This is a genomic window from Bradyrhizobium sp. (assembly GCF_049519115.1).
GTDB lineage: Bacteria > Pseudomonadota > Alphaproteobacteria > Rhizobiales > Xanthobacteraceae > Bradyrhizobium.
In genome coordinates this window covers 112,877-169,754 of sequence record NZ_JBEKRB010000004.1, presented here as the reverse complement: position 1 = coordinate 169,754, position 56,878 = coordinate 112,877, and the positions used below count along the sequence as shown (strand labels likewise).

The following is a 56,878-nucleotide window of genomic DNA, read 5'->3' as shown; positions in this document are numbered from 1 at the left end:
CGCCAAGCGACAGCTTGTGGCGCTTCAATAACTCGGTCGCCGACATCACCGGGCCGAGCCCCATGATCGAGGGATCGAGTGCCGCCCACTGGCTGTCGACGATTACGGCTTTCGGGGTGAGACCGTGTTTCGTGACAGCCTCTTCGGAAGCCAGAATGACCCAGGATGCACCATCGGTGATCTGCGAGGAATTACCGGCGGTGACCTGGCCCCACGGCCGTTCGAACACCGGCTTGAGGCCGGCCAATTTATCCGTCGAGGAATCCGGCCGCACGCCGTCATCGTGATCGTAAAACCTTCCATCGCGCGCAAACGCGGTCTCGACCTCGCCCTTCAGGAAGCCATTCGCCTGCGCATTGGCCAGCCGCTTGTGGCTTTCAACGGCATAGGCGTCCGACTGTTCGCGCGTAATGCCGAAGAGATGGCCGACGACTTCGGCGGTCTGGCCCATATTGAGCTCGGTGATCGGATCGGTCAGACCGCGCTCAAGGCCGATGATCGGCTTGAAGTAGGCCGGGCGCGCTTTCGCGATCGCCGCGAGCTTCGCCAGAATGCCCTTGGCGGTCGCAAGGCCTGCAAACCAGCGTACGCCCTGCTGCGGCCACACCAGCGGCGCGTAACTCAGGGCTTCGGCGCCGCCGGCCAAAATCAGGTCGCCGTTGCCCTCCTGGATATAGCGATAGGCGGTATCGATCGACTGCATGCCGCTGCCGCAGTTGATCTGCACGGTGAACGCGACCATCTTCTCGCCCATGCCGAGCCGCAGCGCCGCAACCCGCGCCGGGTTCATCTCATCGGCAATGACGTTGACGCAACCGAGGATGACCTGATCGAAGGCATCGGGCGCAAACGGCTGGCGCGCAAGCAGCGGCCGGCCGCACTGAACCGCGAGATCCACCGGCGTGAAAGGTCCGGGTCCGGTGCGCGCTTTCAGGAACGGCGTGCGGCTGCCGTCAACAATAAAGACAGGTCGCGCCATTAGCTTGCCGCCCTCTGCTCACCCAATTCCTGGAAGAAGGAGTGCACATCGGCCGGCTTCTTGTAGATCGGCGACAGCGCCTCGGGCGCAAAATCATCGACCTCGATCACTTTTGCGACGGCCTCATGCGCGGCCTTGAGCTGTTCGCCTTCGGCTTGTGTGATGACGCCGCGTTTCACGGCTTCCTGCCAATCATGCAGGTGCGCGGCCCGCATGCGCTTGGAAATCTCTTCCGCCGCTGTGACGAGAAGGAATGCCTTTTCGAGACGCGCCACGCCACGGTCGTCGTCGACATGCGACAGATCCGGCGTCAGCCGGTCGCGCGCCGCGGAAGGCTCCAGCACCAGTTGGGCGCATTCATGCACCACGCGATCGGAAGGCCCGAGCACGCGCGCCCCGAACGGCTGAACGACGAACTTCAGAATGACCGCAACAAACCGATTGGGCAGGTTCGCCAGGATTTCGGCGAAACGGTTCTCGATGGTGCGGAAGCCAGAGGCCATGCACCATTCGAGCGCGGCGAAGTCGGCCGTCTGGCGTCCCTCGTCCTGCCAACGCTTGAGCGCCGCCGAGAGCAGATAGAGCTCGGACAGGATATCGCCGAAACGGGCAGAGAGCATTTCCTTGCGCTTGAGCGCGCCGCCCAGCGTCAACAGTGCCATGTCGGCACAGAGCGCAAACGCTGTCGAATAGCGCGACAACTGTCGATAGAAGCCGGTCGCCTCCCCGGCATCGGGCGCCGGCGCAAACATCCCGCCGGTCCAGCTTCGGCCAAAGGCGCGGAACAGCGTGACGACGCTGTGCCCGACATGTTTCCAGAACGCATCGTCAAACGCATCCAGGCCCTTGGCGCGGTCTGCTTCGCCGAGCGCATTCATTTCCAGCAAAAGATAAGGATGGGCCCGGATCGCGCCCTGCCCGAACACGATCAGGTTGCGGGTGAGGATATTGGCGCCCTCGACCGTAATGCCGACCGGGACCGAGCGATAAAGGCTGCCGAGGTAGTTCTGCGGCCCGTCGATCACGGCCTTGCCGCCGTGGATATCCATGGCGTCGTCGATCGCAATCCGCATGCGCTCGGTGGCTTGCAGCTTCATGATGCCGGAAATCACCGCCGGATGGCGGCCTTCGTTGAGCGCCGCGCAGGTCAGCCGGCGCGCCGCGTCGAGCAGATAAGCGGTGCCGGCGATGCGGGCGAGCGGCTCTTCGATGCCTTCGAACTTGCCGATCGAAATGCCGAACTGCTCGCGGATGCGCGCGTAGGCGCCGGTGGTGCGCGCCGCATAGGCCGCACCCGCCGCCGATAGCGAGGGCAACGAGATGCCGCGGCCGGCGGCAAGCGCCGTCATCAGCATTTTCCAGCCCTGGCCGAGACGCTCCTGTCCGCCGATGATGTAGTCCATCGGGATAAAGACGTCCTTGCCCCAGTTCGGGCCGTTCTGGAACACCTGCATCGCCGGCAAATGGCGATGACCGATCGAGACGCCCTGCAAATCGGTCGGGATCAGCGCGACGGTGATGCCGAGGTCGTCTTCCGTGCCGACGAGATGGTCGGGGTCGTAGGCCTTGAACGCCAGCCCCAGCAGGGTCGCAACCGGGCCGAGCGTGATGTAGCGCTTGTGCCAGTTGAGACGAAGGCCGAGCACTTCCCTGCCTTCGAACGTGCCTTTGCAGATCACGCCCGAGTCGATCATCGAGGCGGCATCGGAGCCGGCCTCCGGGCTCGTCAAACCGAAACAGGGAATGTCGCGGCCATCGGCCAGCCGCGGCAGCCAGCGCTCCTGCTGCTCCTTGGTGCCGAAGCGCATCAGGAGTTCACCGGGCCCGAGCGAGTTCGGCACCATGACGGTGACGGCCGCCGTCAGCGAGCGCGACGACAGCTTGCGCACCACTTCCGAATGCGCGTAGGGCGAAAAGCCTAAGCCCCCGCGCTCTTTCGGAATGATCATTCCGAAGAATTTGTTGCGCTTGACGAAGTCCCACACCTCGGGCGGCAGGTCGCGCCATTCCCAGTTGATCTTCCAGTCGTCGAGCATGGCGCAGAGTTCGTCGACCGGACCGTGGAGGAAAGCCTTCTCCTCCGCCGTCAGTTCGGCCGGCGCCTGCTTGAGCAGCTTCGACCAGTCCGGATTGCCGGTAAAGAGATCGGCATCCCACCAGACGTCGCCGGCCTCCAGCGCCTCGCGCTCGGTGTCGGACATCGACGGCAACACGCCACGTGCCCAGGAGAAGATCGGCTTGGTGATGAAATCGCGGCGGAAGGAGCTCATGGCGATGTCCTTATATGTGGCGGCGCGATGGGGCAGCTCGGAGAGCTGGCTACGTCAGAACTAGGACGCTTACCCGGAATGCGTCAGAATTTGGTTGATACACCGCATTGAAAATATGACGAAATTGACGCGTCACCACCGGCCTGGATAAACGGCGTACGGCTCGGACGGTTCCGTAATATCATCAGTAACTTAAGGGGGTGCTAATCCGGCCGCGGCATCTCGAACATGGCGTCCTGGCGAATTTCGAAATAATCGCCCCGGCGGCCGGCACGCACGATCGGGCGGGCGAGCGCGGTCTGATAGACGCCGTCCCGGATCATCGCCTTGTCGATATGGACGGCAACGACCTCGCCCAGCGTCAGCCAGGCGTCGACCTTTTTGCCGTCGGCCCTTTGCAGCTGAACGATCTGGGTGAGTTTGCATTCGAACGAAACCGGGCTTTCGGCCACGCGCGGCACGTTGACGAGTTTGGACGGCGCAGGCGTCAGACCCGCGATCGAAAATTCGTCGACCTCGCGGGCGACATGCGCGGCGGTGGCGTTCATCTGCTTCGCCAGATCCATGGTCGCCAGATTCCAGACGAACTCACCGGTTTCCTGGATATTGGCCAAACTGTCTTTCCTCGAGGTCGAGGAAAACCCGATGATCGGCGGCACGTAGCAGAAGCCGTTGAAGAAACTGTAGGGCGCCAGATTGACGTTGCCCTTGGCGTCGCGTGACGAAATCCAGCCGATCGGGCGCGGCGCGATGATGGCGTTGAACGGATCGTGCTTGAGACCGTGGCCGCTCTTCGGCTCGTAATAGTGCAAGTCTTTTTCTGTCACGCTGCGATGTTCCCAAGAGACGTTGTCATTCCCGGCTCGATGCGGAGCCTGTCATCGGGCCGCGCTTGCGCGGACCCGTTGGCATCGCCCCGGAATGACGTATATAGGCTAAATCCGCGAATGACTATTTCTGCCTGCGGGTTGCAAGTCCGGCCAACATGAAATCGATCATCTGATCAATCTCCGCGTGAGGCTTTCCGGGCTTGTTCATCGCCTGGGCAATCATCTGCGGATGGAAGTAGCCAAGCATGGCCTGGCAGGTGCACATGGCCGCCAGCGGCACATCCGTCACATCGAATTCGCCGGAGGCGGCACCTTGCGCGATCACGCCGCCGATGGCCTCGACGATGGTCTGCATATGCGCAACGCAGACTTCCCAGCTTTCTTCCATCGCGATCTCAACCATCTCATGCAGCTTGGAATCGCCGACATAGCGTTCCGAGTTCATGCGATGGATCGTGGTCAGCAATTCGCGCAAACGGGGCGTGGCGGGGCCCGGCTTGGCGAGAATCGCATTGGCCACCACCTCGACCTCGCCCATCAAGACGCGGGCGACGCCTTCGTGGATCGCCTTCTTCGAGTCGAAGAAGCGATACACGTTGGCCGGGCTCATATGCAACGCCTTGGCGATGTCGCCGACGGTCGTCTTCTGATAGCCGAGCTCGCGGAACAGCCGCTCTGCAACCACAAGGATGCGTTCGCGGGTGTCGGTTTCGGTATGTTCAGCGATCAGAGTCATGTCGTGCTCAAGTCCTGGCTTTAAATGTTCAATTATTCGGCCGCTTGGGCAAGCGGAATTGCAGCTTGTGCTCCATCTTGATGCTGCGGCGCAAGGCCGGCCTGTTGCGGACCGCGTTCCTCAAGGCTCTTGCGGAACCAAAGCGCATAGAGACCCGGCAGGTACAGCAAGGTCAGGAACGTTGCAACAAACAGACCCCCCATGATGGTGATCGCCATCGGTCCCCAGAAGGCTGAGCGCGATAGCGGGATCATCGCCAGAATAGCCGCAAGCGCCGTCAGCACCACGGGCCGGGCTCGCCGGACGGTGGCTTCCACGATGGCTTCGCGGCGGGTCAGGCCATGGGCCACGTCGGTCTCGATCTGATCGACCAGGATCACGGCGTTGCGCATGATCATGCCGGCCAGCGCGATCAGGCCCAGCAGCGCCACAAAGCCGAAGGGCTGGTTGGCGATGTTGAGCCCCAACGAGGCGCCGACGATGCCAAGCGGCGCGGTTAGAAACACCAACAACAGCCGCGAAAAGCTCTGCAATTGGATCATCAGAAGCGTCAGCATCACGATGACCATCAGCGGAAACAACACGAAGATCGACGCATTGCCCTTGGCCGATTCCTCGAACGCGCCGCCCGGCTCGATCCGGTAGGCCGGCTCGAGATGATCGCGGATATCCTGGAGCTTCGGCCAGATCTGGTTGGTCACGTCGGGCGCCTGAACGCCGTCGGCGACGTCGCCCCGCACCGTGATCGCCATGTCGCGGTTGCGCCGCCAAATGATCGGCTCCTCATGAGCGTATTCGATCTTGGCGATCTGCGCGAGCGGCACCGCCACTCCGTTGCGCGAGGTCACGGTCAAGTCTCCGACACGGCCGAGATCGAGCCGTTCGGAGGGCACGGCGCGCGCCACCACTTCGACCTTCTCGATGCCATCACGTACCGTCGTCACCGGAGCACCTGAAATCAGCATCGCGAGTGCCTGCGAGACATCCTGAGGCGTCAGGCCCAGTGCGCGGGCGCGGTCCTGATCGACGACGAGCTTCAGGTAGGGCGACTGCTCATTCCAATCGAGCTGCGGATCCCTGATGTTCTCATTCTGCTTCACGACGTCGCGCACCTGATAGGCAATATCACGAACGACCTTTGGATCCGGCCCGATCACGCGAAACTGAACCGGGAATCCGACCGGCGGCCCGAAATTGAAGCGATCGACGCGCACCCGCGCTTCCGACAAATCGCCCTCATCGACCGCTTTTTCGATTCTCGCCTTGATCCGCTCGCGCGCCTCGACGTTCTTGGCGACGATCACGATCTCGGCAAAAGCCTCGTTCGGCAGTTGCGGATTGAGCCCGAGCCAGAAGCGCGGCGAGCCCTGGCCGACATAGGAGGTGTAGGTCGCGATATCAGGATCGCCCTTGAGCAGGCCTTCCGCCTTCTTCACGGATTTTTCCGTGACGTTGAAGGCCGTTCCTTCCGGAAGCCGCAACTGAAGGAACAGTTCAGGGCGCTCCGATAGCGGGAAGAATTGCTGCTGAACGTGACCGAAAGCAACAATCGAGACCGCGAAGACGCCAACGGTCGCGAGCACGGTTTTGACGCGGTGATTGACGCACCACTGGATGACGGCGCGCAAGCCGCGATACATGTGGGTCTCGTAGACCGCATGCGGATCGTGGTTGTGGCTCACCGTGATGTTCGGCAACAGCTTGACGCCGATATAGGGCGTGAAAATCACGGCGACGAACCAGGACGCCACGAGCGCGATCGCCACGATCCAGAAAATGCCGCCGGCATATTCGCCGACCGCCGAATTGGCAAAGCCGATCGGCAGGAAGCCGGCCGCGGTAACCAGCGTTCCCGTCAGCATCGGAAAGGCGGTGGATTCCCAGGCAAAGGATGCCGCGCGAACACGATCCCAACCCTGCTCCATCTTCACGACCATCATCTCGACCGCGATGATGGCGTCGTCGACCAGAAGGCCGAGCGCGATGATCAACGCGCCGAGCGTGATCCGGTGCAGGTCGAGCGACATCGCGTCCATCACGATGAAAACGATCGCCAGCACCAGCGGCACGGAGAGCGCAACCACGATGCCGGTGCGCCATCCCAGCGCGAGGAAGCTTACGAACAGCACGATCGCGAGTGCCTCGATGAAGGAATGCACAAACTCGCTGACCGCGTGCTCGACCACTTCCGGCTGATCGGCGATGCGATCGACATTGATGCCTTGCGGCACCGCCTTCATGAATTCATCCGTGGCAGCCGCGACATCCTTGCCGAGCTCGATGATGTTGGCGCCCTTGGCGGTCACCACGCCGATGCCGATGGCGGGCTTGCCTTCCTCGCGCACCACAAAGCTCGGCGGGTCGACAAAGCCATGGCTGACCGTTGCGATATCGCCGAGACGAAACACGCGGCCGTTACTCTCGACCGGCGTTTCCGCCACCGCCTTGACACCGTCGAGCGCGCCGGTGACGCGGAGCGGCACGCGCTGCGCCGAGGTTTCGACTGTTCCGGCCGGCACGACATTGTTCTGCTTGGCGAGAGAATCGAACAGCGCCTGCGGCGTGATGCCGAGCGTAGCGAGCTTGGCATGCGAGAACTCGACGAAAATCTTTTCATCCTGCGTGCCGTAGATATCGACCTTGGTCACGCCCGAAACCTTGAGAAGGCGCTGGCGCAGACCTTCGGTAGCCTTCTTCAGCTGTGCGTAGTCGGCGCCATCGCTGGTCATCATGTAGAGGATCGAATCCACGTCGGAGAATTCATCATTGACGACGGGGCCGAGCAGGCCCGACGGCAACTCTCCCTGCACGTCGACGAGCTTCTTGCGCAGCAGGTAAAACAGATACGGGACGTCCTTCGGCGGCGTCGAGTCGCGGAACGTGACCTGCATCGCGGTGAAGGCCGGCTTCGAATAAGTCTGCACCTTTTCGAAATACGGCAATTCCTGAAGCTTCTTCTCGATGGGGTCGGCGACCTGCGACTGCATTTCGGCGGCCGTCGCGCCCGGCCAGATCGCCGAGACGTTCACGACTTTCACAGTGAAGAAGGGATCCTCCGCCCGGCCAAGCTTCTGATAAGAGAAGAAACCGGCCACACCCAATGCGACGATCAAAAACAATACCAGCGCGGGATGGCTGACCGCCCAGGCCGACAGATTGAAGCGCTTCATATCAGTCTCCAATGCGAAAAACCCGTTTTCGTCATTCCGGGGCGATGCGAAGCATCGAGCCCGGAATCCATTCCACCATGTGCTCGAGCGGCGCCATGGATTCCGGGTTCGCTCGCTACAGCTCGCGCCCCGGAATGACAGTCAAAAATCAAAACGACAATGACGACACAACCCGGACCTTCTGGCTCGGATCGAGTTTCTGCACGCCGAGCACGACGATCTTGGCGCCTTCGTCGACTCCGCTGGAGATGACGACGCAATTGCTGTCGTAGGATTTGACCGCGACCGGCTTCAGCGAAATCGCACCCTTGTCGTCGACGACATAGAGCGAGGGGTCGCCGCCCTGGCTGTACAGCGACGACAACGGCAACCTTGCCACGCGTTCAGTTTGCGGATCGGCGAGCGTCAGCGTCGCGGTCATGCCTAGCGAGACGTCCTCGCCCGCCTCCGGCAGCGAAAATTTGGCGAGATAGGTTCGCGTGGCGGGATCGGCCGAAGGTGCGACCTCGCGCAGCTTTGCGGCATATTTCTTGTTCGGCCCGGACCACAGCGTCACGGTCGCGATCCCATCCTTGGCGCGGCCAACCAGCGTTTCGGGAATCGCGACGACAGCTTCCTTCTCGGCAAAGCGCGCGACGCGGATTGCAGTCTGGCCCGAGGCCACGACCTGTCCGGGATCGATCAGGGTTGAGGTGACCACGCCGCGGCTGTCGGCAACCAATGTGGCGTAGGACAATGAGTTGTTGGTCAGTTCGACCGAGCGCTCGGCGCGATTGAGCCGGGCCCGCGCCTCGTCGGCGGCGGCCTTGGCGGAATCGAGCTGCGCGTCGGTAGCCCAGCCCTTGGTGCGAAGGTCCTTGGCGCGCTGCTCGGCGGCGCCAGCCTGCGCCAGTACGCCGGTCGCGGCGCGCAGCTCGGCCTCGGCCTGCTCGGCCTGGAGCTTCAGGTCGACCTCATCGAGCGTGGCGAGCGGCTGGCCGACATCGACGCTCTCGCCGACTTCGACCAGCCGCTTCGCCACCTTCCCGGGAACGCGAAAGCCCATGTCGGTCTCGATCCGGGGCCTGATCGTGCCGACAAAGCTGCGCTCGGGGGATTGGGCTTCATAATGGACGGTGGCGACCAGAACCGGCCGCGATTCCGCAGGTTTCTCGGCGACCTTGTCGTTGCAGCCGGTCAGTGCGACCGCCATGGCTGCCAGTGAAATTCCAGCTAAGAGCCTGGAATAGCCTGAAAAAAACAAGCGAACCAACATCGGGACTCTCCTCTAGGCTCTTAGCCTCGTGAGGAGTGTCGAATATTGAATGACGAATGTCAATATTCGTCAGTAATCATGAAACCGTGAACGCGAGCCCGTTCGGGCAGAGACCCAAGATTGAGTTGACGCTTCGTAAACAGAGAAGCGGGCCTAGGCCACCTTTTCCGAACTGGCGAACTCGGCCTTGGATTCATGACCGCCGAGAAACACCAGGAGCCCGCCGATCAGGGGCAGCACCGCGAGCACGAGCAGCCCGGTCGAAGTGCTGCCGGTTGCCTCCTTGACCCAGCCGATCAAATACGGGCCGCCGAAGCCGGCGAGGTTGCCGATCGAATTGATCAGCGCGATCGCACCGGCCGCCGCCGTACCCGAAAGCCATGCGGTCGGCAGCGTCCAGAACGTGCCGAAGGTACAGAACACCCCGATCGCGGCGACCGTGAGCACCACCATGGTCATGGTTGGGTCACTGATGGTGCTGGAAGCGGCCAACGCGAGCGCCGTGAGCAACAGCGGCGCCCCGACATGCAGGATGCGCTCCCGCGAGGCATCTGAATGCCGCGCCCACAGGATCATCGCGATTGTGCCGAACAGGTACGGGATCGCGGTGACGAAGCCGGTCTGCGCATTCGTCAGGCCAAACGCCTTCACGATCTGCGGCAGCCAGAACTGCATGCCATAGAGCGCGCCGACAAAGCCGAAATAGGACAGGCTCAGCATGATGACTTTCGGCGACGACAAGGCCTCGCCAAGCGTCAGTTGTGTGGCGGCCTGCTTGGTAGCAGTCTCGGCGTTGAGTTTTGAGGCAAGCCACGCCTTTTGCTCAGCGGTCAACCAGTCGGCGCGCTCGGGCCTGTCGGTGAGATAGAACCAGGTGACGATGCCGAGCAGAACGGACGGCACCCCTTCGATAATGAACAGCCACTGCCATCCCTTCAGCCCCATCGCGCCGTCGAGCCCGAGGAGCAATCCCGATACCGGCGCGCCGATCACGGTGGAAACGGGAACGGCGATGGCGAAGGCGGCAAGAAAGCGTGCGCGGTATTCGGCCGGGTACCAATAGGTCAGATAGAGGATGATGCCGGGAAAAAATCCGGCTTCGGCAACACCGAGCAGGAAGCGAAGGATGTAAAAGCTCAACTCGCCGCTGACCAGCGACATCAGCGCCGAGATGATGCCCCACGTCACCATGATGCGAGCGATCCAGCGGCTGGCGCCGAATTTCTCCAGCGCCAGATTGCTCGGCACCTCGAAAATGAAATAGCCGATGAAGAAAATGCCGGCGCCCCACGCAAAGATCGTGGGCGAGAATTTCAGCTCGGCGTTCATGGTCAGCGCGGCGAAGCCGAGGTTGACGCGGTCGAGGTAGGAAAAGAAATAGGCCAGCACCAGAAACGGAATCAGCCGCCACGAGATCGTGCGGATCGTGGACGTTTCCAGTTCGCTTTTCGCCGCGCCGGCTTCGGAAATGGTTGTGGTAGCCATGCGTTTTCCCCCGAAATTGTTCTTTTTTAAGCGGGCAAAGCCGTAACGCCTCATGGCATTGCGCGCAACCCCCGCCCGCGCGGATGAGGGTGGCAAAGCCGCTTTGCGCAAAATCTGCAAAGAAATCCGCAAATCCTCAACGCGCCAGACAAACAGCCTGCCAAGAGGATCGGCATCCTCTCGCGCATGGCAAAAATCATCCCCGTTTCATTCCGCCGGTCGCGCCTGCCCCGAACCCTGCTCCGTGACGGCTGGTGGCTGGACTCGCCTCCCTCCCGTCCCAGCGTCGTCGCCTTCCCGCGGCGCAGCGTTTCGAATCCTTCCAACGCCAAGAAGGCGAGCCACCTCACCCTCGTCCATTCCGGGAATATAGATCCGTCCTAACAATCGACAGGTAACGGCTTGGTAATTGGCCGAATACTTGACTACACCTCCCGAGACATCTTCCAATTGCGCCAGCACTAAAGGCTCATAAAACATGGCCTATTCCATTCTCGTCGTCGACGACGATCCTCATATCCGCGACGTCGTGCGCTTTGCGTTCGAAAAAAGCGGGATGAACATTTCGATCGCGACCGACGGCAGGGAGGCACTGCGTCAGTTCGACCGCAACCTCCATGACCTCATCGTCCTCGATGTCGGCATGCCCGAGATGGACGGCCTCGAAGTATGCCGGCAGATCAGAAAAGCCGCGGAGACCCCGATCCTGTTCCTGTCGGCGCGCGACGAAGAGATCGACCGCATCCTCGGCCTCGAGATCGGTGGCGACGACTACGTGACCAAGCCGTTCAGTCCACGCGAACTGGTCGCGCGGGTGAACGCGATCCTCCGGCGCACCCGCACCACGCCACAGCCTGCGGAATCCAATACTTTCAAGCATGGCGAACTCGCGATCGACGCAGATTCCCGAACGGCCAGTTTTGCGAACAAACCCGTTGCGCTGACCGCGCTTGAATTCTCAATCCTGCGTACGCTGGTAGCGCGGCCCGGCTTTGTGTTCACGCGCGAACTGATCCTGGATGCCGCCTACGCCGGCAACATCCATGTCGCCGACCGCACCATCGATAGCCATATCCGCAACATCCGCGCCAAGATGGCCGCGGCCGGCTGTGAATCCGCAATCGAAACCGTTCACGGGGTCGGCTTCAGACTCGGCCGTTGCGGGGCATCGCATTGATGATCCCCGGTCGATCGGCCGCGGCGGCGCCGGCAAAATGGCGGCCAAGCCTCAGCCTCGTGGTTTTTCTGGTTCTGGCGAGCGTGCTTCTGCTGCCGCTGTTCAGCCTGTATTTTCTCAAGGTCTATCAGAACCAGTTGATCCGGGAGACCGAGTCCGAATTGATCGCTCAAAGCGCGGCACTGGCTGCGGTGTTTCACCGCGAAGTCGAATCCGCAATTTCACGCGATGTCCCGCTCGGCGCGAAAGCTCCGCCCGCCGTGCAAGCGCCGACGGATGGCCCCTATCAGCCGATATGGCCGAAGCTTGAATTGGCCAATGAGAGCGTGCTGCCGCCGAGACCCGAAGCGCGTCCACCGGCGCTTAACCCCAACCCCGCCTTCGTCGCTCTCGGTGCGCGCATGACGCCGGACCTCGCCGCCACCCAGAACGTGACGCTCGCAGGCTTCCGGCTGCTCGATCCGAACGGCGTCGTCATTGCCGGCCGCGAGGAAGTCGGACTTTCGCTCGCGCATCTGGAAGAAGTCGCCGAGGCCCTGCAAGGGCGGTTTGCCGCGGTGCTGCGCGTGCGGATTTCGAAACACGATCAACCGGCGCTCTATTCCATCAGCCGGGGCACTGGAATCAGGATGTTCACGGCAATGCCGGTGATCGTGCGCGATCAGGTCGCCGGCGTCATCTATGCCTCGCGCACGCCGAGCAATGTCTTCAAGAACCTCTATGAGCAACGGACCAAGGCCGCGCTCGCCGTTCTCTTCATGATCGTTCCGACGCTTCTGATCGGATTTCTGTTTCACCGCACCATCACCGAGCCGATGCGCGAATTGGTCGAGCGGACCAACCAGATCGGCAAGGGCGACCGCGCCGCGCTTCGGCCCCTCAAACGGCACGGCACCGGCGAGTTCGCAACGCTGTCGCAAAGTTTCCTGGAGATGGCGCAACGGCTGGATATGCGCTCACACTTTATTTCGACATTTGCGACTCACGTTTCGCACGAACTGAAATCGCCGTTGACGTCAATCCAGGGTGCGGCGGAATTATTGCGCGACGACGTCGATGAGCCCGACATGGACGACGACGACCGCCGCAAATTCCTCGACAACATCATTGCGGACACCGACCGGCTGGCAAAAATTTCCGGCCGCCTGCGCGACCTGGCGCGCGCCGAAAATCCGGTCGCGGTCGGCGCCACCAGGCTGACAGATGCGGTCGCGATCCTACGCGCGTCTTTTGCCGCCCTCGATATCAGAGCAAGCGGCGATCTCGACATGCCAGTCCGCATGTCCGAGGAAAACGCCATGATCATTCTGTCCAATCTTGCCGACAACGCCACGCGCCACGGCAGTACGGCGTTTGATCTGTCAGCCGCGCGGCAAGGGACGCTGCTGGTTTTGACCGTTAGCGATAACGGCGAAGGCGTTTCGCCCAACAATCGGGCCAGGATATTCGACAGCTTCTTTACGACGCGGCGCGACAGCGGCGGCACAGGCATGGGCCTTGCCATCGTGCGCGCCGTGCTGGAGGCGCATGGCGGCACGATCCGCCTCGTGGATTCCGAGGCGGGCGCTGCTTTCGAAGTTACGATGCCGATCTCCGACAGCGCACTATCGTGACGATCATTGCTCGCACCGGCCTGTTGGTGACAATCATTGTCCTCGGACTTGCGCTGCGCCGCTTCGGACCCGGCCTCGGAATACCTGCTCCAATCGTGAAATATGGCGGCTCGATTCTTTGGGGCGCGATGGTGTTCTTCCTGGTGGCGATCGCACTGCCACGGTTTTCAAGATGGCCTACTGCTGCGATTTCCGCCGTGATCGCCGTCGGCGTCGAACTGTTCCGGCTTTTTCACACACCTTGGCTCGACGAGTTTCGCCTGACGCTTGCCGGCGCGCTGTTACTCGGCCGATTTTTTTCGGTGTGGAATATACTCGCCTATGGCGCGGGAATTCTGCTGGCCGTGGGACTCGACCGCTTAGGCGGATCGACGCTGGCAACAGAAACGCCTCACTCGCCGAGCTGAAAACGCTCGAAGCGGTGCAATTCCTCTTCGATTCCCCGCTTCAACTCCTTGCGCGGGCCCTTCACGGAGCTACCTACCCAATTCCATTTCTGTAAAAGCAATTTTTTCTTCTGGCGGTCGGTCTTGAGATCGAGCGCGGCGACGATCCCGTCGCCGACCAGAACCGGCAGGGCGAAATAGCCGAGGCGCCGCTTTTCCTTCGGCACATAGGCCTCGAAGAGATGCTCGTAGCCGAAGATCAGGCGCGTCCGCTTGCGCTGGATGATCAACGGATCGAACGGGGAAAGAATGTGCACGCGCACCGAGGCGTCGTTGTCTGTGGCCTCGAGCGTCTCGGGCCGCGCCCAATGCTCCTGTTTGCCCGCGCCTTCGAGCGCGACAGGAACGAGTTCCTTGCGGCGAACGCGCGCCTCGATCAATAGCCGGACTTGCTTCTTGCTCGGTGCATCGAGATGGCAGATCGAATCAAGGCTGACCACGCCCTGCGCGCGAAGGCCACGGTCGAGCAAATATCCGGTAATTTCGCGCGTTGAGGCGGCCTTCGGCAAAGCCTCCCACCCGAAATGCCGGTCCGTCAGCTCATACGTCTTGAGCATGCCGTTGCGCTCGGAGATCGTGACCCGGCCTTCGTAGAAGGCCAGTTGCAGCGCTCGCTTCGACGGCTTGCGGCTGGCCCAGGCGTGTACTTTCTCGACCAGTACGTCGTCCTCGATGTCGCGGATCGTCAGCGCGCCGTCTTTCCTCAGAAGCCGCATCACCTTGCGCAAATCGGCCGGCTTGACCTCGCCGAACCATCTGTGGCCTTCGCGCCGATGAAGCTTCATCGCGGGAATAAAAAACCGGAAATCCTTCGCCGGCACATAGGACAGCGCATGGGTCCAATATTCGAACACGCTTTTGTCGACGCTCTGGGCGTGGTGCAAGTCAGTGCGGCGGTAGGCCGGAATACGATTCCAGAGAATGTGATGGTGGCAGCGCTCGATCACATGAATGGTGTCGATCTGCACGTAGCCGAGATGCTCGATCGCATCGCGCGTCGCCGCTGGGCCCTCGCCGAACGGAGCTTCCAAATCGAGCCGCTGGGCGCGCAGCCAGATGGCCCTGGCCGCACGCGCCGTGATCGGGAAGGGTTGGTCGGTCCGCGGCATTCCACTAGTGCTCCGATTCCGAAGTCCGCCTGCTTTCGCGGCACCGTCTTATGCGGACTTCGGAATCAAAGGGGCACTAGCAAACTATGACTTCTAGTGCGGTATAGAATTTGAAGTTCCTAACCGAGATTACCGCGAAACTGATAGGAACTTCAAATTCACCACACCAGCAATTTAACGGGATTCGGGCGCTGCGATAGTCGTCTCAACCCGAAAGGAATCAGACGGCTCAGGGCTTGACGCGGCCGCCGACGCTTCCAGTGGCGATTTCCGCGTCGCACGCCGCCTTGCCGCGCTCCGGGGCCTTGCACCGATAGACGTTGCCGGTGAGGCGATCGATCAGCCACACATTATCCTCAAGCCCGCTTTCCATGCCGATGAAGCGGGTTCCAACCGCCGTGATCAGCGTGGACAGCAAAATGGCCGCGGCAATGATGACCGCGCCGATCAGCACGGAGACCGGGGTTCCCACCTGCCCTGGCATGATTGGACGATACCCTTGGTATTCGTTTGGTTTCTTCTGGGTCGGAAACAGGGACAGTTGACGTTCACTCTCTCGAAATCGTCGCAACCAAACCATCTTTAGAAGCCCATCTAGCCAATTTTTTGTCCGTGCCTCCGCGGCTGCGTGACCACTTTCCAATCCAAACCGACGGCTGAGATCATGATCTCGGGCCTAAGGCCGTCTGTCTGACCTTAAATCATATCATCTCAATCGAACCTTTTCCGCCGTTGGAGCATCAAATCACAAGGAAAATGGCGAGGATCAAAACCATGACCGGCTTTTCCGGAACTTCCCGTATCATCGCGATAACGCTCGCTGCCGCCCTCTCGATGACGGCCGGCATGGCGTCGGCTGCCGACAATACTGTCTCCGCGGACCAGATCGTCAACGCGCTGCAACCGAAAGCGCTGACCCGCAGCCTCTCGGCCGAGCGGCCCGCCGATCCTTCCGTTCAGGCCGGGGAGGACGGCTTCGTCGACAGCGTACGCAACAGGAAAACCCGCTCGCTCTCGCTCGGCGAACGCGAGCAGATCGCGGGACTCGCTGCCGCCAAGCCCAGGATCGATCTCGATATTCAGTTCGAATATAATTCCGCGAGGATCAACCAGGCCTCGCTGCCCGCCGTGCAGGAACTCGGCAAGGCGCTGTCTACCCCTGAACTGAAAGGCTCGACTTTCGTGGTCGCCGGCCATACCGATGCGATCGGCGGCGACGCCTTCAACCAGGATCTTTCCGAACGCCGCGCCGATACGATCAAGCGATATCTCGCCGACAAATACGGCATTGCCGGCGCCGATCTCGTCACCGTCGGCTATGGCAAGAGCAAGCTGAAGGACCCGAGCGCGCCAGCGTCCGCCGTCAACCGCCGGGTTCAGGTCGTCAATCTCAACAGCAAAACCGCCTCGAAGTAAGCGACGTCAAAGCTTTTGCCTGCTCTCCCCAGGCTGGACAATCGCCTTGGGAAGTCCAGATATTTTTTTGGAGCGTGGCTTTGAACGCAATCCGACGCTGACACCACCAACCACCGGGGTCGTGGCACATCGCTTGTGGCAAATATACCACATCGACGGCTGCGTGCGGGACAACGACAGCGGCAGACAAAAATCCATGAATTGGCGCCAGCGTATTTTACTCGTCTTGGTCCTGTTGCCCTTTGCGCGCGTAGCGCTTCATCCGGCCCACGCGCAGACCCGCGTCGGCGAAGCGGTTCTCGTGCAAAACGAGGTTGCCCGTGTTGCCGGCACGCTGAGCATGCAACGTCGGTGACGGCCTGATGCGCGACGAGACCGTGCGTACCGGTCAGGAGAGCGCGGCAAAGCTCGTGATGGCCGACAACACCAATCTGTCGCTTGGTCCTAACGCCTCGATCACGCTCGACCGCACCGTGTTCAACGACGAACACTCCTATCGCGACATCGCCATCAAGCTCGCGACTGGTGCGTTCCGTTTTGTGACGGGAAATTCCGAGAAGGCCGCTTACAAAATCACCACGTCGGTCGCGACCATCGGCGTGCGCGGCACCGTTCTTGATATCCTGTCACAGCGCGGAAAAACCACCGTCGTGCTGCAAGAAGGCGCTTCGCGCGTCTGCGCCATCGGCGGTGCCTGCACCGAGCTGATAAATCCCGGCGACACCGCCATCATCACCTCGACCGGCAGCAAGACCACGATCCGGAAGTCCGGCAACTCGCCCTGGACCTTCGCGGCAAACTGCGCGGCATCGCCCGGGCTTTGCAGCGTGACTCATTACGCGGAGGCCGCCCCCCGCCGCCTGCCGATGACGGCACCGACGATACCGGCGCGCTGTGCGGGCGCTGACGATGGAGAGATTCTTTCGCAAGTTCATCGTCGCGGTCGCACTAGCGTTGCCGTTGCTCGTTTTGCTTCCCTTGACGTTTCCCGCAGCCGCGCAAACCTTCGCGCCGCCTCCAACTCCCACCCCACCCACGACACCGACCGGAGCAGACTCCAGCAGCGCCTCGATCAACGGGCTTGCCAATCAGCGTTTCAATCAGATCATCACCAATCGGGTACTCGCCAACGTGTTGCTCGGCGTCAACGAGCAGATCAATTGCAGCGATTGCGTCAGCGCGTTCGGTTCCGCCGGATCTTTTTCGGCCGGCGTCCATGGCCGCAAGGAGATCACCTCCAACCTGTCGCTTCTGGCAGGCCTCGCCTACACCCAATATGGCGAGAGCGGATACCACGTAACCAGTGCGCCGATCGGCGCCTTCGCGTTGCGTTACGATTTCACCGATTGGGGTTCCTCGCGGCCGTTCTTCGATGTCGGCACCATCCTGACGCCATTCGAGAAAGTGAGTTACGGCCGCAACTACATGACAAATCTCGGCGGCGTCGCGCTGCAAGGCTCGACCAATGCCAGCGAATACGGCGTGTATGGCAGAGCAGGCTGGATCTCCAGGCTGTCCCCGCGCGACGAACTCGCAGCCTCCGTCGAACTCTGGCAGCTGTGGCAACGCGTGAATGGGTACAGCGACCCGAGCGCGGCATTCGATCCGTTCAACGCGAGCATCGCATCAGGCACCGATCGAACCAATCTCGCCAAGGTCGGCGCACAATGGACCCATTTGTTTGGTTCCAGCATCGAAGGCAATCTCAACGGCGGATTCGTGCAGTCGTTTGCGAACCATTCCGGTCTTGTCGCGACGGTAACCGGCGATGGGCTCGTGGTCCCGACGATCGGAAACCAGTACTGGTTCGAATATGGCGGCCGGATCGGATACCGCATCACCGAGGGCTGGCCCGCCGACTTGTTTGTCGACGGCACGCTGGGGCCGCAGCCGGTCGGCAACACCATTCACAGCGGCATCGGGCTGCGCGCGAATTACTGAATCGCGCGCTGCCCCCGCGATCCACGGCTACGCCGCCGATTTACCTTCATAGGCCCGGCGCAATTCAGCGATGTTGAGCTTGGTCATGCCCAGCATCGCCTGCATCGCGCGCTTGGCGCCGGCCGCGTCCGATCCACCCAAAAATTCCGGCAGCACCGACGGCACGATCTGCCACGACACGCCGTAGCGATCCCTGACCCAGCCGCATTGCTGGGTTGAGCCGCCATTGGAAGCCAGTGCATCCCACAGACGATCGACTTCCGCCTGATCGGCGCAGTCGATCTTGAACGAAATCGCCGGCGTATATTCGAAACGCGTCCCGCCATTGAGGGCCATGTACACCTGACCGGCGAGGGTGAACTGGACCACCAGCACCGTGCCGGCCTTCCCGGCCGGGCTGTCGACAGGATTTCGCTGAACCCGGTTGATCTGCGAATCCGGCAACAGCGAAACATAGAATTTCGCGGCTTCTTCGGCTTCGCCGTCGAACCAGAGACAGGGCGAGATTTTGGACATGGTCGGGCTCTCCTTCGTGGGTGACATCGAGCCGAGGACGAACCACAGAGCCTATATCCGACATCAAGAATTTTAAAATTCTCGAAGTACCGGCTGGCCGCTACCTTTCGCCACACAGTTCCCGAACCAAGAAAAATGGCCGGGACAAGCCCGGCCATCAGTCAACCTTGATCAGATCGTCTTGTTGTTATGTCGAGATCGGCGTTGGCATCGTCAGAAACGCCTTGGTCGCATGCCAGAACAGCTGCCGGTTGGTGGCCAGCACGACCGAGTGCGCCACGCCGGGCAGAATGATCAATTGGTGATCGCCGTTGGGCAGTTGACCGAAGAAATCCTGTAGGTCCGCAAGGGTGGAATTTCCGTCATATTGACCGCTGATCACGAGAGTCGGCACCAGAACCTTCTTGGGATCGACCTGCGGCATCTTGGACGTCATGTCGAGGTAGGTGCCGGTCGGAACCTGATCGCCGAACGGCATCTCGGCGTCGGCCAGCGCCTCGACAGCGGCGAGTTCGCTGGTGCCCGGCTTGTCGCGGGTGGCGATCGAGCGGATCATCTCGCGGTCACGCTTGCGCATGTTGTGGGTGCGATAATAGTCGAGCTGCTCGGCACGCTTGACAAGGGTCGGTGCACCATCGCCCTTGTACGTGAAAGCGGCCAGCACAAGACGATCGACGCGGTCGGGTTGGACCTCCGCAAAAGCGCCGGCACGGATCGCGCCAGCGGATTCACCGAGGAAGTGATACTTCTGCCGCCCGGTTTCCTTGGCAAGGACGTCAAGCGCGGCCTTGAGATCTTCGACACCGCTCTTGATGTCGGAATTGCCCGAGGTCCGCCCGGACTTGCCGTAGTTCTCGTGATCCATAGTCCAGCAGTCAAACCCGTAACGGGCGAACTCGTCCATTACGGAATATTCGCCGCCACCTTTGACTTGAATATCGAAGCAGCGTGACGTCACCGACGAGCCGTGCACGAAGAACAGCACCGGCTTGGACGGCTCGCCGGCTTTCGGCGCGCCGACGCGCTTGCGGAACATCCACAAGGGGACGTCGCCCTTCTTCGCCCAATATTCGCTGCTCCAGATTTCGCCGCCTTCGCCGGCAGCACTGGCGCTTTGAGCGGGCAGCGTCGCGGCAAGACCTCCGGCGACGAGTCCGAGGCCGGCGCCCTTCATCAGGGAGCGGCGTCCGAGCGATAGGTTGATGGGCGATTCTTTGGGTTGCGTCACGATTCCCTCTCCGATCACGGGTTTTAGTCTTTTAAGTTTTTGTCTTGCGAAGCTCGATTTACGATTTTCATCTAATGAAATCGCGATATCTCAAATCGTCGCGCAATCTAGCAGACCGCGCGCAGCGCCGGAAGATATTCCGCGCCGTGAAGTCCGCCCGCAGCATCGCATTACGGTAACGAGCCCGTGTCTCAAGTGCTCTGTTTACGCGCGCCGCCTTAAGCACCCTTTAAGTATCTCAGGGATTGCGAGCATCTCAGGGATTGTTTGGGTCGCGGTGCACGGGATCGACCCACAGCACCTTTTCAGGCTTTTCGACCGGTTCGATGTCGAGATTGATGGCGACCGCTTCGCCATCGCTGCGCACCAGCACGCATTCCAGCGGCTGGTCCGGACTGGCGTTGATTTCCTGATGCGGCACATAAGGCGGCACAAAAATGAAATCGCCGGGATTTGCTTCCGCCGTAAATTCCAGATGGTCCCCCCACCGCATCCGCGCCTTGCCTCTGACGACGTAGATGATGCTTTCGAGATGGCCGTGATGATGCGCGCCGGTCTTGGCATCCGGTTTGATCGTAACCGTGCCCGCCCACAATTTCTGGGCGCCGACGCGGGCGAAATTGATCGCAGCCTTGCGGTCCATGCCGGCGGTCGAGGGCACGTTGGGATCGAGCTGGTTACCGGGAATGACCCGGACACCATCATGCTTCCAGCGCCCTTCGCCGTGCTCATGGGAATGATCGGAATGGCTGTGATCGTGCGGATGGCTCATGTCGATAGGTTCCAGTTAAATCTTCTTGAGGACGCTACAAAAAATGGCGCCGACAGGCCAGCCCGCGAGGAACGTTTCAGTGCCCCAAAAATTGGTTCTGCATCAAACCGACCGAACAAGGAGAGCATTTCATGGGTAGCGTCGCAGACAAGGTTAAAGGCAACGCGAACGAAGCGATGGGCAAGGCCAAGCAGGGCGTCGGCGAAGCCGTCGGCTCCGACCGCTTGCAGGGCGAAGGCGCCATTCAGGAAGTCAAAGGCAAGGGCCAGAAGAAGCTTGCCGACGCCAAGGAAGCCACAAAGGACGCCGTGAACAAGGCTGCTGCCGAAGCCAACCGGAAGCTTTGATCCAATCAGAGCGGATAATATCCGAATGCAAAAGGCCGCTCCTTGTGGAGTGGCCTTTTGTTTATTCCGTTGTCAAATCAGCCCTTCACGTTGAGCAATTCGACCTCGAAGATCAGCGTCGCATTCGGCGGGATAACGCCACCGGCACCGCGCGCGCCATAACCAAGCTCGGGCGGAATGATCAGCGTGCGCTTGCCGCCGACCTTCATCGAAGCCACGCCCTCATCCCAACCGGCGATCACCTTGCGTTGTCCGACCGGAAATTCCAGCGGATCATTGCGATCGACGGAAGAGTCGAATTTCTTGCCCTTCTGCCCATCCTGGTAGAGCCAGCCGGTATAGTGCACGACACAAATCTGACCGGGCTTTGGCGTAGCGCCGGTGCCGACCTTGCTGTCGATAATCTGCAATCCTGATGCGGTGGTCATGGCTTTTCCTGCGGTTTGCGCCATCGCCGCGGTCGGCATCGAGACTGCCGACGCGGTCAAGACAGTCAACGCAATGGCAACGGTGGAAAACGTCGTGCGCGAAAAACGTCGCATGGTGACTTACCTTCTTGGATGTGATCGGACTTGAACGATCGGGCGACTGTCTATCCCAACGCTCCCGGCAAGACCAGTGCGGCGCTGATCTTTAATATCCGAGCGCGCAGCCGTCCTTGCGGGGATCGGAGCCGCCGGTCAGCGTCCCCTTCTCCCAATCGATCCAGATCGCCTGACCGCCGCCGAGCGGCGGAACGACCTTGGTGGTCTGGTGTCCAAGCTTCTGCAAGCCTGCGACGATTTCAGCGGGCATGCCGTCTTCGAGCTGATAGACGTTTTCATAATGCAGACCACGCGGCATATCGATCGCCTCCTGCACATCGCATCCATAGTCCAGAATGTTGGTCAGCACATGGGTCTGGCCGACCGGCTGGTACTGACCGCCCATGACGCCGAACGGCATCACGGCGCGGCCGCCCTTGGTTGCGAGCGCCGGGATGATGGTGTGCAACGGACGCTTGCCCGGCGCGATGCAGTTCGGATGGCCGGGCTCGACGCGGAAACCGGCGCCGCGATTTTGAAAGAGAACGCCGGTCTTGTTGGAGACGATGGCGGAAGCCCAGGCATGGGCGACCGAATTGATGAACGAGCAAACGTTGCGATCCTTGTCCACCACGGAGATATAGACCGTCGACGGATTCATCGGCGGCGAAACCTTCGGCAGATCCAGCATCCGGTCCATGCGAATCTTGCCGGCCCATTCGTCGGCGAATTCCTTCGCGAGAATCCCGGCGACATCGACCTTGACGTGGGCGGGATCGCCGATGTTCTGCTCGCGCATCATGTAGGCGACGCGCGCGGCCTCGGCTTCGAGGTGAAACCGTTCGACGCTTAACGGAGCAAATTTTGTCAGATCGAAATGCGACAGGATGTTGAGCATCACCAGCATGGTGATGCCGGGTCCGTTCGGCGGGCACTGCCAGACGTCGAGACCTTTATAGAGGGTGCCGATCGGCACCGTCGTCTCGGTGGTGTGGTTGGCAAAGTCTTCCAGCGTATGCAGGCCGCCGGCGCCCCGCAGGGTCTCCACCATGTCCTCGGCGATCGCGCCCTTGTAAAAAGCATCGGGCCCGCTTTTGGCAATCGCCCGCAACGTCTGACCAAGCTCCGGCTGCTTGATCACGTCGCCGGCCACCGCCGCATTGCCGTGCGGCAACAGGTAGCGCTCGGTGTTGACGCCCTTCTTCAGCTTCTCGAAACCGTTCTTCCAGTCGAAGGCAATGCGGGGTGCTACGACATAACCCTCCTCGGCCGCCTTGATGGCCGGCTGCAACAGGGTGTCGAGGCCAAATTTGCCGTGGTCGCGCAGGATGGTCGCCCACGCATCGATCGAACCGGGAATGGTGACCGAATGCGCTGACGTGAGCGGAATCCCGTGCATGTTGTGTTCGAGATACCACTCCGGCGTCGCCGCTTTCGGCGCACGGCCCGAGCCGTTATAGGCGACGATCTTGCCTTCGCCCTTCGGCTGCATCAGCGCAAAGCAATCGCCGCCGATGCCCGTGGATTGCGGTTCGATCACCGCGAGCAGCGCCGAAGCCGCGGTCGCCGCGTCGGCCGCGGTCCCTCCAGTTCGTAGCACCTCGATGGCTGTCAGCGCCGCCAGCGGGTGGGACGTCGCCACCATGGCGTTTTGGGCATGGACCGTCGACCGGCCGGCGAGATGGAAATTTCTCATGCGAAATGGCTCACTTGTCGCTGTTTTTCCAGATTTGCAGGGCTTGTTGAGGGTTACTTGGCATATTCAATACCACCTGCGCAATGCTTGGATGATGCATAAGTGGAGGGGGCCCCTGCCCTTCAAAGGCGCCTCCTGCTAGATGACCACGATGGCTTACAAGGTCGCCGCTTTTTACCAATTTGCGTCCCTAGCGGACTTTCGCGAACTGCGAGAGCCGCTGCGGAAACTATGCGGTGATCTCAAATTAAAAGGTAGCGTGCTGCTGGCCCATGAGGGGATCAACGGCACATTAGCTGGAAGTCCCGTGGCCATCGACGAATTGGTCGAAGCGCTTCGCCACGGCGAACTCTTTAGTGGCCGCCTCGACCATCTGGAACTTAAATTCTCTTCCGCCACGACCATGCCGTTTGGCCGGCTCAAGATCAGGCTGAAGAAAGAGATTGTCACATTCGGCGACAAGGCTGCCGATCCGACGCTCCAGGTCGGCACCTATGTTGAGCCCGAGGAGTGGAACGGTCTGATTGCCGCCCCTGGCACGGTTGTCATCGACACGCGCAACGCTTTCGAGGTCGCCATCGGCACCTTCGAAGGCGCGATTGATCCCGCCATCGCGAGCTTCGGCCAATTCAAGGAATTCGCCGCACGTCGCCTCGATCCGTCGAGGGATCGTAAAATCGCGATGTTCTGCACCGGTGGCATCCGCTGCGAAAAGGCTTCGAGCTATCTGCTCGCGCAGGGCTTTACCGAGGTCTATCACCTGAAGGGCGGCATCTTGAAATATCTCGAGCAGGTCGCGGAGACCGACAGCCGCTGGCGCGGCGAGTGCTTCGTCTTCGACGAGCGCGTCGCGCTTGGCCACGGTTTGCGTGAGCGGGATGCGGAGCCTGACAGCGATGAGTGATCTCAAGGCGCTCACTGACCGCATCGATACGCTGGAGTCGCGGCTGGCGTTCCAGGATCACACCATCGAGACGCTGAACAAGACCGTCACCGAACAATGGGCGAAGATCGATGCGCTGACGCGGCAGCTTGTTGCGCTCGGCGAGCAGTTGCGGGAGGCCGAAAGCCAGATGCCGGGCCTCGCCAATGAACCGCCGCCGCATTACTGAAAGTGACCGTTTTCCCGGCAAACAAACTTGTTTTTCCGGGCCTTTCTTGGTGTATCAGAAATGATCTTTGTCGGTCACATTATCCCTGAGTGAGCATGACCAAGCCATTCCTCGACGTACTCTCCGGCCGCAAGCAGGCGGTGCCGCCGATCTGGATGATGCGGCAGGCCGGTCGCTATCTGCCGGAATACCGGGAGTTGCGCGTGAAAGCAGGCGGCTTTCTCGATCTGTGCTTCACGCCGGAATACGCCGCTGAAGTCACCCTTCAGCCGATCCGCCGTTTTCACTTCGACGCTGCGATCATCTTCTCCGATATTCTCGTCATTCCCTATGCGCTCGGGCGCTCGGTGCGGTTTGAGGCCGGCGAAGGCCCGCGGCTCGATCCGCTGGATACGCCGGAGAAAATCACAACCCTCGCCTCGCATGCCGATTTCGCCAAACTGGAGCCGGTGTTCGAGGCGCTGCGCCGCGTTCGACGCGAACTCGACGCCAAGACGGCCTTGATCGGTTTCTGTGGCGCGCCGTGGACGGTGGCGACCTATATGGTGGCGGGCCAGGGCACGCCGGACCAGGCGCCGGCGCGGATGCTGGCCTATTCCCATCCCGATGCGTTCGAAAAAATCATCGACGTGCTGGTCAAGAACTCGATCCAGTATCTCGTCGGCCAGCTCAAGGCCGGCGCCGACGTGCTGCAGATTTTCGACACCTGGGCGGGCGTATTGCCGCCGCGCGAGTTTTTACGCTGGTCGATCGAACCGACACGCCGCATCGTCGCGGGCGTTCGCGAACAGGTCCCCGACGCCAAGATCATCGGCTTCCCCAGAGGGGCCGGCGCCTCGTTACCGGACTATGTGGACGCAACCGGCGTCGACGGCGTCAGCATCGACTGGGCGGCCGAACCATCGCTGATCCGCGCTCGCGTGCAGAATCGCGTTGCCGTTCAGGGCAACCTCGATCCGCTTGTCCTGATCGCGGGCGGCGCGGCGCTTGATCGCGCGGTCGACGATGTCCTGGAAAATTACGCCGGCGGACGGCTGATCTTCAATCTCGGCCATGGCATCTTGCCGGAAACCCCGATCGCGCATGTCGAGCAGATGATCAAGCGGGTGCGGAGCTACAAAGCATAGAGATTACAAAGCATGAACCGGAAAAGTGGGAACCGGTTTTTTCCTCGCGACCAACGCGGAACGCGTTTGCGCGGAGATCATGCTTTAATAATAGGTGGACGGCTGCGCTCGATGATCTCGGCCGCGCCCTTTGCCTGCAGTTCGAGCCCGGCAGCACGGCCGAGTTCACGGGGCCGGTCGGCAGGCCCGGAATGCGAAACCTCGATAAAGCGCTGGCCACCCTCGTCCAGCACCGAAGCCGTCAACGACATCTGCGCACCATTGATCGTGGCAAATCCCGCGATCGGGGAATTGCAATGACCGTTGAGAACCCACAGCACCTCGCGTTCGGCATCCGCGCAGCGGCGTGCGGCGAGGTCGTCGATCTTCGCCAGAAGACCTCGCGTTGACCAATCGTCGGCGGCGCATTCCACCGCGACAATCCCCTGCCCCGCCGCGGGCAGCATCTCCGCGACTAAGAATTCATAAGCGATGCGGCTTGCGAGGCCCACCCGTTCAAGCCCCGAGCGCGCCATGATCAGCGCGTCCGCCGGACCGACCGCGCCACCATCGGCGAGCCGCTGTTTTTCGAGGTGGTCGAGCTTGCGCACGCGGGTGTCGGCGGCGCCGCGATAATGGATCACCTCGATCTCGGGAAAGAGCCGGCGCGCATAGGCAGCGCGCCGCACCGCATTGGTGCCGATCTTGAAGCCCTTGCCGCCCGAGCCTTTCAATTCCCCGACCGAGAGCCCCGGCCGCAACACCAGCACATCGCTCGCGGAATCGCGCGACAACGTCGCGCCGATCACCAGTCCCGGCGTGTCCTCGTTGCCCGGCATGTCCTTGAGCGAATGCATCGCCGCGTGCAATTTCCCGGCGCGGACGGCAGCGCGGATTTCGGCAACAAAGGCTCCGCCCTTGCCGCCATGGGGCAAGAGCTTGCCGGTTTGGTCTATATCGCCCGTCGTCTCGAACTTGACGATCTCGACATCGACGTCAGGCGCAACCGCCACAAGACGCCGGGCGATTTCCTCGGTCTGGGCCAGGGCCATGGCGCTCTTGCGCGTACCGATCCGCAATCGCATGAAACTGGTGCTCGCTCTGTCCTGATTCTGCCGATGCAATAGCACCGGCGCAGGGCGCCAAGAATAGAACGCGTAGGCGTCGAATGCAAAAACAGTCTTGGTGTAGAACAGATTTGGCTGGAGAGCGGCTAACCCGCGTCCTGCAGGATCAGGTCGGAGGTTTTCTCCGCGATCATGATGACAGGCGCATTGGTATTGCCCGAGACAAGATCGGGCATCACGGAAGCATCGATCACCCGCAAACCCTCCACCCCACGAACGCGCAGCCGCTGGTCGACGACAGCGAGCGGGTCGTTCCCCATCCGGCAGGTCGAGGTCGGATGATAGATCGTGGTTCCCCGCGCGCGGCAATAGGCCAACAATGCCTCGTCGCTCGTGATCTTGTCGCCGGGATCGATCTCTTCGACGACGTACGGCGCGAGAGCCGGCGCGTGCAAAATCTTGCGCAGGATCTTCAAGCCCTCGACATTGGTCGCGCGGTCCACGTCGCTGGCGAGATAATTGATGCGTATTTCCGGAGCATCGGCCGGATCGGCGCTTTTGATCCGAAGCGACCCGCGGCTCTCGGGCCGCAATTGGCACACCGACGCCGTGAAGCCGGAGAAGGGATGCAGTTTTTCGCCCATCTTGTCGGTTGAGAACGGCAGGAAGTGGACCTGGATATCCGGTGTCGCCAACCGCGGATTGGTCTTGAAGAACGCGCCGGAGGTGCCGGCCGCGATCGTCAGCGGCCCGGTTCGGAACGCGGCATAACGCAAGCCGGTCAAAACCTTGCGGAAGGGATTGTTGACGATGTCGTTGAGCGTGATGGCTTGCGAACAACGCATCACGACACGGACTTGCATATGGTCCTGCAAATCGTTGCCGACGCCCGGCGCATCCAGCACGACCTCGATGCCGTGTTGGCGCAAAAGGTCTGCGGGACCGACGCCCGAGAGCTGCAGCAATTGCGGAGAGTTGAACGCCCCGCCCGAGATCAGAATTTCCTTACGCGCCCGCGCCGTGCGGGGAATACCGGCGGTGCGATAAACCACGCCAGCGGCGCGGCGTCCTTCGAACAGAACTCGCTCGGCGAGCGCCGACGTCTCGACATGCAGGTTGGATCGAGCTTTTGCGGGGCGCAGATAGGCGACCGCCGTGCTCGCCCGCCGCCCGCCTTTGGTCGTGGTCTGGAAAAAGCCGGCACCTTCTTGCGTCGCGCCGTTGAAATCAGAATTTTTGGGGAAGCCGATTTCCGCCGCGGCATCGACAAACGCCGCCGAGAGCGGATCGGCGTGCCGCCAGTCCGAGACCGGCAAGGGACCGCCCACCGCGTGAAATTCGTCGGCGCCGCGCGTCTGGTCCTCAGCCTTCTTGAAATAAGGCAGCACGTCATCGAAGCCCCAGCCCAGATTGCCATGCTGGCGCCAGCGATCGTAATCTTCGTGCTGACCGCGGACATAAAGCAGGCCGTTGATCGAACTCGATCCGCCCAACACCTTGCCGCGCGGCTGAAACACGTTTCGCCCGTTAAGGCCCGGCTCCGGCTCGGTCTGGTACATCCAGTTGACGGCTTTTTCCTTGAACAGCCGGCCATAACCGAGCGGAATGTGAATCCAGAGGTGACTGTCCTCAGGCCCGGCCTCGAGCAGCAGCACCGAGTATTTGCCGTCGGCCGTCAGCCGATTGGCGAGCACACATCCCGCCGATCCCGCGCCGACAATGATGTAATCAAATTCGAATCGATCGGAGCCTGACGCGACCTTTTGGTTCATGTTGTTTCTTCAAGATCGATACAGGGAGAGCAGACGATGGAACCGCACAATAACTTTACGCGATCATCAGTCAATCGAAGGACTGTGATCGGTGTGCTTGAGCGGTGCGAGACTTCGTCACACTGTCGCGACATGGGAACGACGAGAATAACTTCATGGAATCGCCAGTCAATGAAAGAGCCGCCCGATCGATCTCCACGATCGGGCGGCCCATCTCTGAGCAACACGTTTAGATCGCAGCGAGACCGAGTTCACTACTTGATATCAACCATTCCCACCTGATTGACGAGACTGTTGGCCATGACCGGATTGCCGCTGGGCGCGACCACCATATTGCGCACGATATCACCGCCGCCGGGAATCGCCCAGCTTTGGAATTTTTCGGTCGCCGGATCGAAGCGGACGATCGTGTTGGGCTTGGCGTTGGATTCATTGTACCAAACCGCGCCCTTGGTGAAGACCATGCCATAAGGCTCGGACTTCGGACCGCTTGGCGACGGCCACTCCTTGGCCACTCCGGTGGCAAGGTCGAGCATGCCGATATATCCGCGCGCAAAATCGGCGTACCAAACCGCGCCATCAGGTCCAATGGCGAGACGCCGCGGCCGGGTCCCCGCATCGGGCAGCGTGTATTCCTTGATTGCCATCGTATCCGGATCGATCGTGGCAATCTTGTTGGTGCCGAACTCGACGAAGACCGGCACGCCCTTGGCGTTGATCTGGATTCCGTAAGGGCGTGATTTCGGCGTTGGCGACGTCACGAGCTTGATCGCTCCGGTAGCCGGATCAAGGCGACCCACCATATTGGCCTGCTGCACGGTGAACCACAGAATGCCCTTCTGGTCGAAATTGAGGGTATGCGGATCCTTCGCGTTTGGGTCTGGCAGCCGATATTCGATGACGATACCCGTCTTGGGATCGAGTTTGCCGATCAGCCCGGCAAGATTTCCCGTGAACCAGATGTTGCCGTCCTTATCGTCGACCAGCCCATGCGGACCAGTGAAAGGCGACTTGAGCGTATATTCCCTGATCGTACCGGTCTGTGGGTCTATCCGGCCGAGCTTGTTGGCCAGTTGCGCAGCCCACCAAACCGAACCATCCCGGGCGCCGAGAGGATCGTGTGGACGCGCTCCCTGGGTCGGCACATCCCACATCTTGAAATCGACCTTCACCGGACCATCGATGATGACGGCCTCTGGGCGCTTTCGCTCCGGGAAATTCTTCATGAGATAGTCGGTCATCGCGCCCCATTCCTCGGCGGGTACGGGCGCATCCATATTCTGCATCATGCGCACGACCGTCAGCCAGCCTTCGGGCGTATAGCCGCCGCGAACCCGGTTGATGTCATGGCAACCGTTGCAGGTGTCGACAAACCGTTGCTTGCTTGGCCCTTCCGGCCATTCCTTGGCGGTGTATTGTGCATTCGCAGCTGACGTCCCGAGGACAACCATCGCCGGCAAAAGAACAAGTAGCTTGGCGCGCACTCTCATGTCGTGTTTCCCCATCGCTTGATCTCAGGTCCAGCCTGTCTTGATTTGATTGGCCGCAAGCTAAGCGTTAGGCCATTCGGCCCGTCAAGCATAGACCGCAACAACGGCGCGGCCGCTATCGAACGATCGGCGATCACACACTCGACCGCGTAAAGGCCAGGACGATTTTCCGCTATCCTGACGTGCGCGCCACATTTTTCGCGGGCGCTGCTGCCGCATACCAGTCCGCCAACTCGCTGCCGGTGAAAAAACCGATGTCGGACGAAGCAGTTAGCAGATCGAGCATGCCCTCAAGCTCATGGATACGGTGCGGCACCGCTATCAGATGCGGGTGCAAACCGATGGCCAGAACAATCGCACTGTCGCGGCATTCGGTTTCGAACCGGCGTAGCGTGAATTCAAGACGCCTCGCCATCTCGCCGGTCGCATGCCGCTCGATGGCATAGATGATGGAGTCATTGACCTCCAGGTTGTACGGCATCGCGATTAGCGGACCTTCGGTTGTATTCATCCACGCCGGCCGGTCATCGACCACCCAATCGCAGACATAATCGATCCCCTTGCGCTTGAGGATGTCCGGCGTGTCGACGGTTTCGCGCAATCCCGGCGATAGCCAGCCACGCGGGCGTCGCCCGGTAAAACTTTCGATCTTGTCGAGGCTCGCACCGATCACCACCGCTTCACCGCCCTCGACGTGATTGATGGCTTTCTGATGCATGCCGTGGCCGATGAATTCCCAACCCGCCTCGCGTATCGCCTGAGCTGCTTGCGGATAGGCGTCGATGACGCCGGCATTGAAACTCGTGGAAGCCGGCAAGGACCGCGAAGCGAATGCCCTCAGAATGCGGGGAAGCCCGGCGCGCATGCCGTAGTCGGCCCAGGAAAAATTCGGCACATCCGGCACGGTTTCGCGGCCATGCGGCGGCGTGACGATCGTGCGCGGCATCGGCTGGTCGAATTGCCAGTTCTCGACGTTGACGACGAGATGCACCAGGATTCGTTTTCCCTTGAGCGGCGGCAACGGCGCGCGGGCCGACGAGAGCAGATAAGGAATCCGCGGATTTGTCATTGAAGACCTTAGACGTGAACGGCGCTGACCTTCATGTCGGACATGATGCGCGACTTGTAGGCCATGAACTCCGCGCTGGTGAGGCTGGCAATGGAGCGCGGACGCGGCAGCGTGATCGGAATGGTACGGATGATCCGTCCGGGCCGGGCTGACATCACGCAAATCCGGTCCGATAATAAAATTGCTTCGTCGATGTCGTGGGTGACGAACAACACCGTGGTGCCGAGCGATTGCCAGACATCGAGCAGCAATTGCTGCATCGACAGACGCGTCTGCGCATCGAGCGCGCCGAACGGCTCATCCATCAGTAGCGCCTTCGGCGACATCGCCAGCACCCGGGCGATGCCGACCCGCTGGCGCATGCCGCCGGATAATTGCACCGGCAAGGCGTCGGCAAACGATTCAAGGCCGACCAGCTTCAACAGATTTTGCGCCTTCTTTTCATATTCAGAACGCGAGACGCCCTGAACCTGCGGCCCGAAAATCACGTTTTGCCAGACGGTGAGCCAGGGAAAGAGGGCGGCTTCCTGAAACACCACACCGCGGTCCGGGCCCGGTCGCGTGACCGTCTTGCCGTCGAACAATAAAGTACCTTCGGTCTTCTTCTCGAAGCCCGCCAACAGATTGAGCAGCGTCGATTTCCCGCAGCCCGAGGGGCCCAGAAGTGCCACGAACTCGCCCTCGCCGATGGCAAGATTGATCCCGTCGAGCGCCCGCACTTCGGCCTGGCCCGAGAAGGTCTTTGATACGTTTTCGAAAGCGATGGTGCCCATCGTCATCTCACCATCACGACTGGAACGACTGCAGCCGCCGCCACGCCAGGACCCATCGTTCAATCCAGAGAATGACGCGATCGCTGATCAGGCCGAGCAGGCCGATGGTCGCCATGTCCGCGATGACCACATCCATTCGCCCGACGTAATAGGCGTCCCATAGCACATAGCCGAGACCGGATTTGACCGCGACCATTTCAGCGACGATCACAGCGGTCCAGGCGATGCCTAGCCCGATCCGAAGCCCGGTGAAGATCGACGGGAGCGACGCCGGCAACACCACCCGCCGCAGGATCGTCCATCGCCCCGCGCCCATCATCATCGCGGCACGAACCAGATTGCGCTCGATGTCGCGGGCGCCTTGCGCGGTATTGACCACGATCGGATAAAACGCGCCGAGCGCAATCAGGAACACCGCGCCCATATCGCGGATGCCGAACACCGCGATCGAGAACGGCAGCCACGCCGTGATCGGGATCGGCCGCAGCAGTTGCACGGTGGGATCGAGCGCGCCCGAAGCCGTTCGGTTCCATCCGATCGCCAACCCGACCGGCACGGCAACGACAATCGCGACAAGAAATCCCTTGCCAACGCGTTCGGCGGAAAACAGCAGATTGGCAAGCCAGGTGCCGCTATAGGGGTTGAGGCTGAAACCGCTCGCACCGAACGCCCATACTTTCCACGCCTGCCACACTTTATCAGGCGTCGGCAGCACGCCGCCGAACAGCGAACCGCCATGGCCCGCCCACTGCCAGAGCGCAATCACCACCACGGGAAGAACGATCGCGAGCAGGATTCGCCGAAAGCTTCGACGCGCGGCAGGCGACAGCGCCAGCCACGCCGAAGCGGACGATGCCGGCCTTGAAGCGAGTGGTCCCGTAGAGATCGACATCTTTAGGAAAATCCTCGCGAAGCAGCGCTGTGGTTCACCGCTCGCTTGACCCGCTACTTGCCCAACGCCTTGTCGACGAACGAACCGTCCCAATGCGCATCGATCTCTTCGGACACATCCTTCTGGATCACACCGAGATCGGCAAAGCCCTTGGCCTGACGTTTGATCTGATCGGGCGAGATCACCTCACCAAGCTTGATGATCTTCGCGGCCTGCGCTGCGACCTCGGGCGCCATGCCGGTCAATTGCGCGTAGGCACCGGCAAAAGCCGCGGGCGATTTGCCGAGTTCCTCTTCCTTCGCTAGGTAGACCCAGACAAAACGTTCCAGCGCAGCGCGCTTGCCGTCGATTGCCTGCTTGGTTGTCATGAACATGCCGAGCTCGGCGCCGACAGCTTTGGACGAGCCATATTCGAGCCCTTTGGCGAAGAACCCGTAACCGTCCATGACGGGGATGGATTCGAACGGCTCCCAGGTGACGAGGCCGTCGACCTCGCCTTTCTTCAAGGCCTGATCGAAATTAGCGCCACCGCCCTGAATGTTCACGGCCTCAAAACTGTTATAGGGAACGCCATTTTCGACCAGCGTCGCGGCGAACTGAAACCAGACCGCCGAACCCGGCGCGATCGCGATCTTCTTGCCCTTCAGATCGCTCCAGCTCTCGAACTTCACGCCGTTACGGCCGATGACATATTTGGGCGACGAGCCGACGCCCATCAGCCCGACGACATTGGTCGAGCCTTGCGCCAGCGAGATCGCAAGATCGGCCGGCCCGACAGAAGCTACATCGAGCGAGCCTGCCAAAAGCGCGGTGCGCGCATCGGCATAACGGACAAATTCAACCAGCTTGAGATTGACGCCGAGCTTTTTCAGTTCGTCGGCGACCAAAATGATCGGAGCCAGATGGCCGACCTTCACATAGCCAACCGTCAGTTCGACCGGCTGCGCCAGCGGCGCCGGTTCCGGCCCAATCGCGTGGGCCGGCAGCGGCAACCATCCAATCGCCGTGACAGCGAACAAAAGCCTAGCAACCTGCCTCAATATCCGCACGATCTGCCTCCGTTTCGTTCAGCCGCCGTTTCGATCGGTCAATGGCCGCGACGTCATGAGCCCGCATAAGCAAAGACTGCACCATATCGCGCCCTGCTCTGCAACTTGGCACCGGTAGAAAGCGTCCCGTTAATCATGGCTCGTCGGCAATCTCGGAGGCGATCGCCAGCGGCACGCGGCCGTGCCAATCGGTGCGTTCCTGCAACCGGACCGCGATCTGAAGCAAGGTAGCCTCGCTGCCCGGCCGCCCGATCAGTTGCAGGCCGACCGGCATTCCCCTGTCGTCGAAACCCGCTGGCACAGCGAGCGCAGGCAGACCAAGATAATTGACGAAACGGGTGAAGCGGCTCATCGCGTAAAGCACCCGTGGATTGAACTGCGCAGAAGCTGGATCGACCTCCTTTACTTGCGGCGTCTTGATCGGCATTACCGGAAGAATGGCGGCACCGGCCCCACCAAGACACGACAAGATAAATTGATCTCGAAGCTGACCGCGTGCGGCTATCGCCACTGCAAGTTCTTCGTCGGTAATCAAAAGCCCCTTCGCAATCCGCTTGCGCAACATCGCATCGATTGAGGGATCATCGACACGTGCACGGTGTTCGCGGGCGGCCTCCGCCAACAGGACAGTGAGAGCATGCAGATCGGCCTCTTCCGAAAACCCGCTGATCTCCGCGATCCTCATGCCGCTGTCGACCAGCACGGCCACTGCCCCACGGCAGACGCGAGCGATCTCAGCGTCGCTGGCTTCGAACGCATCCTGCAACACGACCGCTCGCGGAAGCTTTTCCGATGCAGCGAGTGGCTCGCCGCAAATCGAGGGCCACAGCAAAGCAAGATCGGCGGCACTTCGCGCAAAAGCGCCAAAGGTGTCGAGACTTGGCGCGAGCGCCATGGCGCCGTCCAACGGAATCTTGCCATAACCCGGCTTGAGCGCGGTGATGCCGCAGCAATGCGCCGGGATTCGCACGGAACCACCGGTATCGGAGCCGAGCGCGGCAAAACAGCAGCCGGACGCCACGAGAATCGCGGAGCCGGTCGACGACCCGCCGGGGACGCAATCGAACGACCACGGATTGAGCGCGCCACGCCGCGCGATACCGGACGGCTCATAGGCGAGTTCCGTCATGGTCGCCGTGCCGATCAAACTGGCACCTGCCCGATCGAGACGATCGATCACCGAAGCGCGTCGCAGCGCCGGCGCTTGCGGCGTTGAACAGCCCCATGACGGTTCGCTGCGCCCGGTTGCGAACATATCCTTGGCAACATAAGGCAGGCCGGAGAGCGGCCCCTCATGAGGCGCCTCGGCGTGATAGATATGTTCGACCGCGTGCAGCTTTCGCCCCAAATGGGCAAGGCGCCGGCGGCATTGCTCGAGCGCCGCTGTCCGACCCAGTTCCGAAAGCGAACACCAATCCGGAAACCGGGCCGTCGCTGTGCTCATCGGTGCCTCGGCCATTGTTGTTTATCTTGATTGTTTATGTTGCGTGGCTGCTCGGAACGCCGGACATTTGCAAGCGTCAGAGTTTGATACCCTGGCACGCCTCACATTCGATAACAGTTTTGCATTCGATAGCATGAGATCGGTCGGCACGTGAAGTCAGGCGAAATAGATCATCATCCAGACGGGTTGCCGCAGCCGGAGCGCGGCTGGGCGATCCTGACGATTGCGATCGGCCTCATCATATCGGTGATGGACGGCGCGATCGCCAACGTGGCGCTGCCCACTATCGCGCGCGATCTTCAGGCGAGCCCGGCTTTCTCGATCTGGATCGTCAACGGCTATCAACTGGCGATTACGATCTCGCTGCTGCCGCTGGCTTCGCTCGGCGAGATCGCTGGTTACCGCCGCGTCTATATTGCGGGGCTGTTGCTGTTCACCATCGCGTCGCTGTTTTGCGTGCTTGCGAACACGCTGACGCTGTTGACGATCGCCCGCATCCTTCAGGGCTTCGGCGCCGCTGGGATCATGAGCGTCAACATGGCGCTGGTCCGGCATATCTATCCGCGCGCGCAACTGGGACGCGGGATCGGCATCAACGCCATGGTGGTCGCGGTCTCGGCTGCGGTCGGCCCTACGATTGCCGCAGGCATTCTCGCGGTCGGACCCTGGCCTTATCTGTTTGCGATCAACATTCCGCTCGGGCTCGGCGCGCTGGCACTCGGCATCAAATACCTGCCTTACACCAAACCCGCAGGCCACGATTTCGACTGGAAGAGCGCGGCACTCAGCGCGATCGCCTTTGGTCTTGGGCTCGCCGGGATCGACAGCATCGGCCACGACGAAGGTGCCGCGATTGCGCTCGCCGAATTTGGCGCAGCCGCCGTCGCAGGCTCCCTTTTGGTGCGCGCGCAGGCGCAGGTGACCTCGCCGTTGCTGCCGCTCGATCTGCTGCGCATTCCGATTTTCGCACTGTCGATTGCGACCTCGATTGCCTCCTTCTGCGCGCAGATGCTGGCCTTTGTCGCGCTGCCCTTCTATCTCGAAAGCCGGTTTGGATATTCGGACGTCGAGATCGGTCTTTTGATCACGCCCTGGCCGATCGCGGTTGGCTTTGCGGCGCCTTTCGCCGGAAGACTGGTCGAGCGCTATCCGGCGGGGCTTCTCGGCGGAATCGGGCTTTTGCTGTTCGCACTCGGCCTTGGCGCGCTTGCATGGTTGCCGCCGCATCCCTCGCTCGTCGACGTGGCATGGCGGATGGCGCTGGCCGGGGCGGGATTTGGCCTGTTCCAAACGCCGAACAACCGCACCATGATCGCAGCAGCCCCGCGCGAGCGCAGTGGCGGGGCCAGCGGCATGCTTGGGACCGCGCGCCTGTTGGGACAGACCGTTGGTGCTGCACTGGTGTCGCTGTTGATCGGCCGCTTCGCGCTGGACGGCAGCCGGATCGCTTTGCTGGTCGGGGTCGGCTTCGCGGTCACGGGTGCAACCTTAAGCGCACTCAGATTGTCGGAGGTCGGCGCGAGGGGCGCCGAACGTGTCCGGGTCGCCGAAGACCAGCGCTTGAAGGGGGAATAGCCCGTCCGCCCAGTCTCCGTCAGCCTGTATAAATTTGTAAACCAGTCTCAAATTTTGTTGCGCTGGTGCCTTGGCGCTGCTATACACGATCGCTTTCTTCGCGCTTCGAGAAGGAGAAAGCACCATGGGCAAGCTCCACGACTGGCTGTCCCACCAGCATCCGGGTCTGAAAACATTCAAGGCCTTCCGGCACACGATGCTCGAGCGCGTCGCGACCGAGACGCCCCATCGCGCGCTGTACCGCCTGCTCGCCGGACTGACCGACGAGTATATCGCCCGCTACGACGGCGAGGCCGTTCCGGTCGATGTCGCCGAGCAGACCTACCGGCATCTGCTTGAGGTCGTTGCCACAGCGGAAGGCGCACTGACGGCGTCGCCGCAACAGCAGATTCAGATCTTGAATGAACTGGCTGCCGCCAAGCTCGTGTGACGCTTTAAAGATATATGCCGGACTCGGGGATCAAGGGGTTTGCACCTTGATGTCAGCTGCGCGGCCGGCACTTCGCCTTCTCAAGAAACTCCCGGAAAAGCTTGCTTTGAAAGGGTTTTTGCGTTATCAATGGTTGTTTCTTTCGTATCGATGAGGAAACAAAATGGTTGAGTTGCATCGCTGGCTTTCGCATCAGCATTCGGGTCTTCGGACCTACGTCGCCCTTCAGAAAATGACGGATGAACTGGCAGAGACCGATTCGGCGCACCGCGCGGTCTACAGACTGTTGTCGTCGATCCTCGATCCCTTCATTGCCTCGTTTGACGAGGAGCCACTCCCCGCAAGTCTTGCAGAGACCACCTTCCACCGATTGCTCGCGGTCATGCGCGACGCCGACAGCGCGATCGCTCTCGCCCCGGACCAGCAGATCGACGCACTGAACAGGATGGCGGCGGTCGACCTGATCCGACCAGCAGTTTCGCCCTGACCACTTTTCGTTGATGCCGCCAAGGGAGTCCAATTAGGGCTTCCCTGACGGTCGAAAATCATGTATCGCTCGTCTCAAATATGAGACAATCGACGAAAAAACTGGCGAAACAGCCAACGAAACGGGCGAGCATGAACGCGACAAGCCACCGCTTTGCCGAGATCGGGGAAAGGCTGCGTGCCTACCGGATGGGCCGGGGGTTGGCGGCTGAACAAGTCGCTGAACGTCTCGGCGTGTCGCGCGCTGCGGTCTACCGGATCGAGGCCGGCGAGGTCGTCAAGATCGAGACGCTCGATCGGCTCGCCAATGTGCTGGAAACTTCGGTCGGCTCCCTGCTCGGCCTCGGCGTCGAATATTACGCCAATGCGATCAGTTATTTCGAGCGGATGCGGCAGATCGAGGAGAAGTCCGAGCAGGTCATCGCGCACTTCCCGCCTTTGTCTTATCTCCTGACTTCGGACAATTATTCGCGGCAGCTCAAGCAAACGCTGATGGAGGCCGCGCCTTCCTATGCCGAGGACGGCAAGGACTACGAAACCGAGATCGACACCATCGTGGCAGTGCTCGACGAGCGCAAGCATGCGCGCCACCGCCGGCATCTCAGCGTCGTCAATTTCGTCAACATGCCGGAGATCGAGCGTTGGCTGAAACTCGGCCTGGTCGGACGTTTCGACTTGCCGGCGAACGAGATCGTCGAGCGAAGGCTTGCCGCCCGCGCCGAGATCGAGCACCTGATCAAGCTGATCGAACAAGAGCCGATGGGCATCCAGATCGGACTGATCGAAGAGCCGCTGCCCAACATCACCTTCCAGCTTTTCCGCACTTCCGAGCGAACCCTCTTGGGTTTGAGTCCGTTCCGGCTCGGCGGCGAACTGCCGAATATCCGCACCGGCGTTGCCATGCTCACGGCGGATGAAGAACCGGTGCGGCTCTACGAGAAACTGGTCGAGCGATTGTGGCGGCGCGCGCACAAGGGGCGCGAGGCTGCGCAGCAGTTGCGCATGATCCTGGAGCGGTCGGCGATAAAATCAGCCGACACGCGCAAAGCGTCCTAGTTTAACCGATCGATTTTCAGCTTCGTACCGACAACCTGGCGCGGCCGCCATGCCGCGTCGACCAGGCGACGGGATCGGCGAGGAAACGTTCGATCTCGGCGCGATCCTGCGGCGACATCTGGCCCGCTGCCGTCGAACGCAGGATGTCGGCCCAGGTGGCGAGCGGGTGCAGCGTCAAGCCGGTTTCCGCGAGCCGCTCGGACGCGCCGGGAAAGACGTCGTGATAAAAGATCGTCAGGACATGCTCGACATCAGCGCCCGCAGCGCGCAACCCCCGCGCAAAACCGAGCTTGCTGCCGCCATCGGTGGTGAGATCATCGACCAGCAACACCTTAAGCCCATCGACATCGCCGCCTTCGACCTGCGCATTGCGGCCAATTCCGAGCGGACGCTTGCGCACATAGCGCATCTTCACATTCAACTTGTCGGCAAGCCAAGCTGCAAAGGGAATGCCGGCGGTCTCTGCGCCGGCGACCGCATCGATCGAGGCTTGCGGCAACAATGTCGTGACGTAGCGGACGGCAAGCTGCGTGACGGCCTGGCGTAACGCCGGATCGCCGAGAATGATCCGGACATCGACATAGACCGGGCTCGCCCAGCCTGCCGCCAGAATGAAAGGCTGCTGCCGGCTCACATGGATGGCGCCGCTCTCGAACAGCAATTGCGCAACCGCCCCGCCAATCTCGTTCCTGATCGCGCTGTCCGTCATGGCTTCACCTCTCCGACCGACCACGGCAGTTTCTCGCCGCCGCGGAACACCACGACTTCAGTGTCTTCGACCGCGACCGCGGCCATCACGGGCGCCTCACGCCGTTCCAGCGTGATGGTGCCGTGGTTGAGTTCAAGGCCGTAGAACCTGGCGCCGTTGACGGAAGCAAACGCCTCGAAACGATCCAGCGCACCCTCCTCGTCGAACACCTGCACATAGGTCTGCAACGCGGTAGCGCCGCCGAACACGCCGGCCGAACAGCATTCGGCTTCCTTGGCATTGCGGCGATGCGGTGCGGTGTCGGTGCCGATAAAGAAGCAGGCGTCCCCGGAGGTGACGGCCTTGCGCAACGCGAGACGATGACGCTCGCGCTTGGCCACCGGCAAACAATAGAGATGCGGACGCAGCCCACCCTGAAACAACGACGTGCGGTTGATGACGAGATGATGCGGCGTAATCGTTCCAGCCGCGTGCGAGGCATGGGCGCGCACGATATCGACGGTCTCCGCCGTCGTGACGTGCTCGACCACGACCTTCAGGCCGGCATGTCGCTTCAATAGCGGCAACAAGCTCTGCTCCATGAACACGGCTTCGCGGTCAAAGATATCGACCGCGGGATCGGTGGCCTCGCCATGGATCAGGACCGGCATGCCGATCTTTTCCATGCGCTCCAACACGGGCGCGAGCGCCGGAATATCCGTCACGCCGTGGTGAGCGTTGGTGGTGGCGCCGGCCGGATAAAGCTTGGCGGCGACCCAGACGCCCTCCTTGAAGCCGCGTTCGATCTCATCCGGCGAGGTCGCATCGATGAGATAGCAGGTCATCAGCGGCTGAAAGTCGGAAGCTACGGCGCGGGCGGCCAGGATTCGCTCGCGATAGGAAACGGCTGCCGCGACAGTGGTGACCGGCGGCACCAGATTGGGCATGATCACGCCACGGGAAAATTGCGCTGATGTGAATGGCAGGACCGCTTGCAGCATCGCGCCGTCGCGCAGATGCACATGAAAATCATCGGGCCTGCGGATCGTGATCCGATCCACGCGCTTTGGGGATGCCCGGTCAAATAGTTCAGTCACGCTCATTGGACGGCCTCTTCAATCGCAGCCCGCATTACAGCGATTCCGGCGACAAAATCATCCAGATTCATCGCTTCCTTCGGGTTATGCGAGCCGTTTTCATTGCGCACGAACACCATGGCGCTAGGGATACCGGCATTGGCAAATACCGCCGCATCATGCCCGGCCCCGCTCGGGATTTCCTCGTCCGGCAGACCGAGCGCTTGCGCCGCATGCCGCAAACGCCCGACCCATTCCGAATCCATGGTCGCCGGCGCGGATTCCAGCCGGCGGTCGAAGGAAAACTCCACGCCGCGCTCTTCAGCGATGAGATTGCATTCAGATCGGAACAAATCGTAGAAGCCTTCGAGCGTTTCCTTGCTCTGGCTTCGGACCTCGAAGCTGAACGACACCTTTCCCGGAATGCGCGCAATGGCGTGCTCCGCCGGGTCGGTTCCGAAAACGCCCGAGGTAATCACCACGTCACGCCCGCGCTCCAACAAGGTCCGCCAATGCCGATCGAGATGGGTCATCAGTTCGGCCACCGCGAACACGGCGTCATGGCGCAACCAGCGTGGCACCGCGCCGGAATGGCCGGCCTCGCCGATGCATTCGACGACGCGATGACGTACATTGCCTCTGATGCCGGTGACGATGCCGACCGGCAGGTCGCGCGCGACCAGCACCGGGCCCTGCTCGATGTGCAGTTCGACCCAGGCGGCGATGTGTTTGGCGTCCAACAGCGGCTCGTTTTTCCCGATCCGCGCGACGTCGGCGCCGACGTCGCGCATGCAATCGCCAAGCGTACGGCCGTCGCGATCGGCAACGCGAAGGTCTTCAGCAATGAGTTTCCCGAACAGAGCGAGCGAACCCATATAAGCCTTGCCGAAGCGGGAGCTCTCCTCGCCGCGCAGGCCAAAGAGCTTGATGGAACGGCGGGGCACGATCTTGTCGCGTTTGAAGCGCGCGAGCACGGCCAGACCCGCGACTACACCGGCGGCGCCGTCGAAATTGCCACCTTGCGGCACCGAATCCAGATGCGAGCCGCAGGCGAGAAACGGCAGAGCAGGTTCGCTTCCTACAAGCGTCACGACTAGATTGGCGCCGGCGTCACGACTGGTCTCAAGACCGAGCTCACGCGCCTTGGCTTCCACAATGTCGAGTGCTGCGGATTCGCGCCCGCTATAACTTTCGCGGGTGATGCCGACGCCGTCGAACGATGCGGCACGAAGTGCGTCGAACAACTGCGCGGCAAGCGCACGATCCTCCGCGTCGTCAACGGATACGTTACGGCTTTGAGCAATTTCCGTTGTCATGTCGGCGGACTGAGCCAGGCGAGATCCTGGTCATCAGCCTCCTCGATCACGACACCATGAACCAGATCTGTCACGCGGCTGATCTCGCGTTGCAGACAGAACATCTCGATCCCCTCGATCACGCTGATCATCGCTGCCGGTTGCAGAAAGGTCGCCGTCCCGACCTGCACGGCGCTCGCTCCGGCCAGCATGTATTCGATCGCATCCTCGGCGGTGGAAATGCCACCGCAGCCGACGATCGGAATCTTGACCGCCTTGGCGCATTGAAACACCTGCCGCAGCACGATCGGCTTGATCGCCGGACCTGATAATCCACCCATGACATTGCCGAGACACGGTTTGAACGTCTTGAGATCAATCGCCATTGAAAGAAAGGTATTTGCGACGACGACCGCGTCGGCGCCGGCCGCTTCCGCCGCCCGTGCGACCTCGGCGATATCGCCGGTGTTGGGCGTGAGCTTGACCCAGAGCGGCAATTTGGTGGCGGCGCGCAACTGACGCGTGACTTTCTCCGCGGACTCTGCCCGCATCGCAAAAGCCTTGCCGTCTTCTTCAATGTTCGGACAAGAAATATTGGCTTCGATTGCTGACACTCCTGGCAGCGTCAGCTCGGCCGCAAGGCTCGCGAACCCTTCGGCGGTCGGTGCGGAAATGCTGACAACGAGAGGTGGCTCATAAGCGGCATATTGCGGGATGATCTTCCCGACGAAATGCGGCACGCCCTTGGAAGGAATCCCGATCGCATTGATCAGGCTGCCCGGCCGCTCAACGACGCGCGGCAACGGGTTGCCGGCGCGTAATTCACGCGTCACCGTTTTGGTCACGAAGGCGCCAAGACGATTGAAATCGATCACCTTGTCGAGCCCTTCGGCAAAGGTGCCGGATGCCGGCATTACGGGATTGCGCAATCTGAGCCCGCCGACATCGACGGAGAGATCGATGGAAAACGGCTTGATCATGGCAGCGCCTCCAACAGATCGAACACGGGTCCGTCCCAGCAGACCCTGCGATTGACAATCTCACCGCCGACATTGAAGTCGCGCACGCAGCAGTAACAAAGTCCGATGCCACAGGCCATTTGCTGCTCCATAGCGACTTGGCCGGGAAGGCCGAACTCGATCGCGAGCCGCTGCTGCACGCGCATCAGGCGGCTCGATCCGCAGGTGAAGAACGCATCGCATTTGCCTTGCGCGATCAGGCCGCGAAGAATGCGCTCGACATTGCCCGGCCCGCTGGACTGTTCGGAGTCCGTCACCGGCACCACTTCGGCGCCATGATTTTTGAAGAGATCAACCGAAACCAACAGCTCAGGCCGCCTCGCGCTGAAGATCGCGGTGACTTTGGTGCCGTTGGCCTTGGCGGCTTTTGCGAGTGGCGCGAGCGTGGCAAGCCCAGCGCCCCGCCCCACGGCCACGATGTGCCGCCATTTCGGATCGAGTATAAAGCCCGCACCTAGCGGTCCCATGATGTCGAGGTGATCGCCGGGCTTGATCAAATCAAGCCCGCGCGTTCCGGCGCCCGTCACCTTGTACAGAAACTCGACTTGGCATTTGACGGGATCGGCGCCGTAGAGGCTCATCGGACGCCGCAGGAACGGCTGTTCGCCGGCCGGATGCGGACAAAGCAATTGGAAAAATTGCCCGGGTTGAGCGGAAGCTGCGACCTCACCGCAATCAACGACGAGATGACGATATTCGTTGTTGACCGCGGTGTTGGCGACGACCTTGGCGAGCTCCGCGACGATGCTGGGCTTCCAGGACGCTTGGGGAGATGCAGGCGGCGTTACCGCCGGCTGCATCTGCTGTGATGGTTGATCGAGTGACATGACTTCCTCTGCTCAACCAATCACGTGAGCTGGGCGCCGCGGCGCTCGGGTATCAACAGCCACATCGCCAGGATGTCGAGCACGTAAAGCGCGGCGAGCAGCGCAATCGCGGTCTCGAACGAATAGGCGGCTGCGATTGCGCCGACGACGACTGGGCCGAATCCGCCAACGCCGCGGCCGATATTGAACAGCACGTTCTGGGCCGTGGCCCGAGCCGCGGTCGGAAACAGCTCGCTGATCAGCGCACCGTAGCCGCCGAGCATACCGTTGACGAAGAAACCCATGATGGCGCCGACCACGAGCAACTGATAGGGATCGGTCAGGCGTGAATAGATCAGCACCATGACGGCCGCACCCAGCATGTAGCTGAAGAAGGCCGGCCGCCGGCCGATGCGATCGGCGATATGGCCGAACATGAAAATGCCGAGCGCCATGCCAGCCAGCGTCACGCACGTCCACGTCGCCGATTGCGTCAACGCAAAGCCGAAGCGGGTCGACAGATAATTCGGCAGCCAGATCATCACGCCGTAGTAGCCGAAGTTCTGCACTGAACAGAGGATGATCATGCCGAGGCTGAGCTTGGCGGTTTCACCGTCCTTGACCAGCAGATGCAGCGCTGACTCCTTCGGATGATCCTTGGACCTTTCGACGAATACTTCGGGCTCATGCAGCGAAGCGCGGATGAAATAGGCTGCTACCGCCGGAAACACGCCAAGCGCAAACATGCCGCGCCAGCCAATCACCGGCAGCAGCAACGGCGTGGCAATAGCCGCGACCAGCACGCCGGTCTGCCAGCCCAAGCCAACATAAGAAGAGGCACGGGCGCGTTTCGATGCCGGCCATGCTTCGGCGACCAGCGCCATGCCGATACCGAATTCACCGCCAAGCCCGACGCCCGCAAGCGTTCGGTAGATCAAGAGATCCCAGTAACCTTGCGAAAACGCACAAAGACCGGTGAACACCGCGAACACGACGATGGTCCAGGTCAGGATACGCACGCGACCGAGGCGATCGGACAACATGCCGAAGCCGATGCCGCCAAGCACGGCTCCGATCAGCGTGGCCGTCACCAACGACGCCGATTGCGCTTGCGAAAGATTAAGGTCGCTTGCGATCGTTCGCAGCATGAAGCCAAGAATAAGAAGGTCGAATCCGTCCATCGCATAGCCGAGCGCGGAACCCGCCAACGCCTTCCACGCGTTGCGGTCGACGGTGGTCGGCACGCTCTCGATGCTGTCAGCCGTAATGCTCATTTTTGACACCCCTCCTCGTTTGAAATCCCCAGCGGAAGAGAAGGTGTCACAATCTTGTATCAATTACAATATTAATCTCAAAAATTATACAATAAGAGCGTAAAGCATTGGTAATACGTCTATATATATTACCCATCAGCGGATTCGGTGGCAGAAAGTAACGCCGGATCGCCCTCGCGTCTCAAAAATCATTTCTTCCGCGGCGATCGCTCCAGCCGTTCGTCCGGTGGCGCGATTTCCGTGACGAGATCGCGGATGAGCGCTTTTTTCGGCAAAGGCGCGAGCGCCGTCGTCCCCTCTTTCAGCCGCGCCGTGCAGGCATAATCGACCTCACCGTCGATCAGCATCATGCATTCCTTGCAGGCATTGGCATTGATACAGGAGTAACGAAAGGCAAGCGAAGGATCCTGATCGCGCCGGACCATGCGCAAACCGTCGAGCACGGACTGTCCATGCTCGAACTCGATCGCGAAAGTATCCACGCGTGACGTGGCTTCCGGCTGGCCGCGATGAATGGCAAGCAAGGCTTTCATGCGGTGACCATCGCTTTCGTCGGCCTGATGTTCAGCGCGTCGTTTGCCATCGTCACGATCTGATTGAGCTGCCAACCGTCCTCGAGACCGGGATGATCCTCGCGCTGATGCGCGCCCCGGCTTTCGGTGCGCGCAAGCGCTGGCAGCGCCACAGCCTGCGCCACCAGCAGCATGTTCCGAAGATCGAACCAATCGACCAGCACCGGATCGAACCCGCCCGACGAAGAAATCAGCGGCCGGTTGCCGACGTCTCGCGTGAGCGCCGCAAGGCGGTCGATCGCAATGCGAAGTTTGTCAGCAGTGCGGAACGGCCCGACATGGTCCGACATCAGGGCTTGCAGCGCGGCGATGGTGGCGGCGGGGTTCGGCGCATCGCGCCGCTCGGCGCTGCGCAGAAAATCGATGGCAGGGCCGGCCACGTCAGGCGATGGCATCGACCGCCGCGCCGCGCGCAATGCCGCATGATGACCGGCGCGGGCGCCGAACACAAACGTCTCGGTGATGGCGTTGCCTGAAAGACGGTTGGCGCCGTTGGCTCCGCCGATCGCCTCACCGCAGGCAAAAAGCCCCGCGACCCCACTCTCAAGCGTGTCGTCCACGCGAATCCCGCCCATGTGATAGTGCGCAATCGGCGCCACCTCGATCGGCTGGCGCGCCAGATCGATGCCGTTGGCGGCGAGCCGGTCGACCACGGGGCCGAATGCACGCCGTATTTCTTCCGCCGGCACATGCTGGAAACTGAGATAGGCGCCGCCGGCCGGACTGCCCCGACCGGCCTCGACTTCCCTTGATATCGCGTAGGTCGCAAGATCGCGCGTCAGCACATAGCGGCCGTCGCTGCGCGCATCTCGCGTGGCATAGTCGGCCTCGAATTCGCGCATCTCGGCGTTCAGGAGTTTGCCGCCGAGCTTGTAACGGAAGGGGTCCCACATGATGGGGTCCATGCCGACCAGCCGCGGCGCCAGATGGCCGATCGGGAAGAACTGCACGAACTCCATATCGATCAGTTCCGCCCCGGCGCGAAGTGCCAGCGCATAGCCGTCGCCGCCCATATTGACGGAAGCGCTGTTACGCCGATAGAGCCGCGTCAATCCGCCGGTCGCGATCACCACCGACTTCGCCGCGATCGGAACGATGCGGCCGCTCGCGACATGCAGCGCGGTTGCACCATCGGCTTCACCATTCCGGACGGTGATATCTGTGATCAAGAGATCGCCGATCCGGCGAATATTGTTGGCGTCGTTCAGCCGCGTGCGAAGCGTTTTCGACACCGCCGGACCGGTCGACAGAAAATCCACATAGACGCAACGTGGCCGGTCATGGCCGGGAGCCTGAACCTGCTTGATGTGACCGTCTTCGCGGGCCCAACCGACCTTCCAACCGTCCATCTCGCGAATACGCCGGGGACCATCTTCGCAAAGAAGAGCCGCCAGTTTCTCATCGCAAAGACCGCGCCCAGCCGCCAGCGTGTCGGCGAGATGATGCTCCCAATGATCCGGCGTTTGTTCGCCGAGCGCGGCGGCAACCGTCATCTGGGCCATGACGGTCGCACCACCGCGACCGATCAGGCTACGGTCGGCGAGGATCACGTTGGCGCCGGCCCGAGCGGCTTCCAGCGCGGCATACATCCCTGCCCCACCCGCGCCGATCACGAGAACATCGGTCTCAAGAGACGTCATCACTTCCGGCGGCACGTCGCGTTCCTCGTCGACACATATTTCCGGGCGCAAAGCGGAACCGGTTCACGCAAGCGCATCAAAACAAAGCACAGATAACGACAGCGCGGCCATAGCGCCAATGTTTTTGAAAGCCGCATATCGGGTCTGCTATGCGCCCAACGGACAGGCTAAAGTCAGGCGATCCAAAGCGGTGCGAGGGCGTGCTCGACCACCGCCTCGAAAGCAGGATTGCCCTGCAGCAGTTGGCGTACCCGGCAGAATTTGTTGAGGCGGCTGACGGTTTCCGGCGCGATCGATGCATCATAATAGGGCAAATCTCGAGCCACGATGCCGGCGATCAGATTGGCCTCGCGTGGCGGAAACAGTTTGCGGCCGACCTCGTTCGCCAGGGCCATGTCTGCCTTCAAAGCTTTCTGCGTGGCGACAATGGCACGCACGGCGGCGGCAACTGTTTCGGGTGCTTCCGCGATCAGTCGATCAGTGGCTGCGATGCTGGCGAAGGTGTAACCGAAGCTTCCTTCCGGGCCGTCGCCGCGGCGGATGTCGAGCACGACGGTACCGATCCCGCCGGTGACTGCAATCTCGGCCCCCATGCCGTTCGCCCAGAAACCGTCGATCCGGCCTTCCTCAAGCGCCTTGGCGGCACCCAGTCCAAAATTGGGACCGATGGCGGGATTAGGTGGAATGCCGACGATCTCGATACCGTCGCGCGCAAGATCGTAGCCGGCGTCGATGAGGAGCTGCCGCAGTCCCATCTCGACCCAGGGGGCAGCACCAATACGCTTGCTCTTCACCACATCGAGATCGCCGCGTCTGGCGCCGAGGTCGGCGCGCATCACGAGAAACCAGTACATGCCTTGAGCTTGCGCCGCGATGAGCTTGGCGCCCTGCCATTCGGGGAAGGCGGCCAACGCGGCATGCGCGGCACCGCCGACGAAATCGATCGCGCCCTCTCGCAGGGCTTCGTAGCATTTGCTGACGGGGAAAATCAGCTCAAGCGACACATCCAACCCTTCGCGTGCGAAGAAGCCGAGTTCCACCGCCGCGGCGGCGGGGAAATAGGAATTCGAGATCAAGTCAGGTACTGCAAGTTTCAGCTTCCGGCCCGACACTTTTATAGCCGCCATAACACGCCTTTCTCGTCACGCCGAATTATTGAGAACTTCCAGCGCCGCGCGCACCATGCCCTGATAGCCGGTGCAGCGGCACAGATTGCCGGACAGCGCCGTGCGAACCTCGGCTTCCGTCACGTTGCGACCTGCGGTCTCGCGGCTGAGTTCGAGCAGCGTCATCAACACGCCCGGCGTGCAGTAGCCGCACTGCAGTCCATGATGACGGGCGAGCGCCTGCTGCAGCGGATGCAGATCAGAACCATTGGCAAGGCTTTCGACCGTCTCGATTCGGCGCCCATTTGCTTGCACCGCCAGCATCAGGCAGGAGCGCGCCGACGCACCGTCCACTAACACGGTACAGGCGCCGCAAACGCCGTGCTCGCAGCCGACATGCGTGCCGGTCAGCCGCAACTCGTGACGCAGGAAGTCGGCGAGATTGATCCGCGCATCGACCGTCATCTCGACGGACCGGCCGTTGACACGAAGAGCGATCGGCCGCGGGTCATGCATCGGCGTGAGTTTCCACATCGACGAGCGCCGAGTCCAACGCACGACGAACCAGAACGCCGGCCAGTTCCCGGCGATACTCCGCCGGATAGACATCATCGCCGACGCACTCGATCGCTTCGGCCTCGCGGGAGGCTACGTCGAACAGCGCAGGCTCCGGTCTCCGTCCAGCGCAAGCGGTTTCAAAGGCCCCTAGCCGGACGGGAGCCTCAAAGGAACCGCCGACGGCAATCGCGGCTTGGGCGATGCGTCCCGCCGCATCAAGCGCGAGGCTCGCGGCGACCGAAACCACGGCAAAGTCAGCCGGCCTGCGGTTGAATTCAACAAAGGCAACTCCCGTGCGCGGTGCTGCCTTCGGCAATTCGATCCGCGCCAGCAATTCGCCGGGAGACAACGCGTTGCTCAAGAGCCCGACCGAAAATTCAGCAAACGGGATCAGCCGTTCACCAGAACGGCCAACAGCGATCAATACGGCATCGAGCGCGGCCGCAGCAACCGGCAATTCGGCACCAGGATCCAAATGACACAGCGATCCGCCGATAGTGCCGCGGTTGCGCGTCTGTTGATGCCCGACATGGCGAAGCGCGGCCGTGATCAGCGGGCATTGGCGTGCTACAATCTCCGAGCGCTCGAGCCTGCGCTGCGTCGTCATCGCACCAATACTTAGCGCGCTTTTGCCCTCGGTGAGGCCGACAAGCTCTTCAATTCCGCCGAGGTCGATCAGATCGTCGGGCGTGACGAGACGGAAGTTCATCATCGGCATCAGCGACTGGCCGCCCGCGATCGCCCTCGCATTGTCCAACGTGGCGAGTAGTTCCACCGCCTCTGCGATGGTCGAGGGCCGGTGGTAGCGGAACGGTGGCGCCTTCATGTCGCCTGCCTCTGGCGCGCTTTCTTGATGTCCGCGCGCAGGCGCGCTGGTGTTACCGGGAGTTCGTTGATCCGAACATCGAGCGGCTGCAGGGCATCCTCGATGGCTGAGACGATCGCGGCCGGCGCGCCGATCGTGCCGCTTTCCGCGGCTCCCTTGACGCCCAGCGGGTTCAGCGGGCTAGGACTTTCCATATGATGGATTTCAATATTCGGCACGACGTCCGAGGTCGGCAACAGATAGTCGGCGTAAGTGCCGGATAACGGCTGGCCGTCTTCGTCGTAACGCATCCACTCGAACAGCGCCATGCCGATACCATGCACCACGCCGCCAAGGACCTGGCCTTCCAGCATCATCGGATTGATAATCCGCCCGCAGTCGTGCACCACCACATAGCGAAGTATCTTCACGCCACCGGTCGCAGCATCGACCTCGACTTCCGCCAAATGACAGCCATTGGTGTAGCAGAGACCGGAAGTCATGAAATCCCTTGCCGCCGCAAGGCCCGGCGCGAGATTGCCCGGCAGGGCAAAGCCGGGCGTGCCGGTCAGCGCCTTGGCGATCTGTTGCAGACTGCGGCCGTGTCCCGGCGCGCCCTTGACCTGAACCATTCCACCAATGAGTTCGAGATCGTCCACGCCGACTTCCATCATCTCGGCTGCTGCCTGCTTGGCCTTCTCCGCGATCATGATGGCGGCCTGATGCACCGCGTTGCCTGCCGTTACAGCCTGCCGGCTAGCGAAGGCGCCGAGCCCTTCCGAAGTACCGGAAGTGTCGCCGGTAACGATGTGTATCGTCGCAGGATCAACATCCAGCACGTCGGCGACGATCTGGGCAAGCATCGTCTTGACGCCCTGGCCCTGCGCGGTGGCGCCACTGTGGACCACAACGCGGCCGGAAGCACCGACGCTGATATTGGCGCTCTCGAATGGTCCGCGGCCGGTGGCCTCGACATACATCGCAAGTCCGAGCCCGATCTGCCGCCCCTCCTGCCTCGCCGCCGACTGGCGCGCGGGAAAATCGGCGAAGCCGGCGACCGCCAACGCGCGGCGCAGGATCTCGGGGTAGTCGCCGCTGTCATAGGTCATCAGGCTGCCGTCGCGCTGTTTGACCGGAATCGTATACGGCATCTTCTCGGCGGGGATCAGATTGCGGCGACGTATCTCGTCCCGCCCGATGCCGAGCTGCCGCGCCATGCGGTCGAGCAGCCGCTCCATCACGAACACGCCCTGCGGCCGGCCGGCGCCGCGGGTCGGCGCAGCCGGCGTCTTGTTGGTCAGACAGATATTGATGCCGATGCGGCAGGCGGGCAGGATATAGGGACCGATGAAATTCGTCGCCGCGTTGAATGGCAGCGCGATGCCGTAGGGCGTCGCCGCGCCGTGATCGTGCCACAGTTGTCCGCGCACGCCGAGCAATCGTCCATCGGCATCGAACGCCGCCTCGACGCGCCAGACCTGATCGCGCTCGCCGATGCTGGCGGTGAAGCTCTCGAACCGGTCTTCGATCCATTTCACCGGGCGGCGTAGCAACAGGGCGGCGGCGGGAATTGCGAGTTCTTCCGGGTGGAACACCGCTTTGGTGCCGAATCCGCCGCCGACATCAGGCGGCACCACACGCACCTGATGCTCGCCAAGACCCAACGTCGCCACCAGCATCGCCTTAGCGCGGTGCGGCAGTTGGGTGGAATCCCACAGCGTCAGCTGCTGTTCGATCTGGTCGAACCGTGCCACCAGCCCGCGCGGCTCGATCGGATGGCCGCCGCCCTTGTGCAGACGAAACCCCTCGTTCAGCACATGTGCTGCCGACGTAAACGCACCGTCAACGTCGCCGTAATCGACCTTGGTCTGAGCCACCAGATTATCGGCAAAGCCGATCCGCGCACGCGGCGCGTCGGCAGCGAGACCCTCGACCGGATCGACCACCGCCGGCAGCCGCTCGATCTGAAGCTCCACCAGAGCTGCGGCATCCTCGGCAATGTGGCGCGACTCCGCCAGCACGATCGCCACCGGCTCGCCGACATAGCTGACCTCCTCGATAGCAAGACAGGTCGGGTTCACGTCGAAGCGCAGCCCGCCGGCCGGCAGATTGAGCGGGATGTCATCCATCGTCAGCACAGCGCGCAGGTCGGCGAAGCACAGTACGGCACGCACGCCGGGCACGGCCCGGGCAGTTTCAGTACCAATATGGCGGATCAATCCATGCGCTAGCGGGCTGCGGACGAAGCAGGCGTGCAGCGCATCTGGAAACGGCAGATCATCGACGAAGGACGCGCCGCCACGCAGCAGCACCGCATCCTCGACGCGCGGAATGCTGCGACCGATCCAGGGACCGCTCCAAGGATCGATCGAAGATCTGGCTGCGGCGTCATCGCGCATGCCGTCCGTTCTCCCGGGAATTGCCGTCACTCAATCCGGCAAGCCCTTGCCACGAGTCTCGGGTAGCCAAAGCACAGCAAAGATACCAATGAGGTAGATCGGTGCGAAATAGACCGCCACCTTGCCAAATCCGCCGAGCGCCGCGGCAAGGCTGCCGGCCGTGATCGCGCCGATCATGGCCAAATAGCGCGAGCCGGAGAACACAATACTGATCGCGGTCGCCCGGAAGCGGGTGGGAAAGAGTTCCGGCGTATGAACCGTGTACCAGCTATAAAGACCGCCGGTGAAGTAACCAGCCAGGAGTTGCGCCCAGGTCACTTCGCCGACCGTGCTCAGGCCGAGAAAAACCACCGGCACCACGATCAGCGAACCGACGAAGTAGAATACGGTTGTGGAACGGCGCCCCCAGCTTTCGGCCAGGAAGCCGAATGCAATACAGCCGGCGATCTCACCGACGTTGTAGAGCGTGCCCGCCCAGCCGGCATAAAACGCGGCATCGCGCGGGTCTTTCGCCAGGCTGGAGACGAATGTCGGCAGGAACGATGCGACTGCCCACCAGCCGCCGGTGATGGAAATCGACACCAATAACGCGCCGATCAGGTTACGGCGCAGCGCTGGCGTACCGAACAGCGCCTGTTCGGCGCCGCGAGAGCGCTGCTTCACCCAGCGCGTCGATTCCGGAATCGACTTGTGCACGAACGCAAGAATGATCAGGGGAATGATGCCGAACAGGTACATCCAGCGCCAGGACAATCCGAGCGTCGAACCCACCAGGATCCATACACCCGAGATCAGCACGCCACCGATCGAGAAACCGGATTGCAGCAAACCGGCACCTTTGGTGCGCCACTTTTCCGGCCAGACTTCCTGCAAAAGCGAGGTGCCCACACCCCATTCTGCGCCGATGCCAATGCCGGTGAAGAAGCGGGTCAGAGCGAACGGAATAAGCGAAGACGTTGCCGCCGAAAGCGTTGTCGCAACGCTATAGAGGAGAATGCCGGCGATCATCGTCTTGCGCCGGCCCAGTCTGTCGCCAAGCCAGCCGCCGAGAATGCCGCCCGTCGCCCAGCCGGCGAGCGTAATCGCGACCAGCACACCGAGATAGGTCGAGAACTGCGGCAGCGCCTCGGGCGGCAGGATGTCGTGCAGCGTCGGGCGGGCGGTGATCAGCAGAACGAACGTGTCGTAACCGTCCGCGATCCAGAAGATCGTAACAAGAATCAGAACGTTCCAGGCGTGCCGATCAAGCGGCTTCTGCGATTCTTCACTCATTCACGGCCCCAAGCCCCAGATTGGCAACGATAATTCCTTGCAATCGTCACAAGTAGCAAGGTCGTAACAGCTTCTTTTTTTGGCACAAGAGAGATGAATTATCTCTCGATGCGGCAACCTAGAGGTTGATCGTCGGTCGGAGCCAAGACGGTTGCAAATACAAAAGAGGCTGCCCGTTGGGCAGCCTCTTGGAGCTCAATTCGGTATTAAAGCTACCGCTCCGCCTTAACCTGCCGCCCGCTCGGCCACACTCTCCCTCCAGCCGGCATCGCGTTGGCTGGTCCAGGCCGACGTAATTCCTTGTTCCGTCGAGCGCGTTACCGGCAAATGCGGCAGTACGAGTTCAGCGAAGCGATAGGCTTCCTCGAGAAGCGGCATACCGGAGACGATGAACACATCGGTTCCCACGCTGCGATAATCGTCGAGGCGGGCAAGCACTTGCTTTGCACTGCCGACCAGCGCGGTGCCGGGACCGTGACGCACCAATCCGATGCCCGACCACAGGTTTGGCGCGATCTCCAGTTCCCTCAGATCAGCCGGCTTGCGGCCTCCGTGAAACGCGGACATCCGTTGCTGCCCGATCGAATCGATCCCGGCGACATAGGCCTGGGCGCCCGCGATCGCGCGCTCGTCCATATGGTCGTAGAGATCCTGCGCCGCGGCCCATGCCGCTTCCTCCGTCTCGCGCACGATCACGTACAGCCGGACCCCGAACCGGATCTTGTCGGCACGGCCATACTTCGCGGCAAGCGACTTGACATGGCGGATCTTGGTCTCGGTCTGTTCCGGCGTTTCACCCCACGAAAGATAAGTGTCGATATGCTTGGCCGCGACTTCGTGGGCGGCTTCGGAAGAGCCGCCGAACCACAAGGGAATGCCGGATTTCTGATAAGGCGCCAGCGGCAAACCTGCATCGACCACGTGAATGAATTTGCCCTTGAACGTGACGGACTCCCCGCGCAAGAGCCCGCTGAGGACCGTGAGAAACTCGTCGGTATAGGCGTATCGTTCGTCATGCTTCAGATGAACGCCGCTTTGCGCCATCAGCTTGGCGTCACCGTTGACGATATTCACGCGCAGACGGCCTTTCGAAAAATGATCGAAAGTCGTCATCATTTTCGCCAAAAGCGTCGGAGACAGCATCGGCGGATGCGCGGCAATGAGATGCTGAAAGTTCTCGGTGTAGGGAATAAGCGACGAGCCCTGCACCCAGGCATCATGCGATCCTGTTGCCAGCAACGCGCCGGTGAAACCGAGGTGATCGACCGCGCGCGCCAATTGCTGGAAATAAGCGTAACTCAGTTCGCGTGCGCCGTCCGGCCGCCAAGGATACCGGCCATCCGGGCCTGTCAGATACCAAAGAACCTCCATCGCGACCTCTTATCGTTGGTGTCAGGCAGCTTTCGCCAGAAATGTCGGGTTGACCGTCGGAGTGGCATCGATCCGCGCCGGGATCAGACCAAACTTCGCGAAAATATCCGCATGCGCCTGCTGCTCGGCTGCAAATTCGGAATGGGGCGCTTCCACGCCCCATGGACGGGACGTAATCGCGGGAAGCCATTCTTCCGGCGAGTTGCCGTTGAGGCCGCCAAGGAGCGCGGCAGCCTCTTGAGGATTCTCAAGCGTGAGGCGATCGGATTCAATCAGCGCATCGAGCAACAACCTGACGAGTTCAGGGTGATCCCGTAAGGTCTCGCGACGCGCCCAATAGACCGATCGGTTGGAGAAGGCCTGTCCCGGCGAAACAAGGACACGCACCGGAACACGCGCGGCAATCTTGGAATATAGCGGATCGGTCGCGACGATGGCATCAAGCCTGCCCTGGATGAAAGCATCGCGCGCGGTTGCCGGAATGATCTCCGCGGCGTTCACCTCGCGCCACGACATCCCGGCGGCGTCGAGTTCCGCCGCAAGAAACTGGGTGTGCCATGATATCGGCATCAACCCGACACCCCGGCGACGCAGACCTTGCAGCGAGTGAATGTCCGAGTCCGCGCGCACCAGCAGGCCGCCATTTTCGTGGCGTGAGCCGGAGATACCGAACACCGCGGACGGCAATCCCTGGGCTTCAGCGAGAATTGGCGGCGTCGCGCCGGTGCCTGCCAAATGCAGGACGCCCGCCTTCAACAACGGAATCGTTTGCGAACCTGCGTCATAAACGAAGAATTCAAGGCCGGCCTCGCGCAAGGTTTCGACCTTGTCGCGCCGGCGTGACAACAGCGATAGCGACAGATTTTGCGGATGAGCTCCGACGACAAGCACCATCAATGACCAATCCAGGTGGCGGTAGCACTCAATCAGCACGAGCGAGTTGCGCTCGCAAGAAAATGGAATTTCCTATTTATGCGGCACGGGAACACACATTCACCGTCCCGCGGCGGTCGCGATATAATTCTTTCTTCGGCTAAATTCTCCGTGAATAGCGCGCGAGGGCAAGGACAAAAAAGAGGCTGCCCGCTCAACGGACAGCCTCTCGGACGTCAATTCGCCGTTAGTGGCTATCTTACCACGCCGTCCAGGTTTCGCCCTTCCAGTAGCCGCGGCCTTCGTGTTCACGGAAAGTTACTCGCGGACCGGGACGCCAGTCGTCTTCATGGACCACGACCCTGGCTCCAGCCGGATAATCGAACCGTTCGTGAGCATGCCAACACACATTGCCTTGACAGACGATCGCAGCCGATGCGCCGACGCCGGACAGCGCCAGCAGTCCCGCGCCGATCGCCGTGCCGAGCAAACTTTTACCGATAAGTGTCATCCATCTTCTCCATTTTGAAGGGCATACCCCCGCGCCTTCCGCCAACTCAAATCGGCGAGAGATCGTTCCGATGGAACACGCAAGAAGCTAGCGTGCAGAACTCACGCTTCAGCAACCTTTGCAAATATTGTTGATCTTCGAATCGATCCTGGAATTTTCGTCCCTGATCGCGGCGTCGATCGGCCGGCTATCCTTGGGTTCCATATTGGCGCCGACAGTCGTGCCACCAGGTAACCTCGCCGAACTCGCCGTGCCCAGACTGTTGGTGCCGAGCGGCGCAATATGCGCCTGAAGGCGGTGCCTGTCGTCGTCCCTCCGCCCATGGAAGACCCATGAGCGCCACCTTGGGATCCTCCAATCTGGGCGAGCGCGCAGGCCGGACAGAGCAGAGCGGCGATTATCAGCAGCTTGGCTTTGCCCATTTTTTGCTTTTGCATGCCGGCCTCCTTCGAGCACGAAGGCGACATCGCTCGCGCGATCCGCCTCACCCCATCGACGAAAAGCTGAGAATGCCGGTTCCATGCCGAGTGGCGGGAACGGTCACGTGTATGAGATTATCGGCTGGCCTCTTAAGGGCATTTTGTCCCGAGACCGTCCCCTACTTCGCGACCGTGCCGAAGCGAAGGCCTTTTTCCTTGATCCAGCGGCGGTAGACGATCGACGAACTGTCCGCCCGGGTGGGGGTTTCCGAGCGAGGCTCCAGAGGCAGCAACAACGGCCGCTGGTTCTCGAGGATGATCCGGTCCTGCAGGAAAATCACCTGCTCGAATTTCAATAGCGAC

At 61.4% G+C, this 56,878-nt stretch carries 54 protein-coding genes and 1 pseudogene (2 of these 55 cut by a window edge); 15 read left to right on the top strand and 40 right to left on the bottom strand.

All coding sequences use genetic code 11. From position 1 onward, the window contains the following. The 7 genes from ABSE61_RS05920 to ABSE61_RS05890 all read right to left on the bottom strand — a co-directional run. Positions 1-979, bottom strand: partial view of an acetyl-CoA C-acetyltransferase gene (locus ABSE61_RS05920; protein WP_423870149.1) — the 5' portion only. The gene continues 305 nt to the left of window position 1, outside the view; only the first 979 of its 1,284 coding nucleotides appear in the window; it begins with the start codon at positions 977-979; the stop codon falls past the left edge of the window. Next, positions 979-3,249, bottom strand: a complete 2,271-nt coding sequence (locus tag ABSE61_RS05915) for an acyl-CoA dehydrogenase (RefSeq protein ID WP_423870148.1) — start codon at positions 3,247-3,249, stop codon at positions 979-981. The genes ABSE61_RS05920 and ABSE61_RS05915 overlap by 1 nt, the downstream gene beginning before the upstream one ends. Before the next feature lie 203 nt (positions 3,250-3,452). Beyond that, positions 3,453-4,076: a flavin reductase family protein gene (locus ABSE61_RS05910; RefSeq protein ID WP_423870147.1), complete on the bottom strand. Its 624-nt coding sequence runs from the start codon at positions 4,074-4,076 to the stop codon at positions 3,453-3,455. A gap of 124 nt (positions 4,077-4,200) precedes the next feature. Then, positions 4,201-4,815 (bottom strand): TetR/AcrR family transcriptional regulator, encoded by a 615-nt coding sequence (locus tag ABSE61_RS05905; protein WP_423870146.1) that lies wholly within the window; start codon positions 4,813-4,815, stop codon positions 4,201-4,203. Between the two features lie 32 nt (positions 4,816-4,847). Beyond that, complete coding sequence (locus ABSE61_RS05900; RefSeq protein ID WP_423870145.1) at positions 4,848-7,985, bottom strand: efflux RND transporter permease subunit; 3,138 nt, start codon at positions 7,983-7,985, stop codon at positions 4,848-4,850. 148 nt (positions 7,986-8,133) lie between these two features. After that, positions 8,134-9,240 carry an efflux RND transporter periplasmic adaptor subunit gene (locus ABSE61_RS05895; RefSeq protein ID WP_423870144.1) on the bottom strand — a complete coding sequence of 369 codons (1,107 nt, stop codon included), beginning with the start codon at positions 9,238-9,240 and terminating at the stop codon, positions 8,134-8,136. Between the two features lie 153 nt (positions 9,241-9,393). Further along, positions 9,394-10,725, bottom strand: coding sequence for an MFS transporter (locus tag ABSE61_RS05890; RefSeq protein ID WP_423870143.1), 1,332 nt, complete (start codon positions 10,723-10,725; stop codon positions 9,394-9,396). 478 nt (positions 10,726-11,203) lie between these two features. Here ABSE61_RS05890 and ABSE61_RS05885 point away from each other — a divergent pair, with 478 nt between their 5' ends. Genes ABSE61_RS05885 through ABSE61_RS05875 form a run of 3 tightly spaced genes read left to right on the top strand, consistent with a single transcriptional unit; the run spans position 11,204 to position 13,922 of the window. Next, positions 11,204-11,902: a response regulator transcription factor gene (locus ABSE61_RS05885; protein ID WP_423870142.1), complete on the top strand. Its 699-nt coding sequence runs from the start codon at positions 11,204-11,206 to the stop codon at positions 11,900-11,902. Continuing rightward, positions 11,902-13,515 (top strand): sensor histidine kinase, encoded by a 1,614-nt coding sequence (locus ABSE61_RS05880; RefSeq protein WP_423870141.1) that lies wholly within the window; start codon positions 11,902-11,904, stop codon positions 13,513-13,515. The genes ABSE61_RS05885 and ABSE61_RS05880 overlap by 1 nt, the downstream gene beginning before the upstream one ends. Next, positions 13,512-13,922 (top strand): ribosomal maturation YjgA family protein, encoded by a 411-nt coding sequence (locus ABSE61_RS05875; RefSeq protein ID WP_423870140.1) that lies wholly within the window; start codon positions 13,512-13,514, stop codon positions 13,920-13,922. Before ABSE61_RS05880 ends, ABSE61_RS05875 begins: the two co-directional genes overlap by 4 nt. Here ABSE61_RS05875 and ABSE61_RS05870 read toward each other — a convergent pair. Both ABSE61_RS05870 and ABSE61_RS05865 read right to left on the bottom strand, forming a co-directional pair. After that, positions 13,907-15,070: a winged helix-turn-helix domain-containing protein gene (locus ABSE61_RS05870; protein ID WP_423870139.1), complete on the bottom strand. Its 1,164-nt coding sequence runs from the start codon at positions 15,068-15,070 to the stop codon at positions 13,907-13,909. The two genes, ABSE61_RS05875 and ABSE61_RS05870, sit on opposite strands and share 16 nt — an antisense overlap. A gap of 229 nt (positions 15,071-15,299) precedes the next feature. Continuing rightward, the gene (locus ABSE61_RS05865) at positions 15,300-15,554 is read right to left on the bottom strand and encodes a hypothetical protein (protein ID WP_423870138.1); all 255 of its coding nucleotides are present in this window, start codon (positions 15,552-15,554) and stop codon (positions 15,300-15,302) included. A gap of 290 nt (positions 15,555-15,844) precedes the next feature. On the opposite strand from ABSE61_RS05865, the gene ABSE61_RS05860 reads away from it, so the two are divergent. The 3 genes and pseudogenes from ABSE61_RS05860 to ABSE61_RS05850 form a co-directional block, all read left to right on the top strand. Further along, positions 15,845-16,486, top strand: a complete 642-nt coding sequence (locus ABSE61_RS05860) for an OmpA family protein (RefSeq protein WP_423870137.1) — start codon at positions 15,845-15,847, stop codon at positions 16,484-16,486. 46 nt (positions 16,487-16,532) lie between these two features. Next, positions 16,533-16,841: a hypothetical protein gene (locus ABSE61_RS05855; protein WP_423870136.1), complete on the top strand. Its 309-nt coding sequence runs from the start codon at positions 16,533-16,535 to the stop codon at positions 16,839-16,841. Positions 16,842-16,848: 7 nt separating this feature from the next. Continuing rightward, a pseudogene (locus tag ABSE61_RS05850) lies at positions 16,849-17,094 on the top strand (FecR domain-containing protein); the annotation flags it as partial. Here ABSE61_RS05850 and ABSE61_RS05845 read toward each other — a convergent pair. Further along, the gene (locus ABSE61_RS05845) at positions 17,052-17,237 is read right to left on the bottom strand and encodes a hypothetical protein (RefSeq protein WP_423870135.1); all 186 of its coding nucleotides are present in this window, start codon (positions 17,235-17,237) and stop codon (positions 17,052-17,054) included. The pseudogene ABSE61_RS05850 and the gene ABSE61_RS05845 sit on opposite strands and share 43 nt — an antisense overlap. Before the next feature lie 158 nt (positions 17,238-17,395). Between ABSE61_RS05845 and ABSE61_RS05840 the strand changes: the two genes are divergently transcribed. After that, a complete protein-coding gene (locus ABSE61_RS05840) occupies positions 17,396-18,427 on the top strand; it encodes a hypothetical protein (RefSeq protein ID WP_423870134.1) in 1,032 nt (343 codons plus the stop codon). Between the two features lie 27 nt (positions 18,428-18,454). On the opposite strand, the gene ABSE61_RS05835 is transcribed toward ABSE61_RS05840, so the two are convergent. The 3 genes from ABSE61_RS05835 to ABSE61_RS05825 all read right to left on the bottom strand — a co-directional run bounded on the left by ABSE61_RS05835 (position 18,455) and on the right by ABSE61_RS05825 (position 20,943). Next, complete coding sequence (locus ABSE61_RS05835; RefSeq protein ID WP_423870133.1) at positions 18,455-18,943, bottom strand: VOC family protein; 489 nt, start codon at positions 18,941-18,943, stop codon at positions 18,455-18,457. 187 nt (positions 18,944-19,130) lie between these two features. Beyond that, complete coding sequence (locus tag ABSE61_RS05830; RefSeq protein WP_423870132.1) at positions 19,131-20,171, bottom strand: alpha/beta hydrolase; 1,041 nt, start codon at positions 20,169-20,171, stop codon at positions 19,131-19,133. 256 nt (positions 20,172-20,427) lie between these two features. Continuing rightward, positions 20,428-20,943, bottom strand: coding sequence for a cupin domain-containing protein (locus ABSE61_RS05825; RefSeq protein ID WP_423870131.1), 516 nt, complete (start codon positions 20,941-20,943; stop codon positions 20,428-20,430). A 131-nt stretch (positions 20,944-21,074) separates the two neighbouring features. Between ABSE61_RS05825 and ABSE61_RS05820 the strand changes: the two genes are divergently transcribed. Next, entirely contained in the window at positions 21,075-21,290 is a 216-nt protein-coding gene (locus tag ABSE61_RS05820; RefSeq protein WP_423870130.1) for a CsbD family protein, read from the top strand. Positions 21,291-21,367: 77 nt separating this feature from the next. On the opposite strand, the gene ABSE61_RS05815 is transcribed toward ABSE61_RS05820, so the two are convergent. Then, entirely contained in the window at positions 21,368-21,832 is a 465-nt protein-coding gene (locus ABSE61_RS05815; RefSeq protein ID WP_423870129.1) for an FKBP-type peptidyl-prolyl cis-trans isomerase, read from the bottom strand. A gap of 91 nt (positions 21,833-21,923) precedes the next feature. Next, entirely contained in the window at positions 21,924-23,510 is a 1,587-nt protein-coding gene (gene ggt / locus ABSE61_RS05810) for a gamma-glutamyltransferase (protein ID WP_423870128.1), read from the bottom strand. Between the two features lie 151 nt (positions 23,511-23,661). Between ggt and trhO the strand changes: the two genes are divergently transcribed. From trhO to hemE, 3 genes are all read left to right on the top strand, one after another. Next, positions 23,662-24,414, top strand: a complete 753-nt coding sequence (gene trhO / locus ABSE61_RS05805; protein ID WP_423870161.1) for an oxygen-dependent tRNA uridine(34) hydroxylase TrhO — start codon at positions 23,662-23,664, stop codon at positions 24,412-24,414. Further along, complete coding sequence (locus tag ABSE61_RS05800) at positions 24,407-24,622, top strand: SlyX family protein (RefSeq protein ID WP_423870127.1); 216 nt, start codon at positions 24,407-24,409, stop codon at positions 24,620-24,622. Before trhO ends, ABSE61_RS05800 begins: the two co-directional genes overlap by 8 nt. A gap of 95 nt (positions 24,623-24,717) precedes the next feature. After that, positions 24,718-25,749, top strand: a complete 1,032-nt coding sequence (gene hemE, locus ABSE61_RS05795) for a uroporphyrinogen decarboxylase (protein WP_423870126.1) — start codon at positions 24,718-24,720, stop codon at positions 25,747-25,749. Positions 25,750-25,826: 77 nt separating this feature from the next. Here the strand turns inward: hemE and hemC are convergent, their stop codons facing one another. From hemC to ABSE61_RS05755, 8 genes are all read right to left on the bottom strand, one after another. After that, complete coding sequence (gene hemC, locus ABSE61_RS05790; protein WP_423870125.1) at positions 25,827-26,813, bottom strand: hydroxymethylbilane synthase; 987 nt, start codon at positions 26,811-26,813, stop codon at positions 25,827-25,829. Positions 26,814-26,941: 128 nt separating this feature from the next. Continuing rightward, entirely contained in the window at positions 26,942-28,567 is a 1,626-nt protein-coding gene (locus ABSE61_RS05785; RefSeq protein ID WP_423870124.1) for a GMC family oxidoreductase, read from the bottom strand. 254 nt (positions 28,568-28,821) lie between these two features. After that, positions 28,822-30,057, bottom strand: a complete 1,236-nt coding sequence (locus tag ABSE61_RS05780; protein WP_423870123.1) for a Vgb family protein — start codon at positions 30,055-30,057, stop codon at positions 28,822-28,824. Between the two features lie 172 nt (positions 30,058-30,229). After that, complete coding sequence (locus tag ABSE61_RS05775; protein ID WP_423870122.1) at positions 30,230-31,126, bottom strand: polysaccharide deacetylase family protein; 897 nt, start codon at positions 31,124-31,126, stop codon at positions 30,230-30,232. A gap of 8 nt (positions 31,127-31,134) precedes the next feature. Further along, a complete protein-coding gene (locus tag ABSE61_RS05770; RefSeq protein WP_423870121.1) occupies positions 31,135-31,899 on the bottom strand; it encodes an ABC transporter ATP-binding protein in 765 nt (254 codons plus the stop codon). 13 nt (positions 31,900-31,912) lie between these two features. Further along, positions 31,913-32,791 (bottom strand): ABC transporter permease, encoded by an 879-nt coding sequence (locus ABSE61_RS05765; protein ID WP_423870120.1) that lies wholly within the window; start codon positions 32,789-32,791, stop codon positions 31,913-31,915. A 53-nt stretch (positions 32,792-32,844) separates the two neighbouring features. Then, positions 32,845-33,840 carry an ABC transporter substrate-binding protein gene (locus ABSE61_RS05760; RefSeq protein ID WP_423870119.1) on the bottom strand — a complete coding sequence of 332 codons (996 nt, stop codon included), beginning with the start codon at positions 33,838-33,840 and terminating at the stop codon, positions 32,845-32,847. 133 nt (positions 33,841-33,973) lie between these two features. Beyond that, the gene (locus ABSE61_RS05755) at positions 33,974-35,284 is read right to left on the bottom strand and encodes an amidase (protein ID WP_423870118.1); all 1,311 of its coding nucleotides are present in this window, start codon (positions 35,282-35,284) and stop codon (positions 33,974-33,976) included. Between the two features lie 150 nt (positions 35,285-35,434). Between ABSE61_RS05755 and ABSE61_RS05750 the strand changes: the two genes are divergently transcribed. The 4 genes from ABSE61_RS05750 to ABSE61_RS05735 all read left to right on the top strand — a co-directional run bounded on the left by ABSE61_RS05750 (position 35,435) and on the right by ABSE61_RS05735 (position 38,831). After that, a complete protein-coding gene (locus ABSE61_RS05750; RefSeq protein WP_423870117.1) occupies positions 35,435-36,859 on the top strand; it encodes an MFS transporter in 1,425 nt (474 codons plus the stop codon). 124 nt (positions 36,860-36,983) lie between these two features. Continuing rightward, entirely contained in the window at positions 36,984-37,289 is a 306-nt protein-coding gene (locus ABSE61_RS05745) for a hypothetical protein (protein WP_423870116.1), read from the top strand. A 163-nt stretch (positions 37,290-37,452) separates the two neighbouring features. Continuing rightward, entirely contained in the window at positions 37,453-37,776 is a 324-nt protein-coding gene (locus ABSE61_RS05740; RefSeq protein ID WP_423870115.1) for a hypothetical protein, read from the top strand. Positions 37,777-37,907: 131 nt separating this feature from the next. Then, entirely contained in the window at positions 37,908-38,831 is a 924-nt protein-coding gene (locus tag ABSE61_RS05735; protein ID WP_423870114.1) for a helix-turn-helix domain-containing protein, read from the top strand. 16 nt (positions 38,832-38,847) lie between these two features. On the opposite strand, the gene ABSE61_RS05730 is transcribed toward ABSE61_RS05735, so the two are convergent. The 17 genes from ABSE61_RS05730 to ABSE61_RS05650 all read right to left on the bottom strand — a co-directional run. Continuing rightward, a complete protein-coding gene (locus ABSE61_RS05730) occupies positions 38,848-39,540 on the bottom strand; it encodes an orotate phosphoribosyltransferase (protein WP_423870113.1) in 693 nt (230 codons plus the stop codon). Next, positions 39,537-40,622 carry a dihydroorotase gene (gene pyrC, locus ABSE61_RS05725; protein WP_423870112.1) on the bottom strand — a complete coding sequence of 362 codons (1,086 nt, stop codon included), beginning with the start codon at positions 40,620-40,622 and terminating at the stop codon, positions 39,537-39,539. The genes ABSE61_RS05730 and pyrC overlap by 4 nt, the downstream gene beginning before the upstream one ends. Beyond that, positions 40,619-41,911 (bottom strand): Zn-dependent hydrolase, encoded by a 1,293-nt coding sequence (locus tag ABSE61_RS05720; RefSeq protein ID WP_423870111.1) that lies wholly within the window; start codon positions 41,909-41,911, stop codon positions 40,619-40,621. Before ABSE61_RS05720 ends, pyrC begins: the two co-directional genes overlap by 4 nt. Then, on the bottom strand, positions 41,908-42,870 hold the full coding sequence (locus ABSE61_RS05715; protein ID WP_423870110.1) for a dihydroorotate dehydrogenase: 963 nt from the start codon (positions 42,868-42,870) through the stop codon (positions 41,908-41,910). Before ABSE61_RS05715 ends, ABSE61_RS05720 begins: the two co-directional genes overlap by 4 nt. Next, on the bottom strand, positions 42,867-43,736 hold the full coding sequence (locus ABSE61_RS05710) for a dihydroorotate dehydrogenase electron transfer subunit (RefSeq protein WP_423870109.1): 870 nt from the start codon (positions 43,734-43,736) through the stop codon (positions 42,867-42,869). Before ABSE61_RS05710 ends, ABSE61_RS05715 begins: the two co-directional genes overlap by 4 nt. A 20-nt stretch (positions 43,737-43,756) precedes the next feature. Then, entirely contained in the window at positions 43,757-44,989 is a 1,233-nt protein-coding gene (locus ABSE61_RS05705; protein ID WP_423870108.1) for an MFS transporter, read from the bottom strand. Positions 44,990-45,177: 188 nt separating this feature from the next. Then, entirely contained in the window at positions 45,178-45,522 is a 345-nt protein-coding gene (locus ABSE61_RS05700; protein ID WP_423870107.1) for a 2Fe-2S iron-sulfur cluster-binding protein, read from the bottom strand. Further along, positions 45,519-47,216, bottom strand: a complete 1,698-nt coding sequence (locus ABSE61_RS05695) for an FAD-binding protein (protein WP_423870106.1) — start codon at positions 47,214-47,216, stop codon at positions 45,519-45,521. Before ABSE61_RS05695 ends, ABSE61_RS05700 begins: the two co-directional genes overlap by 4 nt. A gap of 158 nt (positions 47,217-47,374) precedes the next feature. Beyond that, positions 47,375-48,328, bottom strand: a complete 954-nt coding sequence (locus tag ABSE61_RS05690) for an ABC transporter substrate-binding protein (protein ID WP_423870105.1) — start codon at positions 48,326-48,328, stop codon at positions 47,375-47,377. 15 nt (positions 48,329-48,343) lie between these two features. Further along, positions 48,344-48,841, bottom strand: coding sequence for a (2Fe-2S)-binding protein (locus ABSE61_RS05685; RefSeq protein ID WP_423870104.1), 498 nt, complete (start codon positions 48,839-48,841; stop codon positions 48,344-48,346). Beyond that, positions 48,816-49,691 (bottom strand): FAD binding domain-containing protein, encoded by an 876-nt coding sequence (locus tag ABSE61_RS05680; RefSeq protein ID WP_423870103.1) that lies wholly within the window; start codon positions 49,689-49,691, stop codon positions 48,816-48,818. The genes ABSE61_RS05685 and ABSE61_RS05680 overlap by 26 nt, the downstream gene beginning before the upstream one ends. Further along, positions 49,688-52,069 (bottom strand): xanthine dehydrogenase family protein molybdopterin-binding subunit, encoded by a 2,382-nt coding sequence (locus tag ABSE61_RS05675; protein WP_423870102.1) that lies wholly within the window; start codon positions 52,067-52,069, stop codon positions 49,688-49,690. The genes ABSE61_RS05680 and ABSE61_RS05675 overlap by 4 nt, the downstream gene beginning before the upstream one ends. Positions 52,070-52,099: 30 nt before the next feature. Beyond that, on the bottom strand, positions 52,100-53,341 hold the full coding sequence (locus ABSE61_RS05670) for an MFS transporter (protein WP_423870101.1): 1,242 nt from the start codon (positions 53,339-53,341) through the stop codon (positions 52,100-52,102). A 225-nt stretch (positions 53,342-53,566) separates the two neighbouring features. After that, entirely contained in the window at positions 53,567-54,712 is a 1,146-nt protein-coding gene (locus ABSE61_RS05665; protein WP_423870100.1) for an LLM class flavin-dependent oxidoreductase, read from the bottom strand. A gap of 21 nt (positions 54,713-54,733) precedes the next feature. Continuing rightward, complete coding sequence (locus ABSE61_RS05660; RefSeq protein ID WP_423870099.1) at positions 54,734-55,606, bottom strand: ABC transporter substrate-binding protein; 873 nt, start codon at positions 55,604-55,606, stop codon at positions 54,734-54,736. 238 nt (positions 55,607-55,844) lie between these two features. Beyond that, on the bottom strand, positions 55,845-56,096 hold the full coding sequence (locus ABSE61_RS05655; protein ID WP_423870098.1) for a hypothetical protein: 252 nt from the start codon (positions 56,094-56,096) through the stop codon (positions 55,845-55,847). Positions 56,097-56,694: 598 nt separating this feature from the next. After that, positions 56,695-56,878 carry the 3' end of an aromatic ring-hydroxylating dioxygenase subunit alpha gene (locus ABSE61_RS05650; protein ID WP_423870097.1) on the bottom strand. Its footprint extends 680 nt past the window's final position, so the window shows 184 of its 864 coding nt (coding positions 681-864); its start codon lies off the right edge, out of view; the stop codon is at positions 56,695-56,697.

What these genes read in the sequence shown, in the direction of transcription:
- ABSE61_RS05860 (WP_423870137.1), top strand. Translation starts at nt 15,845, where the DNA reads ATGACCGGCTTTTCCGGAACTTCCCGTATCATCGCGATAACGCTCGCT.
- ABSE61_RS05775 (WP_423870122.1), bottom strand. Translation starts at nt 31,126, where the DNA reads ATGACAAATCCGCGGATTCCTTATCTGCTCTCGTCGGCCCGCGCGCCG.
- ABSE61_RS05915 (WP_423870148.1), bottom strand. Translation starts at nt 3,249, where the DNA reads ATGAGCTCCTTCCGCCGCGATTTCATCACCAAGCCGATCTTCTCCTGG.
- ABSE61_RS05835 (WP_423870133.1), bottom strand. Translation starts at nt 18,943, where the DNA reads ATGTCCAAAATCTCGCCCTGTCTCTGGTTCGACGGCGAAGCCGAAGAA.
- ABSE61_RS05905 (WP_423870146.1), bottom strand. Translation starts at nt 4,815, where the DNA reads ATGACTCTGATCGCTGAACATACCGAAACCGACACCCGCGAACGCATC.
- ABSE61_RS05670 (WP_423870101.1), bottom strand. Translation starts at nt 53,341, where the DNA reads ATGAGTGAAGAATCGCAGAAGCCGCTTGATCGGCACGCCTGGAACGTT.
- ABSE61_RS05785 (WP_423870124.1), bottom strand. Translation starts at nt 28,567, where the DNA reads ATGAACCAAAAGGTCGCGTCAGGCTCCGATCGATTCGAATTTGATTAC.
- ABSE61_RS05780 (WP_423870123.1), bottom strand. Translation starts at nt 30,057, where the DNA reads ATGAGAGTGCGCGCCAAGCTACTTGTTCTTTTGCCGGCGATGGTTGTC.
- ABSE61_RS05770 (WP_423870121.1), bottom strand. Translation starts at nt 31,899, where the DNA reads ATGGGCACCATCGCTTTCGAAAACGTATCAAAGACCTTCTCGGGCCAG.
- ABSE61_RS05865 (WP_423870138.1), bottom strand. Translation starts at nt 15,554, where the DNA reads ATGCCAGGGCAGGTGGGAACCCCGGTCTCCGTGCTGATCGGCGCGGTC.
- ABSE61_RS05715 (WP_423870110.1), bottom strand. Translation starts at nt 42,870, where the DNA reads ATGATCAAGCCGTTTTCCATCGATCTCTCCGTCGATGTCGGCGGGCTC.
- ABSE61_RS05820 (WP_423870130.1), top strand. Translation starts at nt 21,075, where the DNA reads ATGGGTAGCGTCGCAGACAAGGTTAAAGGCAACGCGAACGAAGCGATG.
- ABSE61_RS05680 (WP_423870103.1), bottom strand. Translation starts at nt 49,691, where the DNA reads ATGAAGGCGCCACCGTTCCGCTACCACCGGCCCTCGACCATCGCAGAG.
- ABSE61_RS05675 (WP_423870102.1), bottom strand. Translation starts at nt 52,069, where the DNA reads ATGCGCGATGACGCCGCAGCCAGATCTTCGATCGATCCTTGGAGCGGT.
- ABSE61_RS05735 (WP_423870114.1), top strand. Translation starts at nt 37,908, where the DNA reads ATGAACGCGACAAGCCACCGCTTTGCCGAGATCGGGGAAAGGCTGCGT.
- ABSE61_RS05765 (WP_423870120.1), bottom strand. Translation starts at nt 32,791, where the DNA reads ATGTCGATCTCTACGGGACCACTCGCTTCAAGGCCGGCATCGTCCGCT.
- ABSE61_RS05880 (WP_423870141.1), top strand. Translation starts at nt 11,902, where the DNA reads ATGATCCCCGGTCGATCGGCCGCGGCGGCGCCGGCAAAATGGCGGCCA.
- ABSE61_RS05655 (WP_423870098.1), bottom strand. Translation starts at nt 56,096, where the DNA reads ATGACACTTATCGGTAAAAGTTTGCTCGGCACGGCGATCGGCGCGGGA.
- ABSE61_RS05665 (WP_423870100.1), bottom strand. Translation starts at nt 54,712, where the DNA reads ATGGAGGTTCTTTGGTATCTGACAGGCCCGGATGGCCGGTATCCTTGG.
- ABSE61_RS05685 (WP_423870104.1), bottom strand. Translation starts at nt 48,841, where the DNA reads ATGTGGAAACTCACGCCGATGCATGACCCGCGGCCGATCGCTCTTCGT.
- ABSE61_RS05660 (WP_423870099.1), bottom strand. Translation starts at nt 55,606, where the DNA reads ATGGTGCTTGTCGTCGGAGCTCATCCGCAAAATCTGTCGCTATCGCTG.
- ABSE61_RS05840 (WP_423870134.1), top strand. Translation starts at nt 17,396, where the DNA reads ATGGAGAGATTCTTTCGCAAGTTCATCGTCGCGGTCGCACTAGCGTTG.
- ABSE61_RS05885 (WP_423870142.1), top strand. Translation starts at nt 11,204, where the DNA reads ATGGCCTATTCCATTCTCGTCGTCGACGACGATCCTCATATCCGCGAC.
- ABSE61_RS05710 (WP_423870109.1), bottom strand. Translation starts at nt 43,736, where the DNA reads ATGTCACTCGATCAACCATCACAGCAGATGCAGCCGGCGGTAACGCCG.
- ABSE61_RS05730 (WP_423870113.1), bottom strand. Translation starts at nt 39,540, where the DNA reads ATGACGGACAGCGCGATCAGGAACGAGATTGGCGGGGCGGTTGCGCAA.
- ggt (WP_423870128.1), bottom strand. Translation starts at nt 23,510, where the DNA reads ATGAGAAATTTCCATCTCGCCGGCCGGTCGACGGTCCATGCCCAAAAC.
- ABSE61_RS05815 (WP_423870129.1), bottom strand. Translation starts at nt 21,832, where the DNA reads ATGCGACGTTTTTCGCGCACGACGTTTTCCACCGTTGCCATTGCGTTG.
- ABSE61_RS05745 (WP_423870116.1), top strand. Translation starts at nt 36,984, where the DNA reads ATGGGCAAGCTCCACGACTGGCTGTCCCACCAGCATCCGGGTCTGAAA.
- ABSE61_RS05740 (WP_423870115.1), top strand. Translation starts at nt 37,453, where the DNA reads ATGGTTGAGTTGCATCGCTGGCTTTCGCATCAGCATTCGGGTCTTCGG.
- ABSE61_RS05825 (WP_423870131.1), bottom strand. Translation starts at nt 20,943, where the DNA reads ATGAGCCATCCGCACGATCACAGCCATTCCGATCATTCCCATGAGCAC.
- hemE (WP_423870126.1), top strand. Translation starts at nt 24,718, where the DNA reads ATGACCAAGCCATTCCTCGACGTACTCTCCGGCCGCAAGCAGGCGGTG.
- ABSE61_RS05895 (WP_423870144.1), bottom strand. Translation starts at nt 9,240, where the DNA reads ATGTTGGTTCGCTTGTTTTTTTCAGGCTATTCCAGGCTCTTAGCTGGA.
- pyrC (WP_423870112.1), bottom strand. Translation starts at nt 40,622, where the DNA reads ATGAGCGTGACTGAACTATTTGACCGGGCATCCCCAAAGCGCGTGGAT.
- ABSE61_RS05690 (WP_423870105.1), bottom strand. Translation starts at nt 48,328, where the DNA reads ATGGCGGCTATAAAAGTGTCGGGCCGGAAGCTGAAACTTGCAGTACCT.
- ABSE61_RS05720 (WP_423870111.1), bottom strand. Translation starts at nt 41,911, where the DNA reads ATGACAACGGAAATTGCTCAAAGCCGTAACGTATCCGTTGACGACGCG.
- ABSE61_RS05700 (WP_423870107.1), bottom strand. Translation starts at nt 45,522, where the DNA reads ATGAAAGCCTTGCTTGCCATTCATCGCGGCCAGCCGGAAGCCACGTCA.
- ABSE61_RS05755 (WP_423870118.1), bottom strand. Translation starts at nt 35,284, where the DNA reads ATGAGCACAGCGACGGCCCGGTTTCCGGATTGGTGTTCGCTTTCGGAA.
- ABSE61_RS05705 (WP_423870108.1), bottom strand. Translation starts at nt 44,989, where the DNA reads ATGAGCATTACGGCTGACAGCATCGAGAGCGTGCCGACCACCGTCGAC.
- ABSE61_RS05890 (WP_423870143.1), bottom strand. Translation starts at nt 10,725, where the DNA reads ATGGCTACCACAACCATTTCCGAAGCCGGCGCGGCGAAAAGCGAACTG.
- ABSE61_RS05800 (WP_423870127.1), top strand. Translation starts at nt 24,407, where the DNA reads ATGAGTGATCTCAAGGCGCTCACTGACCGCATCGATACGCTGGAGTCG.
- hemC (WP_423870125.1), bottom strand. Translation starts at nt 26,813, where the DNA reads ATGCGATTGCGGATCGGTACGCGCAAGAGCGCCATGGCCCTGGCCCAG.
- ABSE61_RS05870 (WP_423870139.1), bottom strand. Translation starts at nt 15,070, where the DNA reads ATGCCGCGGACCGACCAACCCTTCCCGATCACGGCGCGTGCGGCCAGG.
- ABSE61_RS05900 (WP_423870145.1), bottom strand. Translation starts at nt 7,985, where the DNA reads ATGAAGCGCTTCAATCTGTCGGCCTGGGCGGTCAGCCATCCCGCGCTG.
- trhO (WP_423870161.1), top strand. Translation starts at nt 23,662, where the DNA reads ATGGCTTACAAGGTCGCCGCTTTTTACCAATTTGCGTCCCTAGCGGAC.